Raw genomic sequence first — 55,951 nt, 5'->3', positions numbered from 1 at the left:
CGTTGGCGGTGCCGGTCGTTGTTTTGAGACGCATGGCCAATGAAGCCGATGCGGCGACGGCCCGTGCCCACGAAATGATCGATCACCGTGACGGCGGCAGCCGTATTGGAATAACCGACGCTCATGTCGATGGGGTCTTCCGGTAAGGTCCCCATCTCGACGACAGGGATGCTTGCGCGCGTTAGCAGCCGCCGCGTCTGCTCGGTGTGGTTTGCTCCCTGTATCACCAGCCCGGCCGGCCGATGCCCTAGCAGTGCGCGCACGATCGTCTCCTCATTGTCGGTCGAGCCGCCGGAATTGCCGAGCAGCACGCAATAGCCCCGCGCATTGAGTGTATCGGAAAGCCCCTGCACCGCGTCGGCGAAGACGCCATGATGGATGTATGGCACAATGGCGGCGACCAGTTGGGTGTGCGTGGCGGCGAGGCCGCCGGCGATGAGGTTGGGAACATATCCGACCTCGGTCATCGCCTTCTCAATGCGCAGGCGGGTTGCCTCGGCGACGACGTCCGGTTGGCGCAACATGCGGGACACCGTGATCATTGAAACACCCGCGGCCTGGGCCACGTCGGCCATGCTCGCTTGTTTGGCTGTCGCGCGGGGCTGGCGCCTTATCGTCGTGTCACCTGTCAAAATAGCGCTCCGAATGCATTGACATTAGTTTATGATAGACGCTAACACTGGAATGTTAGCGCTGATCATCGATGGTTGTTTTGAGCCATCAGGCTTCGCTCGTCAATGATTCTAGGGAGGGATCACCATGAAATTTCACCGTTCCGCAATGCCGGCGCTTGTTGGCCTGCTGACGATGCTCGCTTCGGGCCACGCCGTAGCCCAGTCAATCACGCTGCAGGCGGCCACGATCGCTCCACCAGACAACATCTGGTCCAAGGTAGGTGACCGGTACGCCGAGAAAGTCGCGGAGCGGACGGGTGGCGACGTGATCATCCAAATGTCCTACTCGGGCGTGCTCGGTAGCGCCGAGGAAACCATTGAGGCGCTGCAGTTCGGCACCACCAATATCGTCATTCAGGAAGTCGGCCACCTGGACAATTACGAGCCTCTCGCGGGTCTCGGTTCATATCCTTATCTCATTCGCGACTACGAGCACTTCAGGGTCGTCACCGAAAAGACGGATGTCGGCAAGGCCTTTCATGACGAATTGGAGGAAAGATCCGGCTTCAAACTGGTGGGCGCGGGTTTTCGCGGACCGCGCGAGATGGCGGTCAACAAACGCATCGAGAGCGTGGACGACCTGGCCGGGCTGAAACTGCGCGTGCCGAACCAGCAAATCTTCCGCGACACATGGACAGCGCTTGGCGCCAGCCCGACACCGATGCCCAGCCTCGAAGTCTACACGGCGATGCAGCAGGGCATTATCGACGGCGCCGAGAATCCGCTCGAGGCGCAGATACGCTCGAAATACTATGAGGCCGTGCCGTATGTGATCATGACCGGCCATGTGAACGCGTACTACACGTTCATTTTCGACTCCGCATACTTCCGGGGACTCCCCGAGGAGGTCCAGCAAATCCTCATTGAGGAAGGCGAGGCTGCCATGAAATGGGGCAGCGAGCAGATGCAGAAGCTCATCGTCACCTATGAGGACTATCTGACCGAACGGGGGGTCGAGATCATTCGCCCCGACGTGGAAGCGTTTCGTGCTCGGCTGGAGCCGATGAAGGCCAACTACCCTGCGGATTTCCAGGAATGGATCGACCGCTTCCAGAGAGCCGGTGAAGACTGAACCGCGTTTCGCCTCGTGATTTGACGCAACCAGCTTCCAGGAGCTGACGGCCGCCTTGTGGCGATTGCCCGTCGGCTTCCTTCACCAGGACCCAATCTCCATGAACAAGTTACTCGGAATTGTCGAGAGCGTGCTCGACAAGCTTCTGATCGCGCTTTTCCTGACCATGGTGGCGGCGATCGTCTGGCAGGTCATCGCACGTTACTTCTTCGCGTCCCCGACCATCTGGTCGGAAGAACTCGCGCGTTTCCTCGTCGTGTGGGTCACCATGCTCGGCAGCGCCTATGTGCTCGAACATGGCGGCCACGTCGCGGTGACGATCTTCGTCGACATCTTGCCTGAGTCCTGGCAGCGCTTCTTCGGCTGGCTGCGCGATGTCATCGTGATCGCCATGGCAGGCGGCCTTGCCTACTACGGCTACGGCTTCGCCGTATCTGGCGCGCGCCGCACCGCGACGGGCCTCGGCCTCCAGATGAGCTACGCCTACGCCGCCATACCCATCGGCGCCGCTCTGATCGCGTTCTTTCTCGTTGCCCGGCGCATCGCCGGACCAAAGGCTTGAGGCCATCATGCTCACGATTCTCGCCATTTCCTTCACGGCGCTGATGGTCATCGGCCTGCCGATCGGCTTTGCCATTATCGTATCGAGTTCCCTGGCCATCTTCTTCGGGGCCAGCATCAATCCGCTGATCATCCCTCAGCGCGTGTTCGCCGGGTTGGACAGTTTTTCGCTGCTTGCCATTCCGTTCTTTCTTTTCACCGGTGCGCTGATCAGCCTTGGCGGCCTGAGCGATCGCCTGGTGCGTTTTGCCAATGCCCTTGTCGGCAGGTTTCGAGGCGGATTGGCTCTTTCGAACGTCCTTGCCTCAGTCCTGTTTGGCGGAATCTCCGGTTCTGCCGTTGCCGATGCCAGCGCACTTGGGCGCACCTTCATCCCGGCGATGGTCCGTTCAGGTTATACGGCAGCATTCTCCGTCGGCGTAACAGCTGCCTCGGCCCCGCTGTCGCCGATGATCCCGCCGTCGATCGCCTGGATCCTCTACGGTTTCCTGACCGACACCTCGATCATGCGGTTATTCCTTGCCGCCATCGTTCCTTCTGCCATTTGGGCTTTGGCCCTTGTTGCCGTGGTGGTCTGGAAAGCCCTGCGCGATGACATGCCGATCCTGCCGCCGGCGCCGGCGAGGGAGGTTTTCTCCGCCGCGCGGGGGGCGGCATTCGCGCTGGTGCTGCCGATATTCATCCTCATCGGCATTCGCATGGGCGTCTTCACCGTTACTGAAGCTGCTGCAATTGCCGTCGTCTACGCACTCGGCGTCGGTATCATCTATCGCGAGATGACGCTTCAGACGTTTCTCCAGGCATTGCGCTCCACGATCCAGTCTACCGCCGTGGTCATGATCATCATCGGTGCGGCTTCACTGTTTGCATGGGTCCTGGCCTACACCCGGACGCCTGAAGCCATGGCCAACTGGATCCTTTCGATCGCCGACACGCCGATTGCGTTTCTGCTTCTCGTAAATCTGGTCCTGCTGATTCTCGGCACCTTCATGGAGGTGAACGCAGCCAAGATCATGGTGTTGCCGATACTGTTCCCAGTCTCGCAGCAGCTTGGCATCGACCCGGTTCATTTCGGTGTGATCGTTACGGCCAATCTTTGCCTCGGCCTTCTGACCCCGCCCGTGGGCATCGTTCTCGCCATTGCCTCCAAGATCGGAAACATCTCGCTGGAACGCGGCGCCGTGGCCACGTTCCCGTTCTTTCTGGCCGGTTGCGCGGTGGTGCTCATCCTGACGCTCTTCCCCCAGATTTCACTCTGGCTCCCGAACCTCGTTCTCGGCTCGCAATAAGGGCCGCCGCCGATTCATTTCGAAAGGAAATTCTCATGAAAACACTTGACGACGGTTCATACCTTGTCGACGCGGAACGTCTCGAAACACTAATAACGGCTATGCTCGAAAAGGCTGGCGTTTCGGCGGACGATGGCAGGATCGTTGCGGGGTCGCTGGTGTCGGCGGATGCGCGCGGAATGAACTCGCACGGCGTGCTCCGGTTGCCCGTCTATATCCGGCGCCTTCAGCAGGGTGGCTTCAAAGCCAACTCCAAGGGCACGGTGGTTGCGGAGACTGCCGCCACCACGTTGATCGACGGCGGTGAGGGACTTGGCTCCGTCCTGACCGCACACGCGATGGACATCGCCATTTCGAAGGCCCGGATGACGGGTATCGCGGCGGTGGGTATCCGTAACTCCAACCACAATGGCGAGAACGCCTACTACGTCAAACAGGCGATAGATCAGGATATGATCGGCATCGCGACGACGAACGGCTCGCCGATCATGCCGGTGTGGGGCGGCAAGACGATGCTGACCGGACCGCTTCCGATCGCCATCGGCGTCCCGACGGACAAGGAACTGCCAATCCTGCTCGATGCCGCGCTCGGCATGTCTTCGCGAGGCAAGATCCTCTATTATGCCGAGAAGGGCATGTCGTTGCCGGACGGCTGGCTGGTGGACGCCGAGGGCCGACCGACCAACGACCCGAACTGGGTCAAGAACGGCGGCTGGATTCTGCCGATCGGCGGGCACAAGGGGTGGGGCCTGATACTGGCTTGCGAAATCCTCTCCGGCCTGCTGACGGGCGGCAAGTTCGGCCAGGAACTCACCAATCTCTACGACGATCTCGACACGCCACAGCGCAACGGCCACTTCGTGATCGCCATCAACATCGCCTCGTTCGTCGACGTACCGTCCTTCAAGGCGCGGATGGATGAATACATCCGCATCATGAAGGCGTCCGAGCTTGCGCCTGGCACCGAGGAAATCCTGATGCCGGGCGAGATCGAGTTCCGCAAGGAAAAGAAGCAGCGCGCCGAAGGCATCGTGCTCGGCAAGTCCGTCGTCGACGAGGTTGTCGCGGTTGCAGGGCAGCTGGGTATCGCCGCATCAGCCGTGCTGGAGGGATGATCATGACGATCGAAAGGAACGACCCCTTCCTCGAGCGGCTCTCGGTGCTGGAGACCGGCCAGATCAGCGATGTGCTCGATGAGGCCGGCCTGGTCAACCATGCCTTGTCTTCCGACCTGTTCGCGCTGATTCCAGGGCAACGGTTCGCCGGGCGCGCCGCATGTCTCAAGGGTGAGCCGTTCGTGCAGGGCAGGACGCAGAAGGCGTCCGTGGCTGCCGATACGATGGAACGGATTACGCGTCCGGGGACGGTACTGGTGATCGAGGCGGGTGACTTTCAGGCCGGTGCGTTGCTCGGCGGCTTCGTCGCCTACAGCCTTCAGCAACGCGGCTGCACCGCCATCGTGACCGATGGCGCCATCCGCGACGCCGATGAAATCCGTGAGCTCGGCCTGCAGTGCGTGCAGCGCACGATCACGCCGGTGAACGGCGCGCGCCGCTGGCGCCAGACCGTGGCGGGCGAAACGGTGCGTCTGCCGGGTCAGACCTGCGCGCGCGTGGAGATCCGCGACGGCGACTATGTCGTGGGCGACGGTGACGGTGTCGTCGTCATACCCGCCGCGGTGGTCGGCCAGATCGTGGAGGACACCGAGGAACTTCTTCGCATCGAGAAGAAGATCGGGACCGAGTTGCGGGCAGGGGGGGCGAGGCACGACGTGTTCAAGGCGAACCCTCGCTTCGCCCATATACGCTCGGCAATCTAAGGTCAGAACGAAGTGCCCATGGGCAGCAACAGGATACTCACAGTGTCAAAGATCAAGATCGCGATGATGCCGGGCGACGGCATCGGTGTGGAAGTCATGGACAGCGCCCTGCACGTGCTCGCGGCGTTGGAAAAACGCTTCGGCTTCAAGCTGGAAATGGAATATCACGACGGCGGTGCCGATTTGTACCGTCGGACGGGCGTGGCGCTGAGCGATGAAAGTTTCGAGGCTGCGCGCAAGGCGGACGCGATTCTGTTCGGCGCAATGGGCCTGCCGGATGTCCGCTATCCCGACGGTACCGAGATCGCGCCGCATCTCGACATGCGCCGCGAGTTCCAACTTTACGCCGGCGTCCGGCCCGTACGCCGGTTGCCGCGCACACCGAGCGTGCTCGCCGATCCGCGTGCGGCCGACATAGATCTGGCCATCATCCGCGAGTCCACCGAAGGACTATTCTATTCCCGCGGCAAGGGCACCGTCGAGAACGACCAGATAGCCAGGGAAACGCTGGTCATTACTCGCGCGACGAGCGAAAAGCTGTTCGACTTCGCCTTCCGCCTTGCCGAGCGGCGGCAGGAAAGGCGCGGCAGGAGCGGGCGTGTCACATGCGTCGACAAGTCGAACGTCTTCGTGGCGATGGCTTTCTTTCGCAAGATATTCGACGAACGCGCTGCCGGCTTCCCGACTATGAAGGCGGATCACGCCTATATCGACGCGACCGCCCTCGATCTGCTGCGCAAGCCCTGGGAATTCGATGTCCTCGTCATGGAGAACATGTTCGGCGACATCATCTCCGATATAGGCGGCGGTCTCGTCGGCAGCATGGGGCTGGCTCCCTGCGCAGAGATCGGCGATGAGCACGGCCTGTTCCAGCCGAGCCACGGCAGCGCGCCGGATATTGCGGGAAGCGGCAAGGCTAATCCGACCGCGATGCTCCTCTCGACCTCGATGATGCTCGAATGGCTCGGAACGCGGCGCGACAACCAGGCGCTACAGGACGCCGCCGAGGCTCTCGATGCCGCGGTGGACCGCGCCTATGCGGCCCGGATCACGCCGTTCGAGTTCGGCGGCCGCGATGGCACGAAAGAGATCACGCGGGCAGTCATCGAGGAGTTGGGATGACCAGAGACGCTTCGTATTACACCATACTTGTCGAGTTCGATCTCAAGCCTGGTTGTCGCACCGCCTTCATGCCGCTGATGCTGGAAAATGCACGCAGCTCGCTTTCCGACGAGCCGGGTTGTCTGGTGTTCGACGTGTTGTCGCGCGCCGACGACGAGGAGCGCGTGGTGCTCTATGAGGTCTATCGCGACAAGTCCGCCTTCGACGCTCATCTAAGAGCACCGCATTTCCTGTCCTTCGATGCGGCCATTGGCGACTATGTCGCTGCCAAACGAGTGATCGAGTTGTCCATGGAAAGTCCGCCTTCGGCGGTAACCATGTAACTGTCTGCGGCGGCCGGTATGCTACCAGAACCTGCCGAGCGCCTTGCTCCATCCCGATCTTAAACTCACAGTCTGAAACCGATTCCAGCAAGGAGGACCGCGATGTCGGCCCAATTGACGAGCGAGCTCATATTGCCTGAGGACGCCGAACGGGCGTTGCTGCTGGGCAGAGTATGGTCGACACGGGCGGGCGGACCCTGTCCTGTGCTGCTGCATCGGGGACGCGTGCGTGATCTGTCGACGCTTGCGCCGACCCTTTCCCAGGTGCTGGAGCGACCTGAGCTGCATGCCGACATCGCCGATCCGCTGGGTTTTTCCGATCTCGGGGAACTGGACGCCTTTCTGTCGGGAGATGTCGGCGAATTGCTCGCGCCGACCGATCTGCAGGCGGTGAAGGCCGCGGGTGTCACCTTCGCCGGCAGCATGCTGGAACGGGTGATCGAGGAACAGGCCAAGGGTGATCCCGGCCGCGCCAGCGAGGTTCGCAAACGCCTTGCGCCCGTGCTCGGTGACAGTCTCAAGAACGTCCGGGCCGGCTCGCAGGAGGCCGCTGAGATCAAGAAGCTGCTGCAGGACATGGGCCTCTGGTCGCAATATCTGGAGGTTGGAATCGGCCCCGACGCGGAGATCTTCACGAAGGCCCAACCGCTGTCGAGCGTCGGATGTGGTGCCGCGATCGGCATTCACCCGAAATCCGAGTGGAACAATCCCGAGCCGGAGGTCGTATTGGCGGTGACGTCTCGCGGGGAGATCGTCGGAGCGACGCTGGGCAACGACGTCAACCTGCGGGATTTCGAAGGACGCTCCGCACTGTTGCTGTCCAAGGCGAAGGACAACAACGGGTCCTCAGCAATCGGTCCGTTCATTCGGCTCTTCGACGATCGTTTCACCCTGGACGACGTCAAGCAGGCGGAGGTTTCGCTTCTGGTCGAGGGCCAAGACGGCTTCCGCATGGAAGGTGTGAGCCAGATGCGGGCGATCAGCCGTACGCCCGAAGCGCTCGTGTCGCAACTGCTGAACCGGAATCACCAATATCCAGACGGCGTGGTTTTCTTCCTGGGCACGCTGTTTGCCCCCGTCCAGGACCGGCACGGCCCGGGCCTCGGCTTCACCCACGAGATTGGCGACCGGGTGGAGATTTCCTCGCCGCGGTTCGGCAGGCTAATCAACGTCGTCGACCGGTCGGATAACTGCCCCGAATGGGATTTCGGCCTCGGCGCACTGATGACCAACCTTGCGCAGCGTGGACTGCTGTGAGCCGCATCGGCAAAACACGAAGGAGACCAGCATGAACGCGGCAACAGCTTCGGGCGCGCGGATTGCCTTCCTTGGTACCGGCCTGATGGGCGCCCCCATGGTCAGGCGTCTTCTGAGCGGCGGATACGAGGTCACGGTCTGGAACCGGAACATCGCCAAGGCTCAGTCATTGGTCGCACACGGTGCCCGACTTGCGGCAACGCCCGAGGAAGCCGCGCTCGGAGTGACGATCGTCTTCACGATGCTGACCGATGCGGCCGCCGTCTCCGAGGTGCTGTTCGACAGCGGTCTCGCGGCGCGACTGGCAGCCGGTTCCATCGTCGTCGATTGCAGTTCCATCACGCCTGATGCCGCCCGCACCCATGCCGCCAATCTGGCGAGGAACGACGTCCGCCATGTCGATGCGCCGGTATCCGGCGGCGTCGTGGGCGCAGCGGAAGGCAATCTCGCCATCATGGCCGGCGGCGACGCCAAGGTCATCGAGAGTATCAAAGACGTCCTCGCATTGCTCGGCCGAGTCGTTCATGTCGGTCCGCACGGTGCCGGACAAGTCGCGAAACTCGCCAATCAGCAAATCGTAGCGATAACGATCGGTGCGGTAGCCGAGGCGATGGTGCTGGTCGAAGCCGCGGGCGCGTCGCGCGAAGCGTTTCGCGAAGCTATCCGCGGTGGCTTTGCGGAAAGCCGTATCCTGGAGCTGCACGGCAAGCGCATGGTCCAGCGTCGTTTCGAACCGGGTGGACCCTCCCGCCTGCAACTGAAGGATTTGAAGGCGGTGATGAACCTTGCGGAAACGCTCGGCCTTTCCTTGCCACTGACGCAGGACATCCACAGGCAATTCGATGCGTTCGTGGCCGGCGGTGGCGGCGACATGGATCACAGCGCTTTGCTGCTCCAGCTCGAACGATCCAACGAACAATCAACCGCAAACGGTGCGTGAACCGATGACCGACTTGAAAACCCGCTGATTGCGCTCCCAGGACTTGTTCGACAATCCCGACCATCTCAACATGACGGCCCTCTATCTCGAGCGCTTCATGAATTACGGTGTCACGCCGGAGGAACAGCGCTCGGGCAGGCCAGTGATCGGCATAGTCCAGAGCGGCAGTGATCTAACGCCTTGCAATCGGGTCCATGTCGAGCTCGTTCAGCGGGTACGTGACGGTGTCCACGACGCCGGAGGTATTCCGATCGTGTTTCCGACCCATCCCATCTTCGAACGGCGCTTGACTTAACCAGTGTGAGACACGGTTCGAGTGTCGCGCTCTCTCCCCGTGGCGACTGTTTGTGGGTGTCGAGGGTGTGTGCAACTCCGAAGATCATACTCGAATATATTCTTTAAGTTATTCACATCTAAAAAAGGAAAATATAATGTAAGATTTTGTAAGAATTCATGGGAATTGTTCGATGGACATGTAGGTAAGCTTCCATGCAAACTATCAATACTTCAGGCGGGGAGGATTTTGACGGAGGGAGCAGTGATCGACAACGCTCAGTTCGACTATGTCATCGTGGGTTCCGGCGCCGGTGGCGGGCCCCTGGCCGCCAATCTTGCAAAGGCTGGGTTCAAGGTGCTGCTGATGGAAGCGGGCGGCGATGAGGACAGCCTCAACTATTCGGTTCCAGGTTTCAATGGCCTCTCGACCGAGGATGAAACTTACCGATGGGACTATTACGTTCGCCATTACGCCGACCAGGCGCAGCAGGAACGTGACCCGAAATTCGTGCCGAGCCAAGATGGGGTTCTCTATCCACGTGCGAGCACTCTGGGCGGCTGCACTGCCCACAACGCCCTGATCACCGTATACCCTTCGAACAGTGACTGGGACCGCATTGCGGAGATTACCGGCGACGAATCCTGGAACGCGGCCTCGATGCGGAAATATTACGAGAAGCTGGAGCGCTGCGAGTATCTAAGTCCTGCTGAAGTTATTGCCACCGGGCATGGGAGCAGCGGGTGGCTCGTCACGGAAAAGTCCGATACCAGCGGAAGTCCGCAGGACTGGCAACTCCAGACAACCTTGCAATACGCCGTGGGAGTCGCGAACCAGGCTCACACCATGGGCCCCATCAATCCGCTGCTCGATCCCAATACGCGAAAGGTCGCGGAAGAAGGCCGGGAGGGATATCTGACAATTCCGCTCGCGACCGCCGATCATGCCCGCAACGGTCCACGCGAGTTTATCCGTCAGGTGGCTGCGCAATTTCCGGAGAACCTGACAATTTGGACCGGTGTATACGTCACCCGAATCCTGTTCGCGGATGGCGACGACAACGTAGCTGTAGGCGTAGAATATCTGGCGGGCCGGAATCTTTACAGGGCCGACCCCAGTTCCGGTGTCCGGTGCAAGGTGACCGAACCGACATCCGGGAAAGTGCACGTGACACGAGAGGTCATCCTTGCCTGCGGAACCTTCAACACTCCGCAGCTGCTGATGCTGTCGGGTATCGGGCCAAAGGAGCATCTTGCCGAGCATGGAATTTCGGCGCGCGTGAATCTGCCCGGCGTCGGGCGCAATCTGCAGGACCGCTATGAAGTGGGGGTCGTCTTCGAGATGGACTCCGACTGGACCGTGAACGCCGACGCTACCTTCGGCGATGATCCGGACTTCGACGCAGCGCTTGCACAGTGGCAGGCCACACGCACTGGCGTCTACACGTCAAGCGGAAGTGCGCTCGCCTTTCTCAAGCGGTCGAGCCCAGATCAGCCTGATCCAGATCTATTCGTTTTCGCCCTTGCCGCTCATTTCCAAGGCTATTTTCCGCGTTACTTCTCGCATTTCGAGCCCGTGCGGAACCGTTTCACCTGGGCTGTCCTCAAAGCACATACCCGCAATACGGCCGGCGAGGTCAAGCTGAAAAGCGCCGATCCATTCGATCGACCATACGTGAACTTCCATTATTTCGAGGAGGGGAACGACACCGACGGCCGCGATATCGCCGCAGTCGTGGAGGCGGTCGGCTTCGCGCGGAGCATGATGAATGGATCGCCGTATGTGACGCGGGAGGTGCTGCCCGGTCCAGATATTCAAGGGAATGAGGCGCTCACACAATGGGTCAGGGATCAGGCGTGGGGGCATCATTGTTCGTGCACTTGCAAGATCGGCGGGAGCGATGATCCCGAAGCGGTGCTCGACGGGGATTTCCGGGTGCGAGGCACCAGGAATCTTCGCGTTGTCGATGCGAGCGTGTTTCCGCACATACCTGGCACATTCATCGTTTTGCCCATCTACATGATCAGTGAGAAGGCGGCGACAGTGATCATTGCCGAAGCGCGCGGTGCTGTGGCGAGCAGTGAGGATCTTATGCCATCGACTGTCCCTGCTACCAATAGTTCGGCAAGGGGCGGCATACTCTGAGCGCCGCTCTTTCCAGACGCAGAGACCGCAGACCGTTTGTATTCCGGAGGGCCCCATGACCGCAGACAGGACCGCTTCCCGCCGCCCGAACATCTTGCTCATCACCTGCGACCAGTACCGCTTTCCGCGCTTTTCCTATGGTCCGGAAGGCGGCTTCACTCCAGATCTGAAGGAGATCCTCGGCTTTCAGGGCGAGGTGGATGACAGCAATCCCTATGCGCGGTTCTTTCCCGGTCTGCTCCGCTTGCGCAAGGATGCGGTTGTGTTGCGGAACCATACGATTGCCGCGAGTGCGTGCACCCCCAGCCGTGCGGCGATCTACACGGGTCAGTACGGTACGCGCACGGGTGTGACGCAAACCGGTGGGCTGTTCAAGAGCGGCGATTCCCCCGCTTTTCCCTGGCTTGAACCGGACGGTATCCCGACCCTTGGTTCCTGGATGCGTGAAGCGGGCTACTCGACGCATTATTTCGGCAAATGGCATGTGAGCAACCCGCCGGACCATTCGCTCGACCGTTATGGTTTTGACGATTGGGAGACATCGTACCCCGAACCGCACGGGCCTTTGCCGAACGACCTCGGGATGTACCGCGACGCGGGGTTTTCAGATCTGGCGTGCACCTTTATTCGCCGCAAGGCCTTGGGCCTCGACTATACTCGCCGTTATGCGCTGGATGTGGAACGCGATCCTGACGGTGCGCGACCCGATCCAGAGGATTCGAAGCCGTGGCTTGCCGTCGTGTCGTTCGCCAATCCCCACGATATAGCGACCTATCCGGGCGTTATCGCACAGGCATTGCCCGCGGGTGAAACATCGCAACCGGTGGAACTTCCGGATGGCGGGAGCCTTGAGCGGATGACGCAACCGATCTTCGGCCCCCTGTTCGTGCCGGGCTCGAAGGATGTAATGCCACCGCCCGCCGGCGGCACCGCGCGGATACCGCTCAATCCCTTGGGCTTTCCTCAAGACTGCGCGAATGCAGTTCCAACCCAGGACGAAACGTTGGCGGGCAAGCCTGGCTGCCAGCACGAATACGCCTATAAGATGGGGCTGGCACTCGCCGCGAAAACGGGATTGAGCGTCGCCAAGAGAGCCGAAGACGATCTGGAAGAGGTTGCGGCGCTTGCAGTGAAAACTGCCCTGCAAAGTTGCATCCCATTCCGCCTGTCCGACAATCCGGATCTGAACTGCCGGTTGTTCCTCCAGTTATACGGCTGGTTGCACGCCGTGGTGGACAAGCACATTGAAGCCGTACTGAAGACGCTTGAGGATTCTGGCCAGGCCGACAATACGGTCGTGATCTTCCTGGCCGATCACGGCGAGTATGCTGGCGCGCACGGCATGATGATGGAGAAATGGCATTCGGTCTATGCTGAGGCCCTGCATGTGCCGGTCGTGATCCGCGATCCCCGGCTTGCAGTTTCGAATGGCGTGTCAGAGCCAACGCAGGGTGCCGTTCTACGTCAGGTCGATGCTGTCACCAGCCATATCGACATTCTGCCAACAGTGCTCGGACTGGCAGGAGTTGATGAGATCGAGCGGACGGAGATCCACCGCCGGCTGGCAGAACGGCGCCCGGTGCCATCGCTGCCGGGGGTTAATCTGACCCCGCTCATCTATGGGAAATGGCCGGATGACACGGTGATCGAGCCCGATGGAAAAACACGCGAGGGAGTCCTGTTCATCACCGATGACGAGATCACTGCGCCTTTACCCGTAACGTTGGATTCCCATCAACGTCAGGCATTTGAACAATTTGGCGTTTATGAGCAGACAGTCGATGCCGTACGAGAGGGTAAATACGGCAAAGGGCCAGTGACGATGACACCCGGTGCTGTTAAGCAACCTAACCATATACGCTGCGTGCGTACGGCGCATTATAAGCTGGCCCGATATTTCGACCCCGCGGGGCAGGCTGCCCAGGAATGGGAGCTATACGATCTCCATCGCGATCCTAACGAGATGACGAATCTTGTCGAGGTTACAGCGACGCCTCCGACCGTACGTTCCGATGTCAGCGACCGGAAAGCCGTGCAGGCCGAGGCGGATCGGCTGGCCTCACTACTCGAGAGGCTGGAGCGTCAAAACCTTCTTTAGCAGATAGAAATCGTTGCGCTGTCACCTTGATGGCAGCCGGGTCGCTCGCCGCCAGGATGTCCAACGTCTGGCCATGGCGATGACACCCTCAGCAGCCGCATTCGACGGTGCTCTGCTTGACGCACTCGCCGTAAACGGTTGGCCCGTCACCATCGTGCGCGATCTGACGGTGCCGGCAGCTGGTGTGCCGGTGGTCGCACCGGTTCGTGGTGAGGGATAGTTTGGAGACTTGTTGGCGCCTCTCCTGAGGACGCCATCATCAGGCATTCTAGTTTGTTTAGGCAGCTTTCTTGCTGCCGCGCCTCTTGTGCTCGGGTTCGGCAGCAGTGTCATGGTCCTTCAAACTGTGATCCTGGGCGCCCTGCGCCGTGACGCTCAGCTATCCGAGCTCTGTTGAGTGCAATGGCGGCTTCCGAGGGTGTCCAGTCGTTACACCATTCAGCCGCTATTCCCGCCAGCAGCCCAGCAGGGTCTGTAAAGTTGGGCGAATAGCCACGGCTCACCATCTCTTTGATCAGCGCTTCCTGACGTCTCGCAAGGTAACCAAGCCGGGAGTAGAAGAACCGGACGTGGCCTACTCCTAGGCGATATTCATGTGGGTTGCGGTGATCATCTGGACGTTCCCCGCGAGCGATTGCAGCGCGTACAAGACGGAATATGCGCGGCAGTTCTCGGTATTCAGCGATAAGGTGCTGCGCTGTGAGTTCGGCTGGTGGGATGCAGTTAATTCGGGTCACGCGAGCAACTTCGTCAACATGGAAGGGATAGCTCAGCGCTCCTCTAGCATCGATTCTGTGACTTCTCTGCCGGTATGTTTCGGAATGATGAGCGATGAAAGATCGAAACCTTGGCTCCGGGCTTCGTCCAGATATTCCTGCGTCGTCGACTGTGGCAACTCTGGTGAACGGGAAAGAACCCAAAGGTTTTTTCGGTCCGGCGTCCCGACAAGGCTGACCTGATAATCGGGATCGATCTTCAGGACCCAGTAATCACCCTCAGTGAAGGGAATCCAGCGCAAGCCTTTTGGCAGGAAGCTAACCTTCAGCCGCGAGTTTGCCTCGTCGACGGGTGAGGCTTCGCCGAGAGCTTGCGTCGGCTGGCCCTCCGCATCGAAGCATCGGTTGTCGACGCGAACCTTGCCGTTATCCGCGAGCGAGTAAGTTGCGGTGATGTCGGTAGCAGTCTCGTCCTCGTATTTCAGCGGCAGGCGGCAAATCTCGTACCAGCGGCCTAGATAGCGATCGAGGTCGAGATGCGGAACAGCAATTACATCGTTCATTCGTGGGGTCTCCTTGATGCCACCAACGCGGCGGCTAGGTGCCGGTTCCGGAGGGTATCGCAATGTTGAAGCGCCTTTTCAGTGAAAGCGTAATGGTTCGCCGCCCGACCGCTCGACACGAACTGGAGGCATTGGCGTCAGAGTTTGAGCCGAGCATCCAGCGAGCCTTTCTCAAGGCGATTGCCGACATTGTGTCCGATGTTCAGCTTGGTCGCATCGTTGAGAGCCTGGAACGCGGAGACATCGACGGAGCACTGCCTGCGCTGAACGTCGATCCCGTCGCCTTCGTTCATTCGAAGAGGCGATCCGGCTGACATATGTCGGCGGCGGGATGCGTCAAGTACCACAGTTACGCCTAAGCAGGAGCGACTGCGAGTTTGACGCCAAAGAGCGTGCACAACGCCAAGCAGAGTGGAGAGCTTCGGGTCGCCCCCCAAGAGCCTCGTAGAACTGCCTCGACCCCTCGTGATCTTGCGAAGGGACAAAAGGCCTAAGCATGGGGTCACCTTAGAGTTGGCGCGAAAAGAGATCAAAATGTCCGATTTCAGGGGTAGAACAGGCAAGTCTCTACGTCCATTAAGAGGTCCTAGCCTACCCCTGCCCCTTGCTTCGCATTGGAGGGGTGGTTTCCTTCCAGACCGCTTTTGGCGACTAGATGTAAAATGCGGCCGTCTGGTCCAATCGCTACACACGATCGCGAGGTTTGCAGCGCTAGCTCACTGCAATTGCAGCATGAGGCCGATGGTGCGCGAGCACCAGCCATTCGGCGACTAGACAGAGAATTCTGCACTTATAAAGTCTATGAACGCTCGGACCTTTCTTGGAACGATCGGTGCGCGGGGATAGATGACCGAGACTGTGCTGGGCGCGGGCTTGTATTCTTCCATTACCGGTACCAGCCGACCGGCCTCGATGTCGGGTCCTGCGACGAAGCCCGCAAGAATGGCGATGCCTTGGCCGGCGAGAGCTGCATGATGCAATGCCGCGACGTTGTCCGAATTCAAGACAGGATCGACTGAGACGTCCACGGAACCGTTTGGTCCGCTGAATCGCCAACGCGCACCATGAACGAGGGTAGAGAAGTGCAGCATGCGGTGTGATTGTAATTCGTCCGGGTGGATAGGGCTTCCGTGGGCCTCGACATAAGACGGAGAGGCTACCAAGAAACGGTCGTTCTCTGCGATCTTCTTGATCCGATAATCGCCGCCGCTTTCGCTGGCGCCGATACGCACGGCGGCATCGAAGCGGTCGCTCACAAGATCGACGACATGATCACTGAAGTGCAGATCCAAGCGTAGATGCGGATAAGTGCGCATGAAGGCTGGTAGGCGCGGAGCGACCTGGGTCTGGCCGAATATATTCGGCAGGGCGAGGCGCAGCATGCCGGCCGGTTGCTCCGCGTAGCGCGATACGGCAGCGCGAGCGTCGTCGAGTCGGGAAAGGACGTCTATCGCGTGCTCGAAAAAAACCGTGCCTGCTTCGGTCAGCGTCACATTACGAGTGTCGCGGTTCAGCAAGCGCACCCCCACCTCAGTTTCGAGCGCCTTGATCCGGCGGCTGAGGACCGAGGGGTGGAGGGCAAGCGCGCGGGCAGCGGCTACATAACTTGTCTTGCGGACGACCATGACGAATTCCGCTAGGCTCTCGCTCGCCAGTGGCCTTTCCATACCAAGCCCTTATTGTTGCTGGTACAGCATCAGTTGATGGCACAATAGCCCATTAATTGTCAGGAGAAAGACGCCCATCTCCCCTTTCATCGATTGAAAGGAGAGTTGAATGTCTGATTTTGCAGGTCGCATAGCATTGGTCACGGGAGCCGGTTCCGGCATTGGTCGCGCAGCAGCGGTCGCATATGCCAGGGCTGGCGCTCGCGGAGTCGTTCTTGCCGGACGCCAAACGTGTGCGCTGGAAGAGACCGCCGAGCTTGTCGACGCCCACGGCGCTGTTTCACTGGTTGTCCCCACCGACGTCTCGGCCAATGTCGATGTTGAGAACTTATTGGCAACGACGCTCCACAAATTCGACGCCATCGACGCGTGCTTTAACAATGCGGGCACTCTCGGCAGCTTCCTGCCGGCCAGGGATATGACCGAAGCCGACTTCGATGCGACCATCTCCGTCAATCTGAAAGGGGTATGGCTATGCTGCAAGCATCAGATGATCGCCATGCGCTCGGGAAAAGGCGGATCGATCGTCAACACGTCCTCATGGCTGGCCCATGGCGCATTTCCTGGGTCGTCGGCTTACTCGGCATCAAAGTCGGCGCTTGACGGGATGATCCGTGCGCTCGCGCAGGAGGGGGCACCTGATGGAATCCGCGTCAACAACGTCAATCCCGGCATAATCGACACGCCAATGTTCCGGCTCGCCGCAGCCGACAACGACGCCACCCGCCCGTTCATTCATCACACGCCTGCCGGTCGTCTGGGGACGCCCGAGGACGTCGCGAATGTGGTCGTCTGGCTGTCTTCAGACGCCGCGAGGTTTGTGACGGGCCAAAACATCCTGATCGATGGCGGCTACACCATTCCAGGTCACAGAGCCTAGACGACCGATCAACCACAGAACGGAGAACCAAGCATGATCAAGATACTGACATCGCTCGCCTGCGCAATGCTGCTAACCGTGGGGGTTGCAAACGCCAATTCTTCGGCTGATCAACTGGCGCGTATCGCCTTGCCCGAAGGTGGCGTTTATCCGAACGGTATAACCCATGCCAATGACGGCACGCTGTATGTTGGCCAGATCACCCGAGGCGGCGTTTTGCGACGCTCACCAGGTGGCGAATGGTCGAGGCTACATGAGGGAGCCCCAGACATTTTTGCCGGCACATCGCTTCGGTTAGACAGAGAACGCAACGTACTTTGGGGTGCTTCGCCCGATTTCCTTCCGGAGGGAGAGCCTCGCATTCCGCGCATTTTTGCACTTGATGCGAATACGGGCGAGGTGCTTCAGACCACGCCGCTCACGATCGGCTTCACCAACGATATAGCGGTCGAACCCGAAGGCAGCATTCTAATTACCGAAAGCAACGGCGGGCGGTTGCTGCGTCTGGTTCGCGGCAGCACGGATTTCGAAACTGTGTTGCAGGATGACCGGTTAACCGATGAAACCGGTATCGGCGCAGGCGGCATAGCAAGGGCCGAGAATGGAACGGTTGCAATCGGCAATTTCAGCTCTGGCCAGCTCTACCTGTACGAGAATGGCAACCTGCGGCAACTAGAACTCGCAAGAAGGATCGAGAATCCGGACGGCATGCGGTTTGCGCCGGACGGGTCCTTAATCCTGCTCGAAAGCGCCGTGCAATCGGGTAACGGCCGGGTGCTGCGGATTGCCGATCCACTTGCGGCCGGTCAACGTAATATCGAAGTAATCGCAGAGGGTCTGAGGAGCCCCGTCAACCTTACGGTTACTGATGATGGAACCGCCTATGTCACCGAGTCGCACATCAGACATCGGATGGTCGACGGCCTAGGAGATCAGCGTCCGGGTTCCTTCCACATAGTTGTGGTCCCACTGAGCTAAGACGGCGGCTCGCGGCGGCAACCAATGTCGCTGCGAGCCTGCACCACGCTCAGGACGTTCACGCGCGTTGGTTTAGCGTCGCTATCAGTTGCAAGCCTGATACGCCTGCAGGCGCCGATACCGAATGGTGGCGGCGGCCTCGACCGGCAATGGGTCTGCCCTGCTACCACGAACATATCGTTCATACTCTTCCGGCATTCAGGCGCAATGCACAAGATTGATGATCAAGAGGGGCCTGTCTCGCTTCGACGTTTGGTTGGTCATCCAGGGTTTCTCCGGCTCTGGGTTGCCGACGGCCTTTCGAACTTTGGCACCTCTATTTTCACGTTATCCCTGCAATTGCTGTTGATCGAAACCATGTCCGCCGATCCGCTTGAGGTCGGCTGGGTAAGGGCAGCGCAATGGCTGCCATCCCTGCTCTTTGGGCTCCTGGCAGGCGTTGTCGTTGACCGCTTGCGCCGACGGTCCTTGCTGATCGCTACGGATGTCGCTAGCAGCTGTCTTCTCTCCACTATTGCGGTACTGGCATTGTTGGGACTGCTCACCCCGACCTTGCTGGCCCTCCTCGTCTTCCTTCTCGGCACGGCTGCGGTACTGCAAGGGGGCGCCCACCAGTCATATACGGCGGACCTTCTTCCACGGCACCTGCTCGCTGCTGGCAATGTCAAGCTGAGCCAGACATATACTCTCGCACAGACATTAGGGCCTTTGCTGGGTGGAATTCTCGTTCGTCTCGCCGGTGCTCCGTTTGCAATGCTCGCCAACGCCGCGACTTATGGCACTTCGGCGCTGCTGCTCTTGCGTGTACCCAATTCTGCCGGCGAGCGCTCAACCGAGCGGACGTCGATCCTCGCGGACCTGCGGGAGGGCATCGCCTGGGTGTACAGGCACCGGGTCCTCGCACCTTATGCGTTTTGCCTCCACGTCTGGTTTATTGGAAACAGCGTGGCCGGAACGGTATATATTTTTTACGCATCAAGCCTGGGTTTGGACGCCGCCGCGATTGGATTGACCTTGGCATGTGCTGGCATGGCAGGACTTGTCGGCGCGGCTCTCGCTGAGAGAATAGCGCGCGCCATTGGGATGGGTGTTGCTATCCTGTCCGCAGATTTCATTACCGGGCTCGCTTGGTTCGCTGCGGCTATTGCGCCCAGCGATATCGGAGTGGTTGGGCTTTGCGTCGTCCAGCTTTTCTACGGATTCGGATTGGGGATGCGAGGTCCGTTGGAGATGAGCCTGCGGAATGCCCTGACGCCCTCGCGCTTGCGCGGACGCATGAACACCACGATAAGGTCGATAAACTGGGGTCTCATCGCTGTAGCCGCACCATTTGGGGGGTGGATCGCTCTGGAGCTTGGCAACAATGCGGCTCTCGCTCTCGCTGGCACGATCATGCTAGCGAGTGGTCTGGCGCTGCTCCTATCGCCCTTTCGGTTGGCGTCCATAGACACAACACGGTAGACGCAAGAAACGTCTGCTTTCGGGTGCACATCCTGTTGGTCCCAAGGTCTGATTTGCGGTCGCTAGCAGACGGGCGGTTTCTGGTCATGAAGGCGCCGGCGCAACAGGTATGATCGGGCGTGTTCATACGCCGCCACGATCAATTCAAAAGCGTGTTTTTGTAGATCGCGCCGTCCTTCATGATGACCTTGAAATTGTTCTCGGGATCGGCCACCAGGTCGAGGTTTTCCAGCGGATTGCCCTCAACGAGCAGCAGGTCGGCCAGCGCGCCTTCCTCCACCACGCCGAGCTTCCCCGGATAGGGGTTGCGCTTACCGGACAGCGCCAGCAGTTCGGCATTGGTGCCGGTCGCCATCGTGAGCGCTTCGGCGGGTGTGTACCAGCGGCCGAGCGAGGCAAGGATTGCTCCCTGTTGTGCGGCCATCGCGCGCGAGAACAGGACGTCGGTGCCCCAGGCCGTCTTGATCTTGTACTTCTTCGCCAGCCTGTAGGTGCGGTCGATGCCGGGCCATACCTCCTCGGCCTTGGCCCGTTCGACCGAACCCTCCGGGAGGCCCGTCCTCATCGCTTCATGGAGCGGCTGCAGGCTCAGCCAGATGCCTTTTTCCGCGATCAGTTTGGCGTCGTCCTCGGTCATCAGAAAGCCGTGCTCGATAGATTTCACGCCGGCCTCGATCGACATTTCGATCGCTTCCGGCGTGAAGGCGTGCGCGGCGACGTAGGTGCCCCAATGCTCGGCGATTTCGACGACAGCCCGCAATTCCGGCAAAGTGAATGTGGTGACGTCGAGCGGGCTGTGGGGCGACGACACGCCGCCGCCCGCCGTCACCTTCAAGAGCACGGCCCCTTGCATCATCTGCTCGCGGGCGCGCAGGCGCGCCTCGTCGGGGCTGTCCACGACGATGCTGCCGCCGTTTATCTCCATTGGGGTAAACAAGCCGGGCTTCCGCGGCAGGTCGCTCATCTGGCGGAAATCCCCGTGGCCGCTGGTCACCGTGATCATGGCTCCGGCGGGATAGATGCGCGGCCCTTCGACGAAGCCCCGGTCGATCGCGTGCTTGAGGCCGAACGCCGGCCCGCCGACGTCGCGAACCGTGGTGAAGCCGCGCATCAGCGTGTCTTCCGCCTCGTCGCCGGCTGCGAGATAGGCCAAGCCGATGTCGTTCATCGTCTCCAGCGGAGTGGTCGCGATCAGCATGGCGTGCCAGTGTGCATCGATCAGCCCCGGCATCAGCGTGCGCCCGTTGCCGGCAATGCGCTTTGTGGCTTCGATCTCTATGGGATCGGTTGAGATGCGCTCGATCAGATTGCCATTGACCAGCACGTTTGACGGCGCCGAAAGAGAAGTCGCTCCCTTTCCGTCGAAGATTCTTACGTTTTCGAAGAGCACGGTATCCGCGTGGGCTTCCGCTCCATCTATCGCCAGCAGCGCAACGCCGCAGACTAGGCCTTGCAACAATTTTAGCATGCTTGATCCTCCACCTTGCCAAGATGCGATATCTCAATAGTTCGCACAAGGATTTCTGCCGACGAATCATCGTCGCACGAGCCATGCGCAGCGCCCGTGGGTGTTGCCTCCCTTCATCACCGAGGACGGTATGATGCTCGTCGATGGCAGCATCATGAACGATGCGCCCTTGGATGTGATGCGGGAGTTAAAGTCAGGTCCCAATGTAGTCGTGCATTTTGGACGAGATAATATTCGTCGGCTAAATAATATTGGTTATGCGGACCTGCCAGGCCGGTCGGAAGTCATCCGCTCTTTTCTGAAACGAGGCAAATCGCGCAAGCGCATGCCCAGCATCGTCACCATGCTTTACCGAACCATGCTGGTGCACCAGAACTACAACTTTACGGCTGAACCGGATGATCTCGTGCTTAATCCGCCCGCGTTCCCCGGGGCCTCGATGATCAATTTCGACAATCACCGAGAAGTGACGCGGGCAGCCTATGAATGGACGAAAAGCGAACTGTTGCGCCTGCCGGCGATCAAGGATGGGTATTCGCCACCTCCGACCAGCGCAGGAGCACGTGAGGACGTCTCTTTATAACGGGCGGTTGGAGGTTCGGAAGATTTACATGAAGGGTATGACGGATGCGCAATCGTTCACTGCTTGATGTGGCTGCAGCCTTCGAAAATAGGATGTTTGGGAAAACCAGGATGTTCCAGGTGTGGACGTCGGGTTGGTCGGCGCCCACGGATGAGATTTTTGTCGTGGTGCGCCTGCCAGCCCGGCACATCGATGCCTCAGGCGGCGTAACCGATTTGTCGTTGAAGACGGCAGCGCAATCAGCCGCATTGAAATGGCACGCTGAGGTGTGTTGCGCTCGCGGCGGTCGGGTCCACCATGTGACGATCGACAAGGTCGAAAAATTCCGGCAGCCTTGGATGAAGCAAGAATGGGTAAGGTCGTCAAAAGCGCTGGTTGTAACCGCACGCTATTGCGGGCGGACGGATAATGTCGCGTTTTGCTTCCGCCACAACGTATCCGATGCGCATGGCAATCATTTCATGCGCTACGTCTCACAAATTCACTTCGACCCTCAGCCGGATCTTCCTGCCTACCCGACCGTTCAGATCACGGGCGAAGCGATCGCGCAATGTCGAGATTCGACCGTCGACAATGGTGAGGGGTGGCTCAGATCAATATAAAACTGAGAAAGGTCGGACGTGTCTTCGAGGCGAACGAAGAAACAGAACTATGTCTGCGTTATTCCTCTCCACAGCTCTCCCAAATAAAGCCATAAGCAAATGGCGCAGACTGGTGAAGGTAGGCCGACCGCTAATGGAGAGACGATGCGACTGACGAAGTTCGTAACAATTGTCGGGATGACGCTTACATTGTCTGGCACCGCAGCGTTCGCCGAGGGATTTGAAATCCACGATCTCACGACGCTGGAGAAAGCCGTCGCAGCCAAATTTGACAAGGAGGCATATCATTGGGCAACCCCTACCAATATGAGCATATCTTGTTGCGGCATGGATGAAGACGAGATCGTTTCGGTGACTCTCGATCGACAAACAGACGAAATCGGCAAGGCGAACCGGACTGATGAAGCCTACATCGCCGAACTCGAGGACGTCTGTACGAAGCAAGGGATTTGCAAGATCGAGGAAATCGAAGCCGGGACAGCCATCGCCAGGCAGGTCACACTCCGAAACCTTGGCGGCGGCCAATCAGGCGTGAACATTTTCGCCGTGAAGGGTGGCGACAGGCTGACGATCCAGTCCTCTGCGAAGACCACGGAAATTGCCCGAGACAACGCTGTGAAGGTCTTGGAGGCCCTAAAAGGGTCGCTCATCGGACTGTAACTTCTTCCAGAATAGCTTTTCCGCAAATGCCTGAGCGATAGTGCTAGGATGGTGGTTGACGCGTTTTTGCATCCAGCGATCTTCCAGGTTTCTTCCTTGCGGTATCGACCTCCAATGGAGGTTCGGCGGATACCGCCGCGAGGCGAAGCCCAGCGGTATCGCGATGCAGATGAACAGCATGAGGCGGACGAGGACGGTAGTCCTCACGCTATTTCGCGGCTTGCCCTGAGCGATTGGCCGCATTGAGCGGAGGTGCAACCGGCGGGCGGCCCTGCCCGAACTGCCGGGGTGCGCAGCCCATGACGCGCTTGAAGGCGGTGCTGAAGGCACTCTCCGATTCATAGCCGAGCGCGATCGCGATTCTCGCGATGGGATCATTTGAGTTTTCAAGCTTGTCCGCAGCCAGCAGCATGCGCCAGCGCGCGAGGTACTCCATCGGTGTTTCGCCAGCCGTCTCCCTGAATCTCAGCGCGAAGGTCGAGCGTGACATGCCGGCGCGCTCGGCGAGTTCCTGTAGGGTCCAGCGATATGCCGGGTTCGCGTGCATGGCTTTGATCGCGACCCCGATCTGTTTGTCCGCCAGAGCCACGAACCAGCGGGAGCTGCCGTTGAGCTCGTCGCTCAGGTGCATGCGCAGCGCCTGTACGAGCATCATGTGCGCGAGGTGCTGTGCAATGAGGAAACCGCCCGGCTGGCTCTCGCGCATCTCCTCCATCATGCGCTCCACCGACCAGCGCAATGCCGTCTGTTCGGATTCTTTGTGGATGTGCACGATGGGCGGAAGCAGATCCAGCAGGAGGCTGGCGTGACTGCCGGATACGGCAAAGCGACTGCCCGCCAGAAACACCCCGCCGCCATCGTTGACACGAACGACGCCGCCGGGACGTGCCGGTGGAAAGACCGTCTTGGAGTCAACCGGTTGGATCGCCATATCGCTCGCCAGCCGGAAGGGACGCCCGGTCGGCAATACGAAGCAATCTCCCGCTTCAAGGCGTGCCGGCTCCGAAATACCCTCGACCGCGAGCCAGCATCCACCGGAGACGACAGCATAGCATTTGATCGTGTCATGCTGATTGGAGAATTCTATGGACCATTCGCCGCCGGCGTCGAAGCCGGCCGAAAGATAACCGCGTGGCTTTAGCAGCGAGAGCACTTCCGACAATGGATCCATGCGCTCTCCGGGCGAGCGTGAAAATATGGTCGAGATTGCCAGCATGGATTGCGATTTCCCAATCACGTAGTTGGCATGTGCGATTGTAGTCTCCCAGGATGCGGTATCGCTGCGCCCGCCCGTCATTCCAGCGCGATACCACCTACGTATCAGCTTCAGAGCCCAGCCAGTGCTGTTCGGGCCGCGGGCGTGAAAGTATCCGGGCCGGTCGACCTCCTCGCCCTGCGGCAGGATGCCTATGGCGGAAGTGACGATCAGCGGGCGGTCCGAGCCGGCGAGTGCGGCTCCCAACGTTTCGATTACCCGCCATCCATTTCGCAGCTTGCCTGGAATTGGAGAAGTCATGATTGAACGCGGTATGTATGACGCCATCCGCGCCGGCCGCGTCCGCATGCAAGATCTCGGGATCGTCCAGGTCACCACGCAGCGGCTCGGCGCCGCCGGCGAGCAACGCCGAGGCAGTCGCGACCGACCGTGCCAATCCGACGACACGATGACCCGCACCAATCAGCTCCTCGACTATGGCCGAACCGACAAAGCCGGCGGCCCCAGTTACAAAAATGCGCATGATGGAATGCTCACCGTGATGTCTTGTGATCGTGCCGCTCCCTCCGCTGACGATCACCCGTCGAGCGCCGCCTTGACCCGCTCCGGCAGGAACGGATAGTGCCGCAGCCGCACGCCGCCGGTGAGCCGCGCCACGGCGTTGGCGATCGCCGGTCCGGTCGGCGGAAGCCCGACCTCGCCGATGCCTGCCGGCTTGTTCTCCGGCGTTGGTGTCACGCGGACATGGATTTCCGGCATCTCCGACATCCGCATCACCCGATAGGTGTCGAAGTTCGTTTCCTGGACTTCGCCGTCAACGATGTTGATCTGCTCGTAGAGGGCGTGGCTGGCACCATGCACGATCGCGCCGGCGACCTGGGCCTCGATGTTGACGGGCTGGACCGCCACCCCCGGATCGACGACGCACCAGATGTTGTGCACGCGGATCTCCCCGCTCTCGCGGTTGAGGGACACCTCGGCGACTTGCGCGCAATGCGCGTCGAAGGCGTCGGTATAGGCGAGGCCGAGTGCCCGGCCTTCGCGCTCGCGGTTCCATTCAGCCATCTCGGCAACGGCCTCGATCACCTTGCGGGCACGCGGTGCTTCGGCCAGCAATTCCACCCGGAACGCGACGGGGTCGACGCCCTTGGCGGCGGCGACCTCGTCGATCATGCATTCGACGCCGAAATTGTTCTGGCCGTACCCGACCGCGCGCCAGAATCCGACATCCCGGCCGTTGTCCTGGCGGATGAACTCGACGAGATGCGCCGGAACGCGATAGTTGAAGATCGTGCCGTCGGTGACGACCGTGTCGAGGCCTCCGTCGCCGGCGAACATGTCTGGCATGGTGCGGGCAAAGATCGAGTCCGCCACCACGCGATGACGCCAGCCGACGATGTTGCCGCCTTCGTCCAGGCCGACCTGCACGTGCTGCGCCGCAAGGGGCCGGTACTTGCCGTGCTGGACGTCGTCCTCGCGGCTCCAGATGACCTTGACCGGCTGCCCCTGAACCTCCCTGGCGAGCAAGACGGCATCGATGATGAAGTCTGCTTCCGCCCTGCGGCCGAAGCCGCCTCCCAACAGCGTGGTATGGACCTTCACCTTGTCGGGCGTCGTGCCGGCGGCGTTGGCGGCGAACCCCAGCGTCGCGGTTGGCCCCTGGGTCGGTGCCCAGACCTCTACCGTTCCACCGGAGACCAGCGCCGTTGCGTTCATCGGTTCCATGGTCGCGTGGTGGACGTGGTCGCTGACATAGTCGGCACTGACGATACGCGTGGCGCTGGCGATCGCGGAGGCGGCGTCGCCTTGCGTGTGCGCGGCGACGCCCGGCTGGTCAAGGTCGCGGCCGAGATCTCGATAGGTTTCCGCCAGGAGAGCGCTGTCGTAGCGCCGGACCCGCGAAGAGGTGCTCCAGGTGACGTTCAGCGCCTCCTTGGCCCGTCGCGCCGCGTCGTAGCTCTCCCCGATGATTCCAACGCCGTGCGACAGGCGAATGATATGAGTGATGCCCTTCACGGCCCTGGCCGCGACATCGTCGATGCTTTCCGGCTGCTCACCGGGAACCGGCGCGCGCAGCACCGTTCCGTAAAGCATGTCAGGCAGTTCGACATCGATGCCGAACCGCGCGGTGCCGTCGACCTTTGCCGGCACGTCGATACGGCCGATGTCGCTGCGGCCGATATAACGGCACCGGTCGACCGGCTTCAGATCGGCCTCGGTTGCTTCCGGAAGCGGATCGGGAAGCTCGCCCGCCGCGGCGATCTCGCCATAGTCTAGCGATCGACCTGAAGCCGAATGCACGACGCGGTTCGGTTCGGTGGTAAGCTCGCCCGTGGGCACATCCAGCCGGGAGGCGGCGATCGCCAGGATGACCTTGCGCGTCTGTGCACCGACCAGCCGCAGCAGCTGATAGTAACCCCGCATGGTCTCGCTGCCGCCGGTGAGCTGGATGCCGTAGAAACCGGGATTGCCGTATTTCTCCGCGTCGGACGGAGCCTGAATGACGCGAACCTTGTTCCAGTCGGCGTCCATGTCCTCCGCGATCAGCAGGGGCAGTGATGTCATGACGCCCTGACCCATCTCGGAGGCGGGACAGATGATGCTGACAGTGCCATCGGCCGAGATGGTCACCCACACATTGGGTGCGAAACCGCCAATCGCCACCGGTGCAGTCTCGGCGCCAAGCGCGACGGAAGGCAGGCCGCCGAACGCCACTGCGATGCCGGCACCGCCGACCGTGACGAGGAAACTGCGCCGTGATAGGGCGGTGGCCTGAAGCCCGGATTTCGCGGTCATGGCTCAGGCCTCCTGCGCGGCGCGCTCGATGGCGCTGATGATCCGACCATAGGTCCCGCAGCGGCAGATATTGCCGTCCATGTGCTCTATGATCTGCTCGCGGCTGGGCTGCGGATTGCTTGCAAGAAGTGCCGCCGCCTGCATGATCTGCCCAGACTGGCAGTAGCCGCACTGCGGCACCTGCTCGACGATCCATGCCTTCTGCAACGGATGGCTGGCATCCGGCGAAAGACCTTCGATCGTCGTCACCTGCCTGCCGGCGACGTCCTGGAGCTGTGTCTGGCAGGAACGCATCGGTTCGCCGTCGACATGAACCGTGCAGGCGCCGCACATGGCTATTCCGCAGCCGAACTTGGTGCCTGTGAGCTTGAGCTCGTCCCGGATCACCCACAGGAGGGGCGTGTCGGGTTCGGCGGCGACATCGACCGCGCTTCCGTTGATCGTAAACGCTGTCATGGGCGTACCTCCTTCGTGCTGGTGGCTTTCGGCTATTGGCTTTCGAGATAGGTAATGATTGCCGCGCGCTGAGCCGCATCCGGAACACCGACGGTCATCGTCGTGCCCGGAACCATGCGGCGCGGGGCGGCGAGAAAATTGTCGAGGGCCTCGTCGTTCCAGACTACGCCCGACTCGCGCATTGCTTTCGAATAGCGCGCACCCTCGATGCTGCCGGCCGCACGTCCGATCACACCGGCGAGATGAGGGCCGCTTCTGTTCTGACCTGGATCGGGGCTGTGGCAGGTGCCGCAACGCTGGCGGAACAGCCGCTCGCCATCGGCCTGTTGGGCGTTGGCGGTTGCTGGCAAAGGCGGTACAGCGAGAGCGGCAACGACAACTAGCCACGCATAGGCATTACGCTGGATGGCGGCGTGGATATTTCGGCATGCCGTTCGTTCATGGGTCAAAATCTTGTTCCCGAAGCCAACTGTTCGTCACTATCAACGATAGAGGCCTCGCGCTGCACGAACTATGCTGGAGCGTCTGAATTACTTTTTTGATCGTCTCAAAGGACGACTGGATGTGGGATTGTCGGTGCGCTGCAGTGACGCGCACAAATCCTCGCCCGGCATCATGACTTCGAGCACGACGAGATCGAAGCGGCTTTCCGCCGTCGCCTTGTCCATGGCCTCGTGTCATCGACGGTACTCACGCGAGGCCGTTCCGTTTGAGGTATTGACCGGATTGCAACGGGCTCGGTGGTGTCGGCGTCGCAACGTATAGTTTCATGACGTCAGGCCGGGGTTGTCGGAGTGCGTTCCAGCTTCGACGTCAAAGCCCTCGCCCAGGAAGAAAGGATGCTGCAATGGAAGCATGAGTCGTCATGGTTCCCATTGCCTTTTTCGTCCCGTCTGTATAACGAAACGCAACAAAACGAACGAGGGGCCAGCGCGATGATGCGCAGTTTTGAGCGATTCGATGTCATTCTCGGCCTTCTTCAGGCACAGGACTACGTTACTATCGAAGATATGGCGGCAGCCTGTGATACGTCGCCACAAACGATTCGCCGCGACCTCAATGTTCTTGCCCGAGATGGGAAGGTGCAACGCTACCACGGCGGTGCGCGGTTGCCGGAAGCGCCTTCCGCCGCTACCTATGAGGTGCGTAGCACAAGCCATGTTGAGGAAAAGAAGGTCGCTGCGGGGCTTTTGCCGGACCTCATCCCCGACCACTCATCGCTGTTCATTGCCGGTGGCTCGACCCTGGCACTTGCAGCGCAGTGTCTGCGGGTGCGCGAAGGGCTGACAATCGTCACCAACAACCTCCATGCAGCTATCTCGCTTTACGATAAAATAGGCTTCGAGATCCATGTCGTTGGGGGCGCGATGCGCCCAGCCAGCGGATCACTGACGGGCGACGAGGCGGCGCGCATCATCGAGCGGTTTTCCCTGGATTTCGCTCTGATTGGCACCTGCGGCATTGCGGCCGATGGCGCATTGCTGGAATATGACCAAAGCCTTGTTCCGCCATTGCTGGCTATGATCGCCAATGCGCGCGAGACGATCCTGGTCGCTGATTCCTCGAAGTTCGCATCCACTGGAATTGTGCGCAGCACACATTTGCGCAGCGTGGACAGACTCCTCACAAATGAAACACCGCCCGCCGCCAGCATTGAACTGGTGAACAGCTTCGGTGTCTCCCTGCATCTTCCTGGTTCGTGATTTCGCTGCAGTGGCCAAGCTAGGCCGCTCGAAATTCGCAAAAGAAATAAAACGAACATAGGTTGACAAAAAACAACAGAAACGAATATCTGGCTTTGTCTGGGAGAGCGGCGTTGCGGCCTGCTGGATGACCGAAGGGCGTTTGCCGCGGTCCATATGAGTCCGCCCGTCGAGGGTTGGCAGTTGAGGGAGGTTGATTTGAGATTCTTTGCAATGTCCGCTGTTCTGGCTTTGGCAATGGTGCCGGCGCACGCGCAGGATGGCTTTGATTGGCGCAAGCATGACGGTGAGACCGTCAATCTGATGCTCAACAATCTCGCCTGGACGCAACAGATGCGCGACCGGCTGGATGAGTTCACAACGAAGACCGGCATCAAGCTGCGCGTCGAGACCTATAGCGAGGAGCAGTATCGCGCGCGCCTGACCACGCTGCTGCAGGGTGGATCGAGCGACCTCGATGTGTTCATGACCTTGCCGTCACGCGAGGCGCCGCTGTTTCAGGCCAATGGCTGGTATGCCGATCTGACTTCGTTGCTGAAGGGCGATGCGACAGACCCCGCCTTCGAATACGAAGATTTCTCGCAGGCGCTGCGCGATAGCGGCGTCGTGGGCGAGACGGTCACCAGCTTGCCGATCAATGTCGAGGGCCCGCTGTTCTACTGGCGCAAGGACGTCTTTGAGAAGTGCGGCCTGGAAAAGCCCGCGAATCTCGAGGAACTGTCCGCCACGGCCGCCAAGCTGAAGGAATGCGACAGCGCGATCACACCTTGGGCCGCGCGCGGTCTGCGCGGCACCGTCGGCTATCCGCTTGGCGGTTTCGTTTACAACAGCGGCGGCGATTTCAAGGATGCGGACGGCAAGGCCACGCTGTGCCTGCCGGGTACGATCAAGGGCATCGATCTTTATGGCTCGCTGCTGCGCGAATACGGCCCGCCCGGCGCGACCAACCACACTTTCACGCAGGTTATAGATCTCCTCGCCCAGGGGCGAGTGGCGATGTCGAACGAGTCCTCAAACGAGTTCTCCACCCTCATGCGCTATCCCGGCCGCTCAGAGGACATTGCGGTTGGTGTTCTGCCGCCAGGTGCCGACGGCACCTCCAAGCCGATCGTCATCAACTGGAGCCTCGCCATTTCCGGCAAGTCGCAGAAGCAGGAAGCGGCTTGGTATTTCCTGCAATGGGCAACCGGCAAGGAAGTTCAGAACACGCTCGCCCAGAACGGCATCGCTCCATCGCGTGTTTCCGTCTTCAATGGTGACGACTTCAAGGCCTGGGCAAGTGAAAGCCGCCCTCGCGGCGAATGGCTGGAGGCGCTGCTCGAGATTTCGCAGACCGGCACCTCGCTTTACCAGACGCCGACGCTGACCCGCACGCCGGAAGCGCGTGAGATTCTGTCCAGCGTCGTGCAGCAGGTGATCCTTGGCCAAAACGACGCGGAAGCCGCAGCTTGTGCGGTAACCGAGCAGGTTCAGGCGCTTCAGGATTAAGCCCTGCCCGTAACGATGGCGATACCGGCCGCGCTGCAATTCGGCGCGTCCGGTTCGACACCGCCCCGATCCGTCAGGAGTTCCCTTCCCATGCCCCATCAGCCCCAGACCGGCCAGACCGCGATGTCTGTCCGGTGGATGATGATCCCGGCCGTTATTCTCACGCTCGCCATGGTGGTGTTCCCGCTGGGCTATGCTGTTTATCTCGGCTTCGGTGGCGGATCCCCGGCAACCGGGTTCGGGGTCGCGAACTTCCAACGTTTGGCGGCGGATCCGTCCTTTTGGAGCGCGCTGCGCATCACGTTCGGGCTGTTCCTGTCGGCGCTCGTTCTGCAATTGGTTCTAGGTACGGCGCTTGCGCTACTTCTAAACCGCTACGATGTCGTGCGCGGCCTTGTACGCACCGCGATCCTTTCACCCTTCATGCTGCCGCCGGTCGTTGTCGGCATGATCGCCATCGTGGTGCTCGATCCCGGCCTCGGTGCGGCGAACTGGATTGTCCAGAGCCTCGGTTTCGCGCCCTTGCTGTGGCTGGCGTCCCCGAACTGGTCGCTGCTTGTGATTGCTCTCATCGACACCTGGCAGTGGACGCCGTTCGTTGCGTTGATCGTTCTCGGTGGGCTGCAGTCCTTGCCGGCGCGCGTTTATGAGGCTGCTGAAATCGACGGCGCGGTAGGGTTCAGGCGCTTCTGGCACATTACCTTGCCGCTGCTGGGCCCGACGCTTTTGACCGCGGCTGTTCTGCGTTCGGTCGATCTGCTGCGCTTCTTCGACATCATCTACATCACGACGCAGGGTGGCCCAGGCAATTCGACCACCACGCTGAATATCTATGCCTACAAACTCGGCTTCGACTTCATGGATGTCGGCTACGCCGCGGCGGTGATGATCGTCCTTGCCTTGCTTGTGCTCGGCTCGGTTCTTTTCTTTGCAGGTCTTCGTAAGCGGGTGTCTTGGTAATGGATAACAAACAGCGCACGCTGCTTCCCACCGTTCTTTTCTCGCTCGGCGCGATCATCTTCATGTCGCCGATCCTTTGGATGGCTCTGTCCTCTTTCAAGAGCCCGCTGGAAGTTACGGCCTATCCTCCGAGCCTGGTGTTCGAGCCGACGCTCGAAAACTACGAGGAACTATTTGGGCGTACCGAATTCTTGCATTACACATGGAATTCCTTCGTCGTTGCGGGGCTTTCGACGCTGCTCGGCCTGGTACTGGCCATTCCCGCGGCCTTTGCGATTTCCTGGCATCGCATGGTGTGGCCGGCGACGGTTAGCCTCTTTGCACGCATGGCCCCCGGCACGCTGTTCCTGTTGCCGTGGTTCATCATGTTCTCCAATCTCGGCCTGTCAGGCAGCTACACCGCGCTTGTGCTGGCCCATGCGGTGGTGACCATGCCGCTCGCTTTGTGGATCCTGCTTCCTTATTTCGACGGCATGCCGCGCGAAGTGGTGGAAAGCGGCCAGATCGACGGCTGCCGAGGCCCTACGATCCTCGTGCGCCTGGTTTTGCCGATGATCTATCCGGGCGTGGTCGTGGCGACGATCATGAGCTTCGTATTCTCCTGGAACTACTTCCTGTTTGCGCTCGCATTGTCGGGCTTCGACACGAAAACGGCGATTGTCGCGTCCTTCAACTTCATTGGTGAAGGCACAACCAACTGGGGCGCGCTCATGGCTGCCGCGACGGTGATCGCGCTGCCGCCTCTCGTTCTCACCTTCATGGTTCAACGCTGGCTGGTGGCCGGCTTGTCCTTCGGCGCCGTCAAGGGCTGACGGCCGCGCTCTCAGTTCCCATTCGGAAGGTTTCCACGCATGAGTTCCGTTGCAGTCCGAAATGTCGTCAAAAGCTACGGCGAGCACACCATAATCGAAGACTTGTCCTTCGACATCCAAGATGGCGAGTTCATGGTGTTCGTCGGCCCGTCAGGATGCGGAAAGTCGACGCTGTTGCGCATGATTGCGGGGCTCGAAAGCTTCCAGCGCGGCGAGATTGCGATCGGTTCGCGGGTCGTTAACTTCGTGCCAGCACGCGACCGCAACATTGCGATGGTGTTCCAGGATTATGCGCTTTATCCGCATATGACGATCCGCAACAACATGTCGTTCGGCCTCAAGATGCGCGGCACGGACAAGGCGGAGATCGAGCGCCGCGTCGCCCAAGCGTCGGAAATCCTGCAGATCGGCCATCTGCTCGACCGCAAGCCGCGTGCCCTTTCGGGCGGCCAGCGGCAGCGCGTAGCCATGGGCCGCGCGATCGTTCGCGAGCCCGATGTCTTCCTGTTCGACGAGCCTCTTTCGAACCTCGACGCCAAGCTGCGGGTGGAGGTGCGGACCGAGATCAAGCGCCTTCACGCCCGCCTGAAGACCACCATGATCTATGTCACCCATGACCAGGTCGAGGCGATGACCATGGCGGACCGCATCGTGGTGCTTCGGGGTGGTGCGGTAGAGCAGATCGGTACGCCTGCTGACCTTTATCATGAACCGCGCACACGGTTTGTGGCGGGCTTTATCGGCTCCCCAGCCATGAATTTTCTGCCCGTACATATCAACGGGGAAACGGCGACGCTCGCCACTGGCGACCAGGTGCAGGTCCGGCGTCTCGGCTCGAGCGCGGCAGCGCCGGGCGAATTGGGCATCCGCCCCGAACATATCGGCATCACGGCACCGGGCGGGCACGGCGTGGAATGCGTCGTCGACGTGGTGGAGCCGCTCGGCTCGGACACGCTGCTGTCGGTGACGGTAGGGGACACGCCCGTAATGGTACGCCTGCCGGGCGATGTCGTGCCAAAGGCCGGCGACCGCCTGCAACTTGCTTTCGTACCGGGCAAGGCCCTGGCGTTCGACGCCAACGGCGCCCGCATCTGACGAACAGCTTCCCGCCGCCGGCACAAGGACAACCGAGATGAAAGCAGCAATCTTCGACGGCACTGCGGCCCTGAAGCTCCAGGATATTCCCATCCAGGAGCCCGGTCACGACGAGGTTTTGATCCGTATCGATTCCGCCACGATCTGCGGCACCGACCAGCACATCCTGGAAGGAAAGTTCTGGGCCAAGCCACCGGTGGTGCTCGGTCATGAATTTTCCGGTTATGTCGAACGCGTGGGCAGTTCGGTGCGGATCTGCCAGCCGGGCGATCTCGTGTCGGTTGAGCCTCATGTCTATTGCGGATGCTGCAAGCCTTGCCGCCTCGGCAAGCCGCATCTATGCCTCGACCGGCTTGCCTGGGGCATCAATCTGAACGGCGGGTTCGAGCAATATGCCACCGTGCGCATGGATACGGTGTATCGTGTGCCGGAAGGCATCAGCGCCGAGGAAGCCGCACTGGGCGAAATCACGGGATGCTGCATGCACGGCATCGACCGGGTCGATGTCGGGCTGGGGGACACAGTGGTGATCCTGGGCGGTGGCGCCGCCGGGCTGATCCTGGCTCGCTTGGCCGAGCTGCGCGGCGCCGCGAAGATCATCATCTCCGAACCCAATGCCGGCCGCCGCGACCAGATCCGTACCTTCGGTTACGACCAGGTCGTGGATCCTCTCGGCGAGGATCTCTCAGCCTTCGTCAACGGCGCGACCGGTGGGCTCGGCGCGGATGTAGTGATCGAGGCCGCCGGCCGCCCGGATACGGCGGAGCAGGCTATCGAACTGGTCTGCCACGGCGGACGCGTGTTGTTCTTCGGCGTCGCGGCTCCCGGCAAGCGAGCCTCCATCGAGCCGAACCGCGTGTTTGCGCGCGAAATCACCATCGTCGGCTCGATCCGCAATCCCTACACGCATCACCGCGTGATGGAGATCCTGCCGCGTCTGCGCCTGAGGAGTATCGTTACCCATCGCTTCGCGCTGGAAGACATCGGCGAAGCCTTCGCTACCGCTCATCGCGGCGACGGGCTGAAGATCTGCATCAAGCCAAACGGCTGACGCCATCGGCGCTTCCTCTCTGCAACGGAATGGATCGATCATGAACTGGAACGAGCTCAAGCGCGAGCGGATCTATATCGACGGTCAATGGTGCGGCGCCGACGGCGGCGGCGAGATCACGGTGAGCGATCCAGCCAGCGGCGAGGCGATCGGCACGGTTCCTGATGCCGGCGCGGTCGAGACGCGCCGCGCGATCGAGGCGGCGCAGGCCGCTCTTGGTGAGTGGGGTGCCCGTCCTGCGGCAGAACGCGCGGTATTCCTGCGCGATCTCAGTGCCGCGATCCTTGACCATCAGGATGCGCTTGCCGAGCTGTTGACACGTGAGCAGGGCAAGCCGCTGGCCGAAGCCCGGGGCGAAGTGGGCATGAGCGCCAGCTATATCCTCTGGTTCGCCGAGGAAGCCAGGCGCGCCTATGGCGACGTTATTCCATCGCCGTGGCGTGACCGTCAGATCCTCGTGACAAAGGAACCGATCGGCGTTGTTGGCGCGATCACGCCGTGGAACTTCCCGTCTTCCATGCTGGCGCGCAAGATCGGCCCGGCGCTTGCCGCAGGCTGCACGGTTGTCGCCAAGCCCGCGTCCCAGACGCCTTATTCTGGGCTGGCCTGGGCTCTTCTGGCCGAGATGGTCGGCATTCCGGCCGGCGTGCTGAATGTCGTCACAGGCTCTCCGCGCGCCATCGGCGGCGAACTGACCGCGAACCCGCTTGTGAAGAAGATTACCTTCACCGGCTCAACGCAGGTCGGCAAAACCCTGCTCGCGCAAGGGGCAGGCACGGTCAAGAAGATGTCGATGGAGCTTGGCGGCAATGCCCCCTTCATCGTGTTCGACGATGCCGATCTCGACCGGGCCGTCGAAGGCGCGATTGCCGCCAAGTTCCGCAATGCGGGCCAAACCTGCGTTTGCACCAACCGGTTCTATGCGCAGTCCGGCATTCATGATGCTTTCGTGGAAAAGCTCGCAGCCGCGACAAGCGCGCTGCGCGTCGGCTCGGGCCTTGAAGCCGGGACGGTGATTGGCCCACTGATCGACGGTCACGCCGTTGCCAAGGCCGAGACCATGGTGGCGGATGCTACCGCCAGGGGCGGCCGCATTGTTGTGGGCGGTGGCCGCGACGAGCGTGGCGACAGCTTCTTCCAGCCCACCGTGATTGCCGATGCCACCGACGACATGACGTTGGCGCGCGAGGAGATCTTCGGGCCGGTCGCGCCCGTCTTCCGGTTCCAAACCGAAGACGAGGTCATCGCGCGTGCCAATGCCACGGAATTCGGCTTGGCCTGCTACTTCTACACGCGCGATCTCGGCCGCACCTTCCGCGTTTCGAAGCGGCTTCAATGCGGCATCGTCGGCGTCAACGAGGGCATCGTGACCACCGAGGTTGCACCGTTCGGTGGCGTCAAGGAATCCGGCTTCGGCTCGGAAGGCTCCAAATACGGTCTCGGTGACTATATGAACGTCAAATACACCTGCATCGGAGGCCTTGGTCTCTGATGGCGATTTCATCCACCAGGAAGCACCGCATTGCCTTGATACCCGGTGACGGGATCGGCGGCGAGGTTACCGACGCGGCCGTCGAGGTTCTGGAAGCGGGTGCCTCGCGCTTCGGCTATACGCTCGAAACGACCCGGTTTCCCTGGTCCTGCGATTATTACTTGGCTGAAGGCCGGATGATGCCGGAAGAAGCCATCGAGAGCTTGCGCGCCTTCGACTCCATTCTCCTCGGCGCTGTCGGATGGCCGCAGCTCGTGCCCGATTCCGTTTCGTTGCACGGCCTTCTGCTACCGATCCGCAAGTCCTTCGATCTTTATGTGAGTGCAAGACCCCATCGGCTCCTGGCGGGGGTGAAAGGCCCTTTGCGCGCGGAGGCGTTCGATATCCTCTGCATCCGGGAGAATACGGAAGGCGAATATAGCGGGGCAGGTGGGCGCATTCATGTCGGCGGGCCGGACGAAGTTGCCGTGGAAACCGCGATTTTCACGCGGCGCGGCGTGGAACGCATCTTGCGCTACGGTTTCGAACAGGCGCGCAAGCGCAGTGGACGCCTCGCTTCCGTGACCAAATCCAATGCCCAAAAGCATTCCATGGTGTTCTGGGACGACGTGACGGATGAGATCGCGGCGGACTATCCGGATGTCACGGTCACCCGCTACCATATTGATGCCATTGCAGCGCGCTTCGTGATGCAGCCGGACTCACTTGACGTGGTGGTTGCGTCTAACCTGTTCGGCGACATCCTGACCGATCTAGGCGCTGCCATTCAGGGCGGATTGGGCTTCGCGCCCGCGGCCAACATCAATCCCGCAGGCGACGTCCCGTCCATGTTCGAGCCGGTGCACGGTTCTGCGCCCGACATAGCGGGCAGGGGGCTTGCCAACCCCATCGCCGCGATATGGTCCGGCGCGATGATGCTGGAGCATCTCGGCGAGACCGCCTCTGCCGCGGCCATCCTCGCCGCCGTCGAACGCGTGACGGCACATCCGACCATCCGCACGCCCGATCAGGGCGGCACAGCCACAACCTCAGACGTTGCGCGCGCGATCGCAGATGATCTGCGCTGAGCGCCTGAACGCATCCAAGGAGCTATCATCGTCCATGACCAATGCCGCCCGTGATCTTTCCGCCCTCGCGCGCCCTTCGGGTGCTTTCGCAATGCTCGCCATCGACCAGCGCGAATCGATGCGTGCCATGTTTGCCGAGAAGCAGAGCGGCCCGGTTAGCGACCAGCAACTCGTCGACTTCAAGCTGGAAGCGCTCAAGGCCCTGACGCCTTATGCTTCGGCTGTGCTGATCGACCGGGACTTTGCCTGGACGCCGGCGATGGAACAGAAGGTTATCGCCCCCGGATGCGGTCTGATCGCCGCTGCCGACCAGTTTCATGCAAGCGCCGACGAGATCGTGGGCGATGTGACGCTGAATGACCTCGTCATTCCGGAGAAGGTCAAGGAACAGGGCGCCAAGGCGCTCAAGCTTCTGGTGGTCTGGCGCCCGGACGAGGCCGCCGAGAAACGTATCGCCATGGTGGACGAGTTCATCGCCCGCTGCCGTCGCGCCGACCTTATCAGCGTCATCGAGCCGGTGTCGCGAAAGCCGCGCGACGGCCGCGCCTATGATCTCCAAGAAGGTATTCTGGCCGCCGCCAAGGAGTTGGGTAATCGCGGGCAGGATCTCTACAAGGCCGAGGTTCCCCTGCAGGGAGCCGCGGGCGAGGAAGCAGAAGTCCGTCGCCGCTGTGCCGAACTCACCCGTGTCATCCAGTCACCTTGGGTCGTTCTCTCGTCGGGCGTTTCGCCCGATCAGTTCCCGACCGCCGTTGAATGGGCGTGCCGCGAAGGCGCCAGCGGTTTCCTGGCCGGCCGCGCCGTGTGGAAGAACACGATCGGTGCCGCCGACATGAAACATGCGCTTGAAATCGATGGGGTTGATCGCCTCAAGCGCCTTTGCGACACCGTTGATCGCGCGGTCGGCGCGTAAACCGTCGCGTACCTATGACATGAACGAGCCTGCGGCCCGATATGCGAAAAAGCGCATGATCAGCCGCATGTCAGCTGCTAACCGAGCCGGGGATGGAATGACTGTGCAAATTGCCTGCATCGGCGGTGCGGTACTCGACCTCGTTTATGGCGTGGATCGTCTGCCAGGCGAGGATGGCAAGACGCGGGCACTGTCCTACTTCGAAACGGGCGGCGGCATGGCGGCCAATGCAGCCGTGACGATTGCGCGGCTGGGCGGCTCCGCTGCATGGTGGGGCCGCCTCGGCGGTGACGACAAGGGTGCGCGCGTCCTCGAGGGGCTTAAGCAGGACCAAGTCAACATTGACACCGTCCGCATCGTGGACGACGCGATTTCTTCCCATTCGCTGGTGCTGAGCGATCGCGCTGGCAATAGGGCGATCGTTTTGTATCGCTCCGACGCGCTTGATCCTGATCCGGCGTGGCTTCCTCTTCACGCCGTTGCAACGCTCAACGCCGTGCTGGCCGACAATCGCTGGATCGAGGGCGCGGTGGCGACGCTGTCGGCAGCACGGCAGGCAGGTATTCCAGCCGTTCTAGACGCCGACGCCGGCGCGGATCCGCGCACGGTGGAAGCGGTGCGCTGCGCAAGCCATGCGGTGTTTTCCGAACCGGGCCTTGCTGAAATCTACAACACGAACGATCCCGCCGAAGGTTTGCGCCGGGCTGCCGCCGATGCGCCTTTCGTGGCAGTGACCCTTGGAAGCAGAGGCGTTCGATGGCTGAAGCGTGGCGGCGAAATCCAGTCCTTACCCGCATTTCCCGTGCGAGCAATTGAAACGGTCGGCGCAGGTGACGTGTTCCATGGCGCCTTTGCCTTTGCGTTGGCGAACAGCATGTCCGAAGAGGAAGGACTTCGGTTCTCAGCGGCCGCTGCGGCCTTGAAGTGCGCCAGCGAGGGCGGTCGAATTAGCTTCCCTGATCGCGTTGCCGTGGATCGCCTCCTTCGAGACCTGCAGAAAGGAAATCTCTATTGAATTGGTTCGCGCGCAAATCTCGGGGCGTAAGGGCAGCCTATGTGATTTGTGCGTCTGGACAATCCGATACACGCGGACCATTTCGACCTTCATTGGAATGCAAGGTGTCGATGAAGCGTGCAAACTGCTCGACAGGTTCGCGTTCAGTTTCGAAGTTGTTTTCAGGGGCGCGGGGGTCGGCGTAGCCGAGCGCCATTCCCATGACGATTTGTCGATCGGCCGGGATCGAGAGACGCTTGGAAATCAACTGGTGGTAGGAACAGAAAGCTGCTTGCGGACAGGTATCAAGTCCCAGCCCACATGCTGCGATCATCACATTCTGCACGAACATTCCAAGATCCAGCCAACTGCCCTGCTCCATGTCGCGATCAAGTGTGAAGATTAGTCCCACAGGGGCATCGAAGAAGCAAAAATTGCGCGCGTGCTGCCTAGCCATCCGGTCGGTTTGACCGCGTTCGATTCCAAGACTGCCGTAAAGTGCCCATCCCACCTTTCGCCGCCGCGCCAGATAAGGTTCGCGCCATTGCCGAGGATAGTAGGCATATTCAGTCTCGCCCGCCTCGCCCGACAGAGACAGTCGGACCAGTTCCGTTCCGAGCAGACGAAGAGCCTCGCCGGTAACGACGACAACCTGCCAAGGCTGAATATTCGACCCCGAGGGCGCGCGCGCGGCGGCATCCAGAATCTGCCTTATCGCCGCGTGCGGAACCGGATCAGGCCGGAAGGCGCGGATTGCCCGGCGGGAACTGATCGCTTCCAATACGTGACGTGCCCGTCCGTCCGTCGGGTGCATCGCTGTCATATCTGTCCCGCAGGCAGGATTGCCGGACGCTCCATGCCCAAATTGGCAAGCTCGTATCCGCGACGGAAATCGAGGATATGCTTTTCCATCCATTCACGGGCACGCGGCGCATCGGCTTTACGAATGGCATCGACGATCTGCTCATGAGCGTAAAGCAAACGCTCCTTTGCGTTCAAGCGCGACATAACCGCCAAAAAGGGCGGATAGAATAGTTCACCGATAGGCAGCCGTGCGGCTTCGATTGCGCGGTTCGCGGTTGCCTTTGCCACTATCTGATGAAACTCGATGTCGAGTTCTGTCAATCGCAGGGAATCTGCCAGCGCTTCCCTTGTGTCGGCCAGGTTCCGCTCGAGTGCCTCGATATCAGCCTCCGTCCGTCGCCGCGAGGCGGCATCCGCGGCGGCAGGCTCCAATGCATACATTGCCTCCCACAATTCCTCGAAGGTGACCTGATTGAGCACCATGGCCATCTTCAGCCGCTGCGAGATCTCACCTGATTGCGGCAAGGAGGCGAAGAGCTTCTTTTTCCCTACCTCACGTCGGACAAAACCATTCTGCTCGAGAACCCGAATGGCCTCCCGAACGGTCGAGCGATTGACGCCCAATTCTTCCGCCAGCTTGGCTTCGGAGGGAAGGGCGTCGCCCGGCTTAATCTCGCCGGATATGATCTTGCGCTCGATTTCGGCTGCGAAGGCGCGAAAGGCGGGCTGTGGCATTGTAGCGTCAGATTGCATCAGATTTCGGGGCCTGTCTCTGGAGTCCGGAAAATGCGGGCCTTTTCAAGGTCGCGCAACGCCTTGCGCTGGATCTTGCCGGTCTGAGTTTTGGGCAGATCTGTCACCGCTTCCACCTCTCTTGGATATTTGTAGGGTGCCGTACACTTCTTTACATGTTCCTGTATCTGGCGGGCGAGGGCTTCAGTCATCTGCTGCGCCTCGCGCAGCACGATGAAGGCCTTTACGATCTCGCCGCGTTCACTATCGGGCTTGCCAATGACGGCGCATTCGAGCACGGCGGGATGTTCGAGAAGGGCGTTCTCGACCTCTGTTGGCCCGATGCGATAACCGGATGAGTTGATCACGTCATCGCGTCGGCCCCTGTAGTAGAAGTATCCATCCAGATCGCGTTCACCGCGGTCTCCGGTAAGGAACCACTGGCCGTCCGGTGTGTCGATGACGGATTTGAGGGTGCGTTCTTCGTCGTGCAGATAGCCGAGCATCATCTGTGGCACCGGCAGGCGGATCGCGATCTCGCCCTCGGTTCCGGCGGGCAGGCGGCGGCCGGAGTCGTCGATCACGTCGAGGTCCAATCCAGGCATCGGCAGGCCCATCGACCCATCGCGGACCTCTTTGCAGGCGTAGTTCAAGAGCGTCATCAGCGTTTCGGTCTGGCCATAGGCCTCGAGGATGGGGATGCCGGTGCGCCGGCGCCAGCGGTCGGCAACCACTGGGTTGAGAGTTTCGCCCGACGATACCGTATGGCGCAGGCGTGTTAGGTCATGGGTGGCGATATCCTCGTCGACGACGCGGAACAATTCGGTCCCCGGGGCGCAGTATACGGTGACACGGTATTTTGCCAGCAGGCGCAGGCGTTCGGCCGGATCGAAGGGGCCATCATAGAAGAAACTGCAAGCGCCCGCGCTCCATGGCCCGAAAAGGATCGAGGTGCCGGCTTTCGACCAACCCACATCGGCGGTGCACCAGATGATATCGCCGGGGCCGAGGTCCAGCCAGAATTCGGCCGAGCCGCGCCAAGCATAGATCCCGCGCGCCGCGTGCAGCACGCCCTTGGGCATACCAGTGGACCCCGAGGTGTAATAAAGCACCGCCGGATCGTCGGCCATGACCTCGGCCGGTGTGATCTCTGGCTCGGCCATGGCCAGCGCGCTGTCCCAGTCGTCGAAGCCGGCGCGCGCGCCGCCGATCGACAGGCGGACAGGGGTGTTTTCTAAAATGCCGTCGAACTTGGCGACGTGGGAGGCGCGGCAGATCACGCCCTTGACTCCGGCGTGAGAGATGCGGAAGGCCAGATCCTTTGACGTCAGCATCTCGATGCAAGGAATGGCGACCGCGCCAAGACGCAGGCAGGCCACCATGGCGATCTGCCACTCGGGGATGCGCGGGGTCATCACCAGCACGACATCGCCCTTGCCGATCCCCCGCGCCGCAAGCGCCGAGGCCGCGCGTTTGGACGCCGCCGAAATGTCCGAGAAACGGAAGATCCGTTCCTCGCCGGCGGCATTGGCCCAGATCAGCGCCAGACCGTCGGTTTCGCCGGCGAGATGATCGACGACATTGGTGGCGAAGTTGAACCTTTCGGGCACCTGCCAGCGAAAGCTGGCGCGCGTCGCGTCGTAATCCTGCATGTTGCGGGGCATATGTCCTTCCTCCCTTGGATGAAGTCCGTTCCTGTCCGTCAGACGGCGCCTGCCTCTTTCAGGGCGCCGATCCGGGGTGCATCGTAGCCGAGGGCTTCCAGAACCTCGTCCGTGTGTTCGCCGAGCAATGGTGGTGCCGAACGGATCGTTGCGGGCGTGTTCGACAGCTTAATTGGGAAACCCAACTGCGGTACGCGTCCCTCGGCCGGATGGTCGATCTCCAGCAGCATTTCGCGGGCGCGGGCGTGGTCGGTCTCCAGCGCCTCGGCGATGCCGAGGACAGGGCCGAACGGGATATCGACCGAGTCCAACTCGGCCACCCATTCATCGCGGGTCTTCGTCAGGAAACGTTCCTGGAGGGCAGCTTTCTGGGCTCTGGCCTCGTCTCCCTCCGGCCATTGCCTGCCGATGAACTCTGGTGTGCCGAAGACGCGGCAGAAGCGTTCCCAGAAATGCTCTTCGATTATGCCAAGCGCGACATGGCGGCCATCGGCGCATTCGTAGATGTTGTAACACGCGGCCTGCCCGATGAAGGGGCGTTCTCCGCCTTTAGGCTCTATTCCGGCGAAAAGCGTCTCCGCGCCGTGCAGAGACAGCCAGGAAATCGCGCCGTCATGCATCGAGATGTCGACGAACTGACCCTGTCCCATCCGCATCCGCGACCAGAGCGCGGCGAGAATTCCTGTGGTGGCCATCAGCGAGCCGCCACCCACATCGGCGATCGACAGGCCCGGTACAATCGGCCCCTCGCCAGCCTTGCCGAACAGTTGCAGCGCCCCTGCCTCGGCCAGATAATTCATGTCATGGCCGGGGCGCAGCCTCCATGGGCCGGTCTGCCCATAGCCGGAGATGGCGCAGTAGATCAGCCCGGGATTGATCTGGCGCAGGCTTTCATAGCCAATGCCCAGCCTGTCCATCACTCCGGGGCGAAAACCCTCGATGAGGATATCGGCACCGCGCACCAGATCGCGTAGGATATCCTTGCCCTCATCGGTCTTGAGGTTCAGGGTCAGGCTGCGCTTGTTGCGGTTGAGCAGCAGGAAAGACCCCGATTCCTCTTTGGCGATGGGGGCGAAGGCGCGGTTGTAGTCGCCGCTGCCGGGCTGTTCGACCTTCAGCACATCGGCGCCCATATCGGCCAGGATCTGTGTTGCGAAGGCACCCGGCAAAAGGCGGGTCAGATCCAGCACCTTCAATCCGTCGAGGGCCGTCTTGGGGGGCATCTGCGGGTTCAGCATGCCGTCCACCCTCCATCGACCATGAGTGTGCTGCCGGTCACGTAGCCGGCAGCGTCCGAGGCTAGAAACAGACAAGCCCCCACCAGCTCGTCGGGCCGACCGAAACGGCCCATCGGTGTGCGGGCGGTTATCTTTTCCGCCAGCGCCTCGTTTTCGCGCAGGCCCTCGGTCAGATCGGTGGCGAAATAGCCGGGGCCGACGGCGTTTACCCGAACCCCGCGTCTGGCCCATTCGAAACCAAGCTCGGCCGTCATCCGTTCGACCCCAGCCTTCGCCGCGCAATAGGCCGTGGTGCGGTCGAGCGCGACCTTGGCCGCGACCGAGGTGATATTGACGATGGAGCCCGCGCCCTGATCCAGCATGACACGGCCTGCATGTTTGCAGGCGAAGAACACCCCGGTCAGGTTTACGTCGATGATCTGCTGCCACTCACGATGGTCGGTATGCTCGGCCCGCTTGTAGAAGGGGTTGACGCCGGCATTGTTCACCAACACGTCGATCCGGCCCCAGCGGTCGCGCACGGTGGCGCAGAGAGCCGCGACCTGATCCTCGTCGGCAATGTCGGCGGGGCAGGGCAGGACCTTGCTTCCCATCTCGGCGGCGGCGTGTTCCAAGGTCTCGCGGTCGCGTCCGATAATGGCGACGCGGCAACCTTCGGCCACGAAGCCTTCGGCGATGGCGCGGCCCAGACCGCGCCCTCCTCCTGTCACGATCACAACCTTTCCCAACAGGTCGTCAAGCGCCTGTCTCAGTGGGGATACCGTCGTCATACCGTCCTCCTCTCCAGCCTGCGCGCGATACTCCAGCGATGCACTTCTGAGGGACCGTCATAAATGCGGAAAGCTCTGATATCGCGGAAGATGCGCTCCACCTCCGTCTCCCGGGTGACGCCCATGCCGCCCAAGATCTGCACGGCACGATCGGCTACGCGGAAGCAGGCCTCGGAGGCATGGACCTTGATTATGCTGCTTTCGGACGACCCCCGCGCGCCCTGGTCCAGAAGCCAGGCGCAATGACGCACGCCAAGGCGGGTCAGATGCAGGTCGATCTCGTTATCGGCCAGCATGAAACCCACGCCTTCGTGGCGGATCAAGGTTTGGCCGAAAGCCTCGCGTTCCTTCGCATAGCGGGTGGCGATGTCATGGGCGCGTTGGGCGGCGCCAAGCCAGCGCATGCAATGTGTCAGCCGCGCCGGAACCAGCCGTGCCTGCGCATAGCGGAAACCCTGGCCCACCTCGCCGAGGACATCGGTTTCGGGGATTTCCAACCCCTCGAATTCGACTATGGCATGGCCACCAGCAAAGCTGGAATCCATCGTGTCGAGGCTGCGGACAACGGTGAAGCCTTTGGCGGGCAGGTCGCATAGGAACATCGTGGCGCCCAGGTCCTGCCCGTCGACAATGGTGCGTGCCATGATGATCGCGAAGGCCGCGCCATCAGCCCCGGTGATCAGCCATTTGGTGCCGTTGATGACGAAGCGGTCACCCTGCTTGACGGCAGTGGTCTTCAGCAGACCGGGGTCGGACCCGGCGCCGGGGTGCGGTTCTGTCATGCAAAAGCAGGACCGGGTCCGGCCCTCGGTCATCGGGCGCAGCCAGCGCTCTTTCTGGTTCTGGGTGGCCACCGACTCCATCAGGTGCATGTTGCCTTCGTCGGGTGCGGCGCAATTCATGGCGATGGGCCCCAGCATCGAATAACCTGAAGCCTCAAGAACCACGGCCTTGCCCAGATGTGACAGGCTCATGCCTCCAAATTCGGCCGATACCTGGGGGGTCAGCAAGCCCGCTGCGCGCGCCTGGGCGACCAGATCGGCTCGCAGTCCGTCATCGGGGCCGTGCGCGCCCCGGCGCGGATCGGATTCGAAGGGAATGATCCGGTCCGTGACGAAGTCGTGAACACGGCGTTCCAGCGTGTCCAGATCAGGGGAAAGCGAGAAGTCCATCCTGTCTCCTTCAAAATAGCCGCCCGCGCGCGATATCGAGCGCGAAGGCGTAAAGATCGGTGCCCAACCCGCCGAAGGTGGCATAGCGGGGGTCGGCGGTTTCGCCGGTGACATGGCGGCGGTGCAGCTGAAGGAAGACCACCGCCAATTTCAGCACGGTCAGCACCCGCCAGGGCCGGATATCATCGATGCTGCGCGCCGTTTGCCGGGCATAGGCGGTAGCGGCCTCTTCGCGGCTGGTAAAGCCGGGGCGGCTGGTGGGCATCTGGGCAAGACGATGCATGCAGGGTGGATCACCGGGCTCGGTCCAGTAGGACAGCATGGTGGCCAGATCGAACATCGCAGGACCACGGGTACCCATGTCCCAGTCGACAAGGGTGGTGGCGCGGAGCGTCGTGGAATCCAGCAGTAGGTTGTCGAGCTTGAAATCGGAATGCAGCAGCACGGGGCCTTCGTCCTGTGGTGGCGGGCAAGCCTCCAGCCAGTCGGCGATCTGGCGGGCAGTAGCAGGCAGATCGCCTCCCGCGACATCGACAGCACGACCGAGCCAGCCCTTTACCTGTCGGTGAAAGAAACCCTCTGGTCGGCCGAGGCTTCCAAGCTCAACGGCCTCGGGGCTGACCGCGTGAACCTGCGCCAGCGTCTCCACCAGCATCACCGACAGCGCCCTGCCAATTTGGGGCGTTTCCAGTAGGGGGGCGAGGCTGGCGCCGCGGAGCGTCAGTCCACCGCGAAACTCCAAAATCTGGAACGGCACCTCGATCACCGAAGGGTCGGTGCACAGATGCAGGCTGCGGGGTGCTAGCGGCAAGGCCTGCCACAGTCGCGATAGGATACGGTGTTCGCGCGCCATGTCGTTGGCTCCGGGCGGCAGCGGCCCTGATGGTGGACGACGCAGCACGGCCCAGCGATTTTCCAACCGAATCAAGTAGTTCAGGTTCGCGAGCCCGCCCGCGAATTGTCGGGGGGGGACCGAGTGGTCCAGTGCCAGGCCGCTGCGAGCGATCTCGGCTGCAACCGCCCGGGCATCGAGCGGTACCTGCAGATGGTCGGGCCGCAACGCTACGTTGGCAGGCAGGGGCGCGTTGGTCGATTCGATGTGCATTTTCTGTGCCGATCCGCTTTCATGATGTGACTTATTGTCGGACTAAAAAGGCCGCGTCAATATTTTTGTCGGACCATATTTGTTGAAATATGTCGCATATCCGCGATGATCGTGCAGAATATCTGGTGAAAGAATTTTCTTGACGGTCTGTTTTCTGAAAGTTTAAGAATTAATGGTCGGACCAAAACGGGTTAGGAGGCCCGTTCCACGCAAGGGAGGAAGTCCATGAAATTTGTGCAGGGCGGCTTGGCCGCGCTTTGTCTGTTCGTGTCAGCGGGGAGCGGGTATGCGCAGACCGCAGAGCAGTTCATGCCAGTGTCGATCTATCGCACCGGTCCCTATGCGGCCGGAGGCGTGGGGATCTATGGCGCCTATGCCGACTATCTTGAGATGCTTAACCAGCGTGACGGCGGCATTAACGGCGTGAAGCTGACCTATCAGGAATGCGAAACCGCCTATCAGCCCGACCGCATGATCGAATGTTATGAGCGCCAGAAGGGCATGGGAGCGACGGGGGCCGCGGCCTTCACGCCTTCCGGCACCGGAGGGGTCTATGCGCTGATTGACCGGATGACTACCGACAAGATCCCTAGCGTCACCGTGGGCTATGGGCGCACCGACAGTTCAGACGGGCGGGTCTTTCCCTATATTTTCCCGGCGGTCGCGAATTACTGGAGCGAGAACACCGCCACCATCCGCTGGATCGCCGAGCAGGAGGGCGGATTCGAAGCGCTGAAGGGCAAGAAGATCGCCAATGTGGTGATGGATTTTGCCGCCGGGCGCGAAACTGAGCCGGTGTTGGCCACCCAGGCCGAGAAATACGGGTTCGAATTCACCACGTTTCCGATCGCACCTCCGGGGCTGGATCAGCGGGCGGTGTGGCTACAGGTGCGTCAGGCTCGGCCGGACTGGGTACTGTTTCGTGGCTGGGGTGCGGCCACTGCTGCCGGGCTGAAAGAGGCACAGCGTGCGGGTATTCCGCGCGACAAGATCATCGGGTGGTGGTGGTCGGGATCGGAAGAGGATGTGGTCCCCGCCGGCGACGCGGCCAAGGGCTTCATTACCGGCAGTTTTCACACGGTAGGCGGCAACTATCCCGTCTATGACGACATCCGCGCCCATGTTTACGCCAAGGGCAAGGGCCATGTGTCGGAGGAGCGGATCGGCTCGGCTTATTTCGTGCGCGGCATCGTGCACGCTGTCGTGGTGACCGAAGGCATGCGCACCGCGATGAAGAAATTCGGCAACCGTCCGCTGACCGGCGACGAGGTCCGCTGGGGTCTCGAGCACTTGACACTGAGCACCGACCGGCTGCGCGAGCTGGGTTTGGAAGGGCTGATGGCCGAGATTGCGATCACCTGCGAAGACCATGAGGGCGGCGGTCGTGCAATCATGCAGCAATGGGACGGCGAGAAATGGACTACCATTTCTGATTGGATCGAACCCGATGCCGAAATCGTCCGCCCTCTCATCGAGCAATCGGCTGCCGCCTACGCCGCCGAAAAGGGCATTGCGCCCCGCGACTGCGCATCCGAGGGCTGAGGCAGATGGAGCGTCCCGCCGACACCGTGGCCGATTCTGCCGGGCGGGGCGTCTCCGCCGTGGCCGAACCGCTTCTGGCCGTGAATGCGATTGAGGTCGTCTATTCGCGTCAGGCGATGGTTTTACATTCGCTTTCGCTGTCGGTTCCGCGCCACGGCATCGTTGCTCTTCTGGGTGCGAACGGTGCCGGCAAGACCACCACTATGAAAGCGATCTCGGGCCTTTTGCGTAGCGAAAGGGGGGAGATCACCAAGGGCACGATCCAGTATGACGGCCAGCGGATCGACCGGCTGGACGCCTCGCGGATGGCGGCACGGGGAATCTCGCTCGTGATGGAGGGGCGCCATGCCTTCGGCGGCCTGTCTGTCGAGGATAATCTGCGTGTCGGTGCCTTCACGCGGCGCGACGGTGCCGCGGCGGTGGCCGAGACGCTGGATATGATCTTCAGCTATTTTCCCCGGCTGAAAGAGCGCCGCAGATCCCATGCCGGGCTTTTGTCGGGGGGCGAGCAGCAGATGTGCGTCATCGCGCGTGCGCTGATGGCAAGGCCCCGGATGATCCTGTTGGATGAACCATCCATGGGGCTGGCCCCGCAACTGGTTGAGGATATCTTCGGCATCATCGCCCGATTGAACCGCGAAGAGGGCGTGACCTTCCTGCTGGCCGAACAGAACGCGGCCGTCGCGCTGCGTTTCGCGACCCATGGCTATCTGGTCGAGAACGGCCGCGTCATTCGCGATGGGCTGGCGGCCGAGTTGGCCTCAGCCCCCGAGATCAAGGCCAGCTATCTGGGATTTGCCGATGAAGGCATGGCGGGCTTCACCGAACGCAAGAGATGGCTGACATGAGCTCGATGGAAGCAAGGGCGCTTAGGATGCCGCAAGCCGTGATGCAGCTTTCGCAACCGCGCGAGGTGGGGGAAAGCTTGCTCGCGGCTCTGGACCGGCTGTGTGCCGAGGCGCCGAGCAATGTGCTGATGCGCCACAAGCGCGCGGGCATCTGGCAATGCTGGTCGCGCGGGGCGCTGCGCGATCTGGCCCTACGACAAGCTGCGGCGATGTCGGCGCGCGATATCGGTCCTGGCGCCCGTGTCGTCGTGATCGGCGAGAACCTGCCCGAGCTATACACGGCCCTCATCGCCGCGCAGGCGCTTGGGGCCGATGCGATGCCGCTTGGCCCCGAATTTCTGCGTCGGTTCGGCCCACCCGGCGGTGGTGCCACGCTGGTCATCACCGCCGATGAACATGCCGCCCGCTGGTGGCCGGGCCAGACGCTGCCTCTGGCCGATCTGGATCGCACCGCCGGGGCTGTACCCACCACCGTCTCGCCGGGCCGGATCCTGCTGCATGACGAAGGACGCGAAGCGCCACCCGCCATCGTTGCGCATGACCTGGCAAGCTTGCTCGCAGCTGCGACCGGGTTGGTGCCGGGGATCGGTACGGGGGCACGGCTGATCGCTTTCCTGCCGGTTTCGTCCATCGAGGACGCGGCGCTGTCGCTGGCGTTGCCAATTGCAACCGGAGCCGAGGTGAACTGTGTCGAGGGCCCCGCGACCTTCCCGCTGGATCTGCTGGACGTGACCCCCGACGCCCTGGTGGCTCCGGCGCGGGTCTGGGAGCTGATCGACCGCGATATCCGCCGCCGCTTGGGCCGAAGGGGGGATATGGTGGCGCGTGCGCGTGGTATCGGCGGTCCGCTTTTCGCGGCCTCCTTGCGCAATGCGATTGGCCTATTGCGGTGTCGGCTGGCCGTGGTGAGCGCTGGCCTTGTCGCGCCAGGTGCGCTGGGCAAGCTGCGTGCGATAGGTCTCGGACTGGATAACGGGCAGGCACGTGATGCCGAAACGCGAGCCGAGGCCCTGCTGCGTGATGCGCCGGTCGTCGACCGCGCCCGCGTCTGGCACGATCTTGAGGGGCTTCAGGCCGAAATCGCCACCGATCCGGCCGAAGCCGCCCTGCTGGCCGATGCAGGTGGCCCCCAGGCGCTGTCGCAGGCGCTGGAGAATGCCGCCCGCGCGGCTGGTCTTGCTGGCTGGACGCTGCGCACTGGCGGTTTCGCGCCTGGCGAGCTGACGCTTCTCGGCGAAACGCGCCATCTGCGCAGTGCAGCCCCGCAAGCCATCGCACCAGCCGGTGCGGCGCGCCGGCACCATGGCGATCATCCCGTGGTGATGGAGGCGCGGGGCGTTTCGGTCGCTTTCGGGGGCGTCAGCGCGCTGAGCGATGTGTCCATGGAGGTTCGCAAGGGCGAGATCCTGTCGATCATCGGGCCGAACGGAGCGGGCAAGACCTCGTTTCTGAATACGCTGAACGGGGTCTATACCCCACGCGAAGGCACGATTACCTTTGAAGGCAAGGTGCGCGCCCGGATGAAGCCGGCCGAGGCCGCCGCCAGCGGGATCGGCCGCACATTTCAGCATGTGGCGCTGTTTCCGGGGCTGAATGTCATCGACAACATCGTCGCGGGCCGAGCGGGCAAAGTCAGCAGCGGCTTTCCCGGCGCCTTCCTCGCGCGGGGGCTGCGATTGCCTTCGGTGATGCGCGAGGAAAGCGAGCAGCGCGCGGCGGCGGAAGCAATCCTCAATTTTCTCGACCTCACGCCGATCCGCTACCAGGCGGTGTCGACCCTGCCCTACGGGGTGCAGAAGCGGGTCGAGCTCGGCCGGGCACTGGCAGGCGAACCGCGCATCCTGCTGTTGGATGAACCCATGGCCGGTATGACCCATGCGGAAAAGCAGGATATGTGCCGCTTCATCCGCGCCGCCAATGCCGAACTGGGCACCACGATCGTGCTGATCGAACACGACATCGGTGTGGTCATGGGCCTGTCGGACCGCGTGGTGGTGCTGAACTACGGTCGCAAGATCGCCGACGGCACCCCGGCCGAGGTCCGCGCGGATCCCGAGGTGATCCGCGCCTATCTGGGCACCAGCGCCGATACCGCATCAATGGAGGGCTGAGATGTCGCCCCTTTCGTTCTTTTTCGAAGTGCTGATCGGCGGGCTTCTGTCGGGGGTGATGTATACGCTCGTGGCGCTTGGCTTCGTCCTGATCTTCAAGGCATCGGGCGTGTTCAACTTCGCGCAGGGCGCGATGGTGTTGTTTGCGGCGCTGAACTTCGTGGGATTCACCGAACTTGGGCTGCCATGGTGGACGGCGCTGATGGTGACGCTGGCCGCGATGGTGGTGCTGGCCATGGCCATCGAACGCGCGGTACTGCGCCCACTTTTGGGACAGGATCACATGATCGTCTTCATGGCGACCATCGGCCTTTCGATCTTCATCGAGGGGCTGGCGCAGCTGATATGGGGCACCGATGTGCGCGGGCTGAACCTTGGCCTGCCCGAGGATCCGATCTTTATCGGTGATATTCTCGTGTCGCGCGCCGATCTGATGACGGCGGCAGTTGCGGCGTTGCTGGTTCTGGGCCTGTCGCTGTTCTTCACGCTGACCCGGATCGGGCGTGCCCTGCGCGCGGTGGCCGAGGATACGCAAGCCGCCCAGGTCGCGGGTGTGCCGCTGGGCATGATCTGGGCCGTGGTCTGGAGCGCGGCCGGCGTGATCGCGCTGGTGGCCGGTTTGGTCTGGGGCGCGCGGCTTGGCGTGCAGTTTGCGTTGACATTGGTCGCGTTAAAGGCGCTGCCGGTGATGCTTCTGGGCGGGTTCAACTCGATCCCCGGGGCGATCGTCGCGGGCCTTTTGATCGGAGCGAGCGAGAAACTGGCCGAAGTCTATATCGGCCCCTATGTGGGTGGCGGGATCGAGAACTGGTTCCCCTATGCCCTGGCCGTGGCGGTGCTTGTCTTCCGCCCGACCGGCCTTTTCGGCAGCACCGGCGTGGCGAGGGTCTGAGCATGTTCTATCGTCATGTGGGTTCGATGAAGACGAGCTATGCGCAGGAACTCCAGCTCTTTCCCGTGGCGCAGGAAAGGTGGGCTTTCCTAGCGTTGCTGGTGATCGGCGGCGTGGTGCTACCACGGATGGCCGACAGCTACTGGCTGGGCTCGATCCTGCTGCCCTTCCTGATACTGTCGCTGGCGGCGATCGGGGCGAATGTGCTGACGGGCTATGCGGGGCAGATCTCGTTGGGGTCGGGCGGGTTCATGGCGGTGGGAGCCTACGCGGCGGTCAACCTTGTGATCCGGGTGCCGGCGCTGCCCTTCCCGGTGACATTCCTGTTGGCCGGCGTGGTCGCCGGTGCGGTCTGCGCGTTATTTGGGCTTTTGAGCCTGCGCATCCGCGGCCTTTACGTCGTGGTGGCGACGCTGATGGCGCAGTTCCTGATCGAATGGATCTGCACTCACGTGCCGTGGCTATATCTGAACAACGCCTCGGGCATCGTCGGCGCGCCGCCTCTGTCTTTGTTCGGTATCCCAATGACGTCGGTTGCGGCGCGCTATGAGATCGCATTCATCTTCACGGTCCTTTTGGCGCTTCTGGCGCGCAATCTTGTCCGCTCGCCCGAGGGGCGTGGCTGGCTGGCCGTGCGCGACAAGGAAACGGCGGCGGTGCTGACCGGCATTTCCGTGCCGCGCGCCAAGATCACCGCCTTTGCCGTCTGCGGCTTCTTCTGTGGCGTGGCGGGCGCGCTGTGGAGCTTCCTTTATCTCGGCAATGTGGATGTGGAAGCTTTCACCATGCACCGGTCGTTTCAGATATTGTTCATGGTGATCATCGGGGGCCTCGGCAGCATCGCGGGCTCCTTCCTCGGGGCGTGCTTCATCGTGCTTTTGCCGGTGGCGATCACCAATCTGGCGACGCTCCTGGGCGGAACAATCCGGCCAGATATGGTGGCGAACCTGGAGCTGATGATCTTCGGAGGGCTGATCATCGGATTCCTGATCCTTGAACCGCGTGGGCTGGCAAGCCTCGCGATGCGTGCCCGCGAGCGCCTGCGCCGCTGGCCGTTCAAATACTAAGCCCAAAAGAGATATCAGGGAGGATACTATGGCTTTTTTCGTACGGTCTTTCGCATGTGCCGCGCTGATCCTTGCCACCGCCTTACCCGTCGCGGCCGGAGATTTGCGGCTTGTGCATGACATCACCGCCGATCATCCCCGCATACCGCATATCGAGGCGATGGTTTCCGCCGCATCCGCGGACCCCGCATTACTGACATTACAGGTCAATCCGGGCGGCGTGGTCCATCCCGGCTATGCAGGCGTTGAGGCGCTGGAGAACGGGGTCGCGGATGTCGCCTTGGTCAACGCCTCCAATCTGGAGCGTATCGACCCGCGAATGGGTTTCGTGAACCTACCCTTCACGCTCAATGATACATTGATGGCCAATCCTGTCGTGCGCAACGGCGTTGTCGCGCAACTCGACCTGCTCGCACACGAGAAGGGATGGCGTGTTCTGGGGCTGATGAGGGGAGCGGACCAGTTGTTCGCCTTCAGCGAAGAAATGCCGGATGAACCCTCCGAGCTTAGTGGGCTGGCGATCCGGGTGGCGGGTTCGGGCATCTATGAGGCGATCATGCAGGGCTATGGCGCCGAGCCAGTTGTCATGCCCTTTCCCGAGTTGAAGAACGCTTTCGCCGAGAATCGCGTTCAGGGAGTCTTTACATCGCCCGGTGGCTGGGCATCGCAGCTAGGCATGGAAGTGCCGAACGCCCTGCAGGTCCCAGGACTCATGATGATCACCTATGCGGTGATCATTCGCGCCAAACAGTTTGACGCACTCGCCGAAGACGAGCGGGCGGCCTTGACGCAGGCGGTGGAGAGCAAGGTCACAAGCGCCTGGGAAGTCATGCTCGCCGACGACGAGGCTGAGATGGAAGAGTTGAAGACCAACGGCGCGCGGGTGGTCCGCGTCGAGGCCGATGGGGCATGGCGACAGCCTGTCGCATCGATATCTGCAGGTTTCGCTGCCGACTACCCCGATGTCTGGGAAAGTCTGCAGGTTCTCTTGTCAAAAGGCGCGCGCGAATGACCCAGCAGGCGCAAGAGGCGTCAGCCGAGGCGGGCCGACAATTCGTAAAGTTCAGCCGCGAAGGTCGTGTGGCGATCATTACCCTGCACCGGCCGGAAGCACTGAATGCGATCAACGCCGCGATGGTCGCGGAGCTGGCGCAGCTCGTTCGCATGATGGATGTCGATGACGGCATCGGCTGCTTGCTCCTTAAGGGAGAAGGGCGCGCTTTCTGCGCCGGAGCAGACATAAAGGAAGCGGTGCCGGTGAGCTTTCCAGGCACATTGACCGGCAATTACCTGGCGGATCTTGGAGTGGTCGGCGAAATCCGCAAACCGATTGTCGCCACCGTTTCCGGCGCGGCACTTGGCGGCGGCTGCGAATTGGCGATGATGTGCGACATAATCCTGGCGGACGAGACGGCACGTTTCGGTTTGCCGGAAATACGCCTCGGCACCATGCCCGGGGCGGGCGGTACGCAACGGCTCGCATTGGCGCTAGGTAAGGCGAAGGCGATGGAACTGATGCTGACCGGGCGCGCCCTGAGCGCAGCAGAAGCCGAAGCGCTGGGCCTGATCAACCGCGTCGTGCCGAGGGGCAGATTGCAGGACGAGGCGATGCAGCTTGCGCATGGCATCTCGGAAGCCTCGCTGCCTGCGGTGATGGCTATCAAAGAGGCGGTTGGCGTGGCATCCGACGGACTGACACAAGGACTGCGGCTGGAACGACGGTTGTTTCACGCACTTTACGCCACGGCCGACCGGCGCGAGGGGATGCAGGCGTTCGCGGAGAAGCGTGCGGCGGAATTCCGGCACAAATGAAGGAGAGATACTTCGCTCCGACATCTCTGAGGTCGCTCACGATTGTCGCCCGCAGAGCTGCTGTCATGTCTTGTCGACATGGGGATGCTGGCCGGTGAACCGCGGTTTGCGCTTCTCCTCGAAGGCGCGCTTCGCTTCACGACCATCCGGCGAGAGCGACAGATAGCGCTGCATCGGTCCACTGGCCTCGAGTTGCGCCGAAAAGCCGGCGGCATCCAGCAGAATGTTGGTCGCGCTCTTGGTGTAGCGCACCGCCAACGGCGGAAGATCCGCCAATTCGCCGGCGACAGCGTCTACGCAGGACGCAAACTCGTCCTTGCTCGCCACCCTGTTGATCAGCCCCCAGGAAAGAGCGGTTGCGGCATCGAGCCGGTTGCCCAACAGAGCCATCTCGAGCGAGCGTGCGCGCCCGATCGTGAAGAGGTTCTGGCCACCTGCATGGTTGCCTGCGTGTATCTCCCGCATGTGAAAATACGCGCTGTCCACTGCCACCACTAGGTCGCAGGCGGTCGCGAGATAGACCCCGCCGCCGATGGCGGGGCCGTTGACGGCAGCCAGAACCGGCTTGTGATTGCGCTGGATCTTCTGACGGGTTGCGACATTCCAGCGGCCATACTCGTCGAACTCGCGAGGTCCCGCTTTTCGGGTAAAGGAGAGGTCCTGGCCTGCACAGAAGATGTCGCCGGCCCCCGTGAGCACCACGCAACGGCATTCGGGGTCCATCTCGGCCTCGTCGAATACCGCGTGAAGTTCCTTGAACGTCTGAGTGTCGTGGGCATTGCGTATCTGAGGTCGGTTGATAACGACCCGCCAGATGCGATCCGACGTGTCCAGCAGAAGGTGTTCGGGTTGGCGAGCAGTCATGAATCTCAAATCCGTGTTCAGTGTCAGTTGGATGATGCGGGCGCCCAGACGATCGCGTCGCTTGGCATGGAGAGTTGCAGCCGGTCTCCGGGATTGCCCTCGACCCGATCGACGGTGTCGAGCCTCAGCGTTTCT

55 protein-coding genes and 1 pseudogene (2 of these 56 only partly in view) are annotated in these 55,951 nt (G+C 61.5%); 36 read left to right on the top strand and 20 right to left on the bottom strand.

Annotated features, from left to right (window positions below; genetic code table 11):
• Positions 1 to 575 carry the 5' portion of a LacI family DNA-binding transcriptional regulator gene (locus XW59_RS25530; RefSeq protein WP_082137835.1) on the bottom strand. 412 nt of this gene lie to the left of the window's left edge, so only the first 575 of its 987 coding nucleotides appear in the window; it begins with the start codon at positions 573 to 575; its stop codon lies off the left edge, out of view.
• A 205-nt stretch (positions 576 to 780) separates the two neighbouring features.
• On the opposite strand from XW59_RS25530, the gene XW59_RS25525 reads away from it, so the two are divergent.
• The 12 genes and pseudogenes from XW59_RS25525 to XW59_RS25470 all read left to right on the top strand — a co-directional run bounded on the left by XW59_RS25525 (position 781) and on the right by XW59_RS25470 (position 13,574).
• Entirely contained in the window at positions 781 to 1,746 is a 966-nt protein-coding gene (locus XW59_RS25525) for a TRAP transporter substrate-binding protein (RefSeq protein WP_052958535.1), read from the top strand.
• 100 nt (positions 1,747 to 1,846) lie between these two features.
• Complete coding sequence (locus tag XW59_RS25520; RefSeq protein WP_052958534.1) at positions 1,847 to 2,308, top strand: TRAP transporter small permease; 462 nt, start codon at positions 1,847 to 1,849, stop codon at positions 2,306 to 2,308.
• A 7-nt stretch (positions 2,309 to 2,315) separates the two neighbouring features.
• A complete protein-coding gene (locus XW59_RS25515) occupies positions 2,316 to 3,596 on the top strand; it encodes a TRAP transporter large permease (RefSeq protein ID WP_052958552.1) in 1,281 nt (426 codons plus the stop codon).
• Positions 3,597 to 3,631: 35 nt separating this feature from the next.
• A complete protein-coding gene (locus XW59_RS25510) occupies positions 3,632 to 4,711 on the top strand; it encodes an Ldh family oxidoreductase (protein WP_047148710.1) in 1,080 nt (359 codons plus the stop codon).
• A 2-nt stretch (positions 4,712 to 4,713) separates the two neighbouring features.
• Positions 4,714 to 5,415 carry an RraA family protein gene (locus XW59_RS25505; protein ID WP_047148794.1) on the top strand — a complete coding sequence of 234 codons (702 nt, stop codon included), beginning with the start codon at positions 4,714 to 4,716 and terminating at the stop codon, positions 5,413 to 5,415.
• A gap of 42 nt (positions 5,416 to 5,457) precedes the next feature.
• Positions 5,458 to 6,537, top strand: a complete 1,080-nt coding sequence (locus tag XW59_RS25500) for an isocitrate/isopropylmalate dehydrogenase family protein (protein ID WP_348639334.1) — start codon at positions 5,458 to 5,460, stop codon at positions 6,535 to 6,537.
• Positions 6,534 to 6,860, top strand: coding sequence for a putative quinol monooxygenase (locus XW59_RS25495; protein WP_047148709.1), 327 nt, complete (start codon positions 6,534 to 6,536; stop codon positions 6,858 to 6,860). Before XW59_RS25500 ends, XW59_RS25495 begins: the two co-directional genes overlap by 4 nt.
• 102 nt (positions 6,861 to 6,962) lie before the next feature.
• Entirely contained in the window at positions 6,963 to 8,117 is a 1,155-nt protein-coding gene (locus XW59_RS25490) for a fumarylacetoacetate hydrolase family protein (protein ID WP_047148708.1), read from the top strand.
• Positions 8,118 to 8,148: 31 nt separating this feature from the next.
• Positions 8,149 to 9,057: an NAD(P)-dependent oxidoreductase gene (locus tag XW59_RS25485; RefSeq protein WP_047148792.1), complete on the top strand. Its 909-nt coding sequence runs from the start codon at positions 8,149 to 8,151 to the stop codon at positions 9,055 to 9,057.
• Positions 9,058 to 9,127: 70 nt separating this feature from the next.
• A pseudogene (locus tag XW59_RS25480) lies at positions 9,128 to 9,349 on the top strand (dihydroxy-acid dehydratase); the annotation flags it as partial.
• A 246-nt stretch (positions 9,350 to 9,595) separates the two neighbouring features.
• On the top strand, positions 9,596 to 11,476 hold the full coding sequence (locus XW59_RS25475; RefSeq protein WP_052958533.1) for a GMC family oxidoreductase: 1,881 nt from the start codon (positions 9,596 to 9,598) through the stop codon (positions 11,474 to 11,476).
• 55 nt (positions 11,477 to 11,531) lie between these two features.
• Entirely contained in the window at positions 11,532 to 13,574 is a 2,043-nt protein-coding gene (locus tag XW59_RS25470) for a sulfatase-like hydrolase/transferase (protein WP_047148706.1), read from the top strand.
• 329 nt (positions 13,575 to 13,903) lie between these two features.
• Here the strand turns inward: XW59_RS25470 and XW59_RS25465 are convergent, their stop codons facing one another.
• Together XW59_RS25465 and XW59_RS25460 are read right to left on the bottom strand one after the other, a co-directional pair.
• Complete coding sequence (locus XW59_RS25465; RefSeq protein ID WP_047148705.1) at positions 13,904 to 14,311, bottom strand: pyrimidine dimer DNA glycosylase/endonuclease V; 408 nt, start codon at positions 14,309 to 14,311, stop codon at positions 13,904 to 13,906.
• 32 nt (positions 14,312 to 14,343) lie between these two features.
• Complete coding sequence (locus XW59_RS25460; RefSeq protein WP_047148704.1) at positions 14,344 to 14,853, bottom strand: lipocalin family protein; 510 nt, start codon at positions 14,851 to 14,853, stop codon at positions 14,344 to 14,346.
• Positions 14,854 to 14,915: 62 nt separating this feature from the next.
• On the opposite strand from XW59_RS25460, the gene XW59_RS25455 reads away from it, so the two are divergent.
• The gene (locus tag XW59_RS25455; RefSeq protein WP_136068514.1) at positions 14,916 to 15,167 is read left to right on the top strand and encodes a hypothetical protein; all 252 of its coding nucleotides are present in this window, start codon (positions 14,916 to 14,918) and stop codon (positions 15,165 to 15,167) included.
• Positions 15,168 to 15,623: 456 nt separating this feature from the next.
• On the opposite strand, the gene XW59_RS25450 is transcribed toward XW59_RS25455, so the two are convergent.
• Positions 15,624 to 16,520 (bottom strand): LysR family transcriptional regulator, encoded by an 897-nt coding sequence (locus XW59_RS25450; protein ID WP_047148703.1) that lies wholly within the window; start codon positions 16,518 to 16,520, stop codon positions 15,624 to 15,626.
• A 109-nt stretch (positions 16,521 to 16,629) separates the two neighbouring features.
• On the opposite strand from XW59_RS25450, the gene XW59_RS25445 reads away from it, so the two are divergent.
• From XW59_RS25445 to XW59_RS25435, 3 genes are read left to right on the top strand one after another with little or no spacing between them, the layout of a single operon-like run.
• Positions 16,630 to 17,400, top strand: coding sequence for a glucose 1-dehydrogenase (locus tag XW59_RS25445; protein WP_047148702.1), 771 nt, complete (start codon positions 16,630 to 16,632; stop codon positions 17,398 to 17,400).
• Between the two features lie 33 nt (positions 17,401 to 17,433).
• Positions 17,434 to 18,378 (top strand): hypothetical protein, encoded by a 945-nt coding sequence (locus tag XW59_RS25440; RefSeq protein WP_136068512.1) that lies wholly within the window; start codon positions 17,434 to 17,436, stop codon positions 18,376 to 18,378.
• Between the two features lie 24 nt (positions 18,379 to 18,402).
• Positions 18,403 to 19,839 carry an MFS transporter gene (locus XW59_RS25435; protein ID WP_082137834.1) on the top strand — a complete coding sequence of 479 codons (1,437 nt, stop codon included), beginning with the start codon at positions 18,403 to 18,405 and terminating at the stop codon, positions 19,837 to 19,839.
• A gap of 139 nt (positions 19,840 to 19,978) precedes the next feature.
• On the opposite strand, the gene XW59_RS25430 is transcribed toward XW59_RS25435, so the two are convergent.
• On the bottom strand, positions 19,979 to 21,307 hold the full coding sequence (locus XW59_RS25430) for an amidohydrolase family protein (protein WP_047148700.1): 1,329 nt from the start codon (positions 21,305 to 21,307) through the stop codon (positions 19,979 to 19,981).
• A 130-nt stretch (positions 21,308 to 21,437) separates the two neighbouring features.
• Here XW59_RS25430 and XW59_RS25425 point away from each other — a divergent pair, with 130 nt between their 5' ends.
• The 3 genes from XW59_RS25425 to XW59_RS25415 all read left to right on the top strand — a co-directional run bounded on the left by XW59_RS25425 (position 21,438) and on the right by XW59_RS25415 (position 23,152).
• Positions 21,438 to 21,890 carry a hypothetical protein gene (locus XW59_RS25425; protein WP_136068510.1) on the top strand — a complete coding sequence of 151 codons (453 nt, stop codon included), beginning with the start codon at positions 21,438 to 21,440 and terminating at the stop codon, positions 21,888 to 21,890.
• A 110-nt stretch (positions 21,891 to 22,000) separates the two neighbouring features.
• Positions 22,001 to 22,492: a hypothetical protein gene (locus XW59_RS25420; RefSeq protein ID WP_136068508.1), complete on the top strand. Its 492-nt coding sequence runs from the start codon at positions 22,001 to 22,003 to the stop codon at positions 22,490 to 22,492.
• 144 nt (positions 22,493 to 22,636) lie between these two features.
• Entirely contained in the window at positions 22,637 to 23,152 is a 516-nt protein-coding gene (locus XW59_RS25415) for a hypothetical protein (protein WP_047148697.1), read from the top strand.
• 208 nt (positions 23,153 to 23,360) lie between these two features.
• On the opposite strand, the gene XW59_RS25410 is transcribed toward XW59_RS25415, so the two are convergent.
• The 6 genes from XW59_RS25410 to XW59_RS29455 all read right to left on the bottom strand — a co-directional run bounded on the left by XW59_RS25410 (position 23,361) and on the right by XW59_RS29455 (position 28,288).
• Positions 23,361 to 24,323, bottom strand: a complete 963-nt coding sequence (locus tag XW59_RS25410; RefSeq protein ID WP_047148696.1) for an AraC family transcriptional regulator — start codon at positions 24,321 to 24,323, stop codon at positions 23,361 to 23,363.
• A 142-nt stretch (positions 24,324 to 24,465) separates the two neighbouring features.
• Complete coding sequence (locus XW59_RS25405) at positions 24,466 to 24,891, bottom strand: NAD-dependent epimerase/dehydratase family protein (RefSeq protein ID WP_246666217.1); 426 nt, start codon at positions 24,889 to 24,891, stop codon at positions 24,466 to 24,468.
• Positions 24,892 to 24,944: 53 nt separating this feature from the next.
• Entirely contained in the window at positions 24,945 to 27,164 is a 2,220-nt protein-coding gene (locus tag XW59_RS25400) for a molybdopterin cofactor-binding domain-containing protein (RefSeq protein WP_047148695.1), read from the bottom strand.
• A 3-nt stretch (positions 27,165 to 27,167) separates the two neighbouring features.
• On the bottom strand, positions 27,168 to 27,620 hold the full coding sequence (locus XW59_RS25395; protein WP_047148694.1) for a (2Fe-2S)-binding protein: 453 nt from the start codon (positions 27,618 to 27,620) through the stop codon (positions 27,168 to 27,170).
• A 32-nt stretch (positions 27,621 to 27,652) separates the two neighbouring features.
• Entirely contained in the window at positions 27,653 to 27,970 is a 318-nt protein-coding gene (locus tag XW59_RS25390) for a c-type cytochrome (RefSeq protein WP_246666227.1), read from the bottom strand.
• Between the two features lie 180 nt (positions 27,971 to 28,150).
• Positions 28,151 to 28,288 (bottom strand): hypothetical protein, encoded by a 138-nt coding sequence (locus XW59_RS29455; RefSeq protein WP_170990220.1) that lies wholly within the window; start codon positions 28,286 to 28,288, stop codon positions 28,151 to 28,153.
• 171 nt (positions 28,289 to 28,459) lie between these two features.
• On the opposite strand from XW59_RS29455, the gene XW59_RS25385 reads away from it, so the two are divergent.
• From XW59_RS25385 to XW59_RS25340, 10 genes are all read left to right on the top strand, one after another.
• Entirely contained in the window at positions 28,460 to 29,323 is an 864-nt protein-coding gene (locus tag XW59_RS25385) for a DeoR/GlpR family DNA-binding transcription regulator (RefSeq protein WP_246666216.1), read from the top strand.
• A gap of 213 nt (positions 29,324 to 29,536) precedes the next feature.
• Positions 29,537 to 30,811: a sugar ABC transporter substrate-binding protein gene (locus tag XW59_RS25380; RefSeq protein WP_047148693.1), complete on the top strand. Its 1,275-nt coding sequence runs from the start codon at positions 29,537 to 29,539 to the stop codon at positions 30,809 to 30,811.
• 90 nt (positions 30,812 to 30,901) lie between these two features.
• The gene (locus XW59_RS25375) at positions 30,902 to 31,771 is read left to right on the top strand and encodes a sugar ABC transporter permease (protein WP_206077747.1); all 870 of its coding nucleotides are present in this window, start codon (positions 30,902 to 30,904) and stop codon (positions 31,769 to 31,771) included.
• Positions 31,771 to 32,583, top strand: a complete 813-nt coding sequence (locus XW59_RS25370) for a carbohydrate ABC transporter permease (protein WP_047148692.1) — start codon at positions 31,771 to 31,773, stop codon at positions 32,581 to 32,583. The genes XW59_RS25375 and XW59_RS25370 overlap by 1 nt, the downstream gene beginning before the upstream one ends.
• A 39-nt stretch (positions 32,584 to 32,622) precedes the next feature.
• Positions 32,623 to 33,678 (top strand): sn-glycerol-3-phosphate ABC transporter ATP-binding protein UgpC, encoded by a 1,056-nt coding sequence (ugpC, locus tag XW59_RS25365; RefSeq protein ID WP_047148691.1) that lies wholly within the window; start codon positions 32,623 to 32,625, stop codon positions 33,676 to 33,678.
• Between the two features lie 37 nt (positions 33,679 to 33,715).
• Positions 33,716 to 34,729 (top strand): zinc-dependent alcohol dehydrogenase family protein, encoded by a 1,014-nt coding sequence (locus tag XW59_RS25360; protein WP_047148690.1) that lies wholly within the window; start codon positions 33,716 to 33,718, stop codon positions 34,727 to 34,729.
• 40 nt (positions 34,730 to 34,769) lie between these two features.
• A complete protein-coding gene (locus XW59_RS25355; protein WP_047148689.1) occupies positions 34,770 to 36,221 on the top strand; it encodes an NAD-dependent succinate-semialdehyde dehydrogenase in 1,452 nt (483 codons plus the stop codon).
• Entirely contained in the window at positions 36,221 to 37,288 is a 1,068-nt protein-coding gene (locus tag XW59_RS25350) for a tartrate dehydrogenase (protein ID WP_047148688.1), read from the top strand. Before XW59_RS25355 ends, XW59_RS25350 begins: the two co-directional genes overlap by 1 nt.
• Positions 37,289 to 37,322: 34 nt before the next feature.
• The gene (locus tag XW59_RS25345; protein WP_047148687.1) at positions 37,323 to 38,201 is read left to right on the top strand and encodes an aldolase; all 879 of its coding nucleotides are present in this window, start codon (positions 37,323 to 37,325) and stop codon (positions 38,199 to 38,201) included.
• A complete protein-coding gene (locus XW59_RS25340; RefSeq protein ID WP_246666226.1) occupies positions 38,143 to 39,216 on the top strand; it encodes a sugar kinase in 1,074 nt (357 codons plus the stop codon). The genes XW59_RS25345 and XW59_RS25340 overlap by 59 nt, the downstream gene beginning before the upstream one ends.
• A 37-nt stretch (positions 39,217 to 39,253) precedes the next feature.
• Here XW59_RS25340 and XW59_RS25335 read toward each other — a convergent pair whose 3' ends face one another.
• Genes XW59_RS25335 through XW59_RS25305 form a run of 7 tightly spaced genes read right to left on the bottom strand, consistent with a single transcriptional unit; the run spans position 39,254 to position 46,680 of the window.
• On the bottom strand, positions 39,254 to 40,018 hold the full coding sequence (locus XW59_RS25335; protein WP_281406252.1) for a nitroreductase: 765 nt from the start codon (positions 40,016 to 40,018) through the stop codon (positions 39,254 to 39,256).
• Positions 40,015 to 40,734, bottom strand: a complete 720-nt coding sequence (locus XW59_RS25330; RefSeq protein ID WP_082137833.1) for an FCD domain-containing protein — start codon at positions 40,732 to 40,734, stop codon at positions 40,015 to 40,017. The genes XW59_RS25335 and XW59_RS25330 overlap by 4 nt, the downstream gene beginning before the upstream one ends.
• A 17-nt stretch (positions 40,735 to 40,751) precedes the next feature.
• Complete coding sequence (locus tag XW59_RS25325; RefSeq protein WP_047148684.1) at positions 40,752 to 42,395, bottom strand: AMP-binding protein; 1,644 nt, start codon at positions 42,393 to 42,395, stop codon at positions 40,752 to 40,754.
• Between the two features lie 38 nt (positions 42,396 to 42,433).
• Positions 42,434 to 43,633 carry a CaiB/BaiF CoA-transferase family protein gene (locus tag XW59_RS25320; protein ID WP_206077745.1) on the bottom strand — a complete coding sequence of 400 codons (1,200 nt, stop codon included), beginning with the start codon at positions 43,631 to 43,633 and terminating at the stop codon, positions 42,434 to 42,436.
• The gene (locus XW59_RS25315; RefSeq protein WP_047148683.1) at positions 43,627 to 44,403 is read right to left on the bottom strand and encodes a 3-oxoacyl-ACP reductase family protein; all 777 of its coding nucleotides are present in this window, start codon (positions 44,401 to 44,403) and stop codon (positions 43,627 to 43,629) included. Before XW59_RS25315 ends, XW59_RS25320 begins: the two co-directional genes overlap by 7 nt.
• Positions 44,400 to 45,575, bottom strand: coding sequence for an acyl-CoA dehydrogenase family protein (locus XW59_RS25310; protein ID WP_047148682.1), 1,176 nt, complete (start codon positions 45,573 to 45,575; stop codon positions 44,400 to 44,402). Before XW59_RS25310 ends, XW59_RS25315 begins: the two co-directional genes overlap by 4 nt.
• 10 nt (positions 45,576 to 45,585) lie before the next feature.
• Complete coding sequence (locus XW59_RS25305; protein WP_052958529.1) at positions 45,586 to 46,680, bottom strand: phosphotransferase family protein; 1,095 nt, start codon at positions 46,678 to 46,680, stop codon at positions 45,586 to 45,588.
• Between the two features lie 225 nt (positions 46,681 to 46,905).
• Here XW59_RS25305 and XW59_RS25300 point away from each other — a divergent pair, with 225 nt between their 5' ends.
• The 7 genes from XW59_RS25300 to XW59_RS25270 are packed head-to-tail and all read left to right on the top strand — an operon-like array spanning position 46,906 to position 54,952.
• Entirely contained in the window at positions 46,906 to 48,222 is a 1,317-nt protein-coding gene (locus XW59_RS25300) for an ABC transporter substrate-binding protein (RefSeq protein WP_047148681.1), read from the top strand.
• 5 nt (positions 48,223 to 48,227) lie between these two features.
• Positions 48,228 to 49,070, top strand: coding sequence for an ABC transporter ATP-binding protein (locus XW59_RS25295; RefSeq protein ID WP_047148680.1), 843 nt, complete (start codon positions 48,228 to 48,230; stop codon positions 49,068 to 49,070).
• Positions 49,067 to 51,181 (top strand): ATP-binding cassette domain-containing protein, encoded by a 2,115-nt coding sequence (locus tag XW59_RS29900; protein WP_348639333.1) that lies wholly within the window; start codon positions 49,067 to 49,069, stop codon positions 51,179 to 51,181. The genes XW59_RS25295 and XW59_RS29900 overlap by 4 nt, the downstream gene beginning before the upstream one ends.
• A gap of 1 nt (position 51,182) precedes the next feature.
• Positions 51,183 to 52,073, top strand: a complete 891-nt coding sequence (locus XW59_RS25285; protein ID WP_047148679.1) for a branched-chain amino acid ABC transporter permease — start codon at positions 51,183 to 51,185, stop codon at positions 52,071 to 52,073.
• Between the two features lie 2 nt (positions 52,074 to 52,075).
• A complete protein-coding gene (locus XW59_RS25280) occupies positions 52,076 to 53,140 on the top strand; it encodes a branched-chain amino acid ABC transporter permease (protein ID WP_047148678.1) in 1,065 nt (354 codons plus the stop codon).
• 28 nt (positions 53,141 to 53,168) lie between these two features.
• Entirely contained in the window at positions 53,169 to 54,152 is a 984-nt protein-coding gene (gene dctP, locus XW59_RS25275) for a TRAP transporter substrate-binding protein DctP (protein ID WP_047148677.1), read from the top strand.
• Positions 54,149 to 54,952 carry an enoyl-CoA hydratase-related protein gene (locus XW59_RS25270; RefSeq protein WP_082137832.1) on the top strand — a complete coding sequence of 268 codons (804 nt, stop codon included), beginning with the start codon at positions 54,149 to 54,151 and terminating at the stop codon, positions 54,950 to 54,952. The genes dctP and XW59_RS25270 overlap by 4 nt, the downstream gene beginning before the upstream one ends.
• 63 nt (positions 54,953 to 55,015) lie before the next feature.
• Here XW59_RS25270 and XW59_RS25265 read toward each other — a convergent pair whose 3' ends face one another.
• Entirely contained in the window at positions 55,016 to 55,816 is an 801-nt protein-coding gene (locus XW59_RS25265) for an enoyl-CoA hydratase-related protein (protein ID WP_047148676.1), read from the bottom strand.
• 23 nt (positions 55,817 to 55,839) lie between these two features.
• Positions 55,840 to 55,951, bottom strand: partial view of an ABC transporter ATP-binding protein gene (locus tag XW59_RS25260; RefSeq protein ID WP_047148675.1) — the 3' end only. Its footprint extends 1,004 nt past the window's final position; only the last 112 of its 1,116 coding nucleotides appear in the window; the start codon falls outside the window, past its right edge — the gene reads right to left on this strand; it ends in the stop codon at positions 55,840 to 55,842.

Origin of the sequence: Aquamicrobium sp. LC103 (genome assembly GCF_001014615.2) — a bacterium.
Lineage (GTDB): Bacteria > Pseudomonadota > Alphaproteobacteria > Rhizobiales > Rhizobiaceae > LBCQ02.
This window is presented reverse-complemented; position numbering and strand designations above follow the sequence as displayed.

What these genes read in the sequence shown, in the direction of transcription:
- XW59_RS25435 (WP_082137834.1), top strand. Translation starts at nt 18,403, where the DNA reads ATGTCGCTGCGAGCCTGCACCACGCTCAGGACGTTCACGCGCGTTGGT.
- XW59_RS25420 (WP_136068508.1), top strand. Translation starts at nt 22,001, where the DNA reads ATGTTCCAGGTGTGGACGTCGGGTTGGTCGGCGCCCACGGATGAGATT.
- XW59_RS25430 (WP_047148700.1), bottom strand. Translation starts at nt 21,307, where the DNA reads ATGCTAAAATTGTTGCAAGGCCTAGTCTGCGGCGTTGCGCTGCTGGCG.
- XW59_RS29455 (WP_170990220.1), bottom strand. Translation starts at nt 28,288, where the DNA reads ATGGACAAGGCGACGGCGGAAAGCCGCTTCGATCTCGTCGTGCTCGAA.
- XW59_RS25360 (WP_047148690.1), top strand. Translation starts at nt 33,716, where the DNA reads ATGAAAGCAGCAATCTTCGACGGCACTGCGGCCCTGAAGCTCCAGGAT.
- XW59_RS25285 (WP_047148679.1), top strand. Translation starts at nt 51,183, where the DNA reads ATGTCGCCCCTTTCGTTCTTTTTCGAAGTGCTGATCGGCGGGCTTCTG.
- dctP (WP_047148677.1), top strand. Translation starts at nt 53,169, where the DNA reads ATGGCTTTTTTCGTACGGTCTTTCGCATGTGCCGCGCTGATCCTTGCC.
- XW59_RS25380 (WP_047148693.1), top strand. Translation starts at nt 29,537, where the DNA reads ATGTCCGCTGTTCTGGCTTTGGCAATGGTGCCGGCGCACGCGCAGGAT.
- XW59_RS25340 (WP_246666226.1), top strand. Translation starts at nt 38,143, where the DNA reads ATGGGGTTGATCGCCTCAAGCGCCTTTGCGACACCGTTGATCGCGCGG.
- XW59_RS25510 (WP_047148710.1), top strand. Translation starts at nt 3,632, where the DNA reads ATGAAAACACTTGACGACGGTTCATACCTTGTCGACGCGGAACGTCTC.
- XW59_RS25405 (WP_246666217.1), bottom strand. Translation starts at nt 24,891, where the DNA reads ATGCGCATTTTTGTAACTGGGGCCGCCGGCTTTGTCGGTTCGGCCATA.
- XW59_RS25320 (WP_206077745.1), bottom strand. Translation starts at nt 43,633, where the DNA reads ATGCTGAACCCGCAGATGCCCCCCAAGACGGCCCTCGACGGATTGAAG.
- XW59_RS25440 (WP_136068512.1), top strand. Translation starts at nt 17,434, where the DNA reads ATGATCAAGATACTGACATCGCTCGCCTGCGCAATGCTGCTAACCGTG.
- XW59_RS25270 (WP_082137832.1), top strand. Translation starts at nt 54,149, where the DNA reads ATGACCCAGCAGGCGCAAGAGGCGTCAGCCGAGGCGGGCCGACAATTC.
- XW59_RS25315 (WP_047148683.1), bottom strand. Translation starts at nt 44,403, where the DNA reads ATGACGACGGTATCCCCACTGAGACAGGCGCTTGACGACCTGTTGGGA.
- XW59_RS25325 (WP_047148684.1), bottom strand. Translation starts at nt 42,395, where the DNA reads ATGCCCCGCAACATGCAGGATTACGACGCGACGCGCGCCAGCTTTCGC.
- XW59_RS25345 (WP_047148687.1), top strand. Translation starts at nt 37,323, where the DNA reads ATGACCAATGCCGCCCGTGATCTTTCCGCCCTCGCGCGCCCTTCGGGT.
- XW59_RS25490 (WP_047148708.1), top strand. Translation starts at nt 6,963, where the DNA reads ATGTCGGCCCAATTGACGAGCGAGCTCATATTGCCTGAGGACGCCGAA.
- XW59_RS25370 (WP_047148692.1), top strand. Translation starts at nt 31,771, where the DNA reads ATGGATAACAAACAGCGCACGCTGCTTCCCACCGTTCTTTTCTCGCTC.
- XW59_RS25310 (WP_047148682.1), bottom strand. Translation starts at nt 45,575, where the DNA reads ATGGACTTCTCGCTTTCCCCTGATCTGGACACGCTGGAACGCCGTGTT.
- XW59_RS25525 (WP_052958535.1), top strand. Translation starts at nt 781, where the DNA reads ATGCCGGCGCTTGTTGGCCTGCTGACGATGCTCGCTTCGGGCCACGCC.
- XW59_RS25415 (WP_047148697.1), top strand. Translation starts at nt 22,637, where the DNA reads ATGCGACTGACGAAGTTCGTAACAATTGTCGGGATGACGCTTACATTG.
- XW59_RS25460 (WP_047148704.1), bottom strand. Translation starts at nt 14,853, where the DNA reads ATGAACGATGTAATTGCTGTTCCGCATCTCGACCTCGATCGCTATCTA.
- XW59_RS25515 (WP_052958552.1), top strand. Translation starts at nt 2,316, where the DNA reads ATGCTCACGATTCTCGCCATTTCCTTCACGGCGCTGATGGTCATCGGC.
- XW59_RS25520 (WP_052958534.1), top strand. Translation starts at nt 1,847, where the DNA reads ATGAACAAGTTACTCGGAATTGTCGAGAGCGTGCTCGACAAGCTTCTG.
- XW59_RS25295 (WP_047148680.1), top strand. Translation starts at nt 48,228, where the DNA reads ATGGAGCGTCCCGCCGACACCGTGGCCGATTCTGCCGGGCGGGGCGTC.
- XW59_RS25495 (WP_047148709.1), top strand. Translation starts at nt 6,534, where the DNA reads ATGACCAGAGACGCTTCGTATTACACCATACTTGTCGAGTTCGATCTC.
- XW59_RS25445 (WP_047148702.1), top strand. Translation starts at nt 16,630, where the DNA reads ATGTCTGATTTTGCAGGTCGCATAGCATTGGTCACGGGAGCCGGTTCC.
- XW59_RS29900 (WP_348639333.1), top strand. Translation starts at nt 49,067, where the DNA reads ATGAGCTCGATGGAAGCAAGGGCGCTTAGGATGCCGCAAGCCGTGATG.
- XW59_RS25265 (WP_047148676.1), bottom strand. Translation starts at nt 55,816, where the DNA reads ATGACTGCTCGCCAACCCGAACACCTTCTGCTGGACACGTCGGATCGC.
- XW59_RS25375 (WP_206077747.1), top strand. Translation starts at nt 30,902, where the DNA reads ATGCCCCATCAGCCCCAGACCGGCCAGACCGCGATGTCTGTCCGGTGG.
- XW59_RS25385 (WP_246666216.1), top strand. Translation starts at nt 28,460, where the DNA reads ATGCTGCAATGGAAGCATGAGTCGTCATGGTTCCCATTGCCTTTTTCG.
- XW59_RS25485 (WP_047148792.1), top strand. Translation starts at nt 8,149, where the DNA reads ATGAACGCGGCAACAGCTTCGGGCGCGCGGATTGCCTTCCTTGGTACC.
- XW59_RS25350 (WP_047148688.1), top strand. Translation starts at nt 36,221, where the DNA reads ATGGCGATTTCATCCACCAGGAAGCACCGCATTGCCTTGATACCCGGT.
- XW59_RS25470 (WP_047148706.1), top strand. Translation starts at nt 11,532, where the DNA reads ATGACCGCAGACAGGACCGCTTCCCGCCGCCCGAACATCTTGCTCATC.
- XW59_RS25355 (WP_047148689.1), top strand. Translation starts at nt 34,770, where the DNA reads ATGAACTGGAACGAGCTCAAGCGCGAGCGGATCTATATCGACGGTCAA.
- XW59_RS25400 (WP_047148695.1), bottom strand. Translation starts at nt 27,164, where the DNA reads ATGACCGCGAAATCCGGGCTTCAGGCCACCGCCCTATCACGGCGCAGT.
- XW59_RS25450 (WP_047148703.1), bottom strand. Translation starts at nt 16,520, where the DNA reads ATGGAAAGGCCACTGGCGAGCGAGAGCCTAGCGGAATTCGTCATGGTC.
- XW59_RS25335 (WP_281406252.1), bottom strand. Translation starts at nt 40,018, where the DNA reads ATGACAGCGATGCACCCGACGGACGGACGGGCACGTCACGTATTGGAA.
- XW59_RS25330 (WP_082137833.1), bottom strand. Translation starts at nt 40,734, where the DNA reads ATGCCACAGCCCGCCTTTCGCGCCTTCGCAGCCGAAATCGAGCGCAAG.
- XW59_RS25300 (WP_047148681.1), top strand. Translation starts at nt 46,906, where the DNA reads ATGAAATTTGTGCAGGGCGGCTTGGCCGCGCTTTGTCTGTTCGTGTCA.
- XW59_RS25425 (WP_136068510.1), top strand. Translation starts at nt 21,438, where the DNA reads ATGATGCTCGTCGATGGCAGCATCATGAACGATGCGCCCTTGGATGTG.
- XW59_RS25410 (WP_047148696.1), bottom strand. Translation starts at nt 24,323, where the DNA reads ATGGATCCATTGTCGGAAGTGCTCTCGCTGCTAAAGCCACGCGGTTAT.
- XW59_RS25280 (WP_047148678.1), top strand. Translation starts at nt 52,076, where the DNA reads ATGTTCTATCGTCATGTGGGTTCGATGAAGACGAGCTATGCGCAGGAA.
- ugpC (WP_047148691.1), top strand. Translation starts at nt 32,623, where the DNA reads ATGAGTTCCGTTGCAGTCCGAAATGTCGTCAAAAGCTACGGCGAGCAC.
- XW59_RS25455 (WP_136068514.1), top strand. Translation starts at nt 14,916, where the DNA reads ATGTTGAAGCGCCTTTTCAGTGAAAGCGTAATGGTTCGCCGCCCGACC.
- XW59_RS25505 (WP_047148794.1), top strand. Translation starts at nt 4,714, where the DNA reads ATGACGATCGAAAGGAACGACCCCTTCCTCGAGCGGCTCTCGGTGCTG.
- XW59_RS25305 (WP_052958529.1), bottom strand. Translation starts at nt 46,680, where the DNA reads ATGCACATCGAATCGACCAACGCGCCCCTGCCTGCCAACGTAGCGTTG.
- XW59_RS25395 (WP_047148694.1), bottom strand. Translation starts at nt 27,620, where the DNA reads ATGACAGCGTTTACGATCAACGGAAGCGCGGTCGATGTCGCCGCCGAA.